Source organism: Clostridioides sp. ZZV14-6387, assembly GCF_020657835.1.
Classification (GTDB): domain Bacteria; phylum Bacillota; class Clostridia; order Peptostreptococcales; family Peptostreptococcaceae; genus Clostridioides; species Clostridioides difficile_A.
The window spans coordinates 1-57,671 of record NZ_JAGWCW010000019.1 but is presented as its reverse complement, the minus strand read 5'-3'; the positions used below and the strand labels follow the sequence as shown (position 1 = coordinate 57,671).

55 protein-coding genes are annotated in these 57,671 nt (G+C 29.3%); 10 read left to right on the top strand and 45 right to left on the bottom strand.

Annotated features, from left to right (window positions below; all coding sequences use genetic code 11):
- Positions 1–123: 123 nt before the first annotated feature.
- Positions 124–477 carry a GIY-YIG nuclease family protein gene (locus KGF38_RS13125; RefSeq protein ID WP_074179215.1) on the top strand — a complete coding sequence of 118 codons (354 nt, stop codon included), beginning with the start codon at positions 124–126 and terminating at the stop codon, positions 475–477.
- 125 nt (positions 478–602) lie between these two features.
- On the opposite strand, the gene KGF38_RS13120 is transcribed toward KGF38_RS13125, so the two are convergent.
- The 13 genes from KGF38_RS13120 to nifV all read right to left on the bottom strand — a co-directional run bounded on the left by KGF38_RS13120 (position 603) and on the right by nifV (position 13,495).
- Positions 603–1,544, bottom strand: coding sequence for a cell wall-binding repeat-containing protein (locus tag KGF38_RS13120; RefSeq protein ID WP_054269464.1), 942 nt, complete (start codon positions 1,542–1,544; stop codon positions 603–605).
- Positions 1,545–1,643: 99 nt separating this feature from the next.
- Positions 1,644–2,900 carry a glycosyltransferase family 4 protein gene (locus tag KGF38_RS13115; protein ID WP_074179214.1) on the bottom strand — a complete coding sequence of 419 codons (1,257 nt, stop codon included), beginning with the start codon at positions 2,898–2,900 and terminating at the stop codon, positions 1,644–1,646.
- A 43-nt stretch (positions 2,901–2,943) separates the two neighbouring features.
- Positions 2,944–3,798: a hypothetical protein gene (locus tag KGF38_RS13110; RefSeq protein ID WP_054269462.1), complete on the bottom strand. Its 855-nt coding sequence runs from the start codon at positions 3,796–3,798 to the stop codon at positions 2,944–2,946.
- 118 nt (positions 3,799–3,916) lie between these two features.
- A complete protein-coding gene (locus KGF38_RS13105; protein WP_054269461.1) occupies positions 3,917–5,092 on the bottom strand; it encodes a phosphoribosylaminoimidazolecarboxamide formyltransferase in 1,176 nt (391 codons plus the stop codon).
- A 98-nt stretch (positions 5,093–5,190) separates the two neighbouring features.
- Positions 5,191–6,075, bottom strand: a complete 885-nt coding sequence (locus KGF38_RS13100; protein ID WP_074179213.1) for a fumarylacetoacetate hydrolase family protein — start codon at positions 6,073–6,075, stop codon at positions 5,191–5,193.
- A 234-nt stretch (positions 6,076–6,309) separates the two neighbouring features.
- The gene (locus KGF38_RS13095) at positions 6,310–7,005 is read right to left on the bottom strand and encodes a CPBP family intramembrane glutamic endopeptidase (protein WP_054269459.1); all 696 of its coding nucleotides are present in this window, start codon (positions 7,003–7,005) and stop codon (positions 6,310–6,312) included.
- 27 nt (positions 7,006–7,032) lie between these two features.
- Entirely contained in the window at positions 7,033–7,344 is a 312-nt protein-coding gene (locus tag KGF38_RS13090) for a helix-turn-helix domain-containing protein (RefSeq protein WP_054269458.1), read from the bottom strand.
- Between the two features lie 188 nt (positions 7,345–7,532).
- A complete protein-coding gene (locus KGF38_RS13085) occupies positions 7,533–8,054 on the bottom strand; it encodes a nitroreductase family protein (RefSeq protein ID WP_054269457.1) in 522 nt (173 codons plus the stop codon).
- A gap of 96 nt (positions 8,055–8,150) precedes the next feature.
- Positions 8,151–8,645: a GNAT family N-acetyltransferase gene (locus tag KGF38_RS13080; protein WP_054269456.1), complete on the bottom strand. Its 495-nt coding sequence runs from the start codon at positions 8,643–8,645 to the stop codon at positions 8,151–8,153.
- A gap of 25 nt (positions 8,646–8,670) precedes the next feature.
- Positions 8,671–9,120 (bottom strand): MarR family winged helix-turn-helix transcriptional regulator, encoded by a 450-nt coding sequence (locus KGF38_RS13075; RefSeq protein ID WP_074179212.1) that lies wholly within the window; start codon positions 9,118–9,120, stop codon positions 8,671–8,673.
- A gap of 214 nt (positions 9,121–9,334) precedes the next feature.
- Positions 9,335–10,330, bottom strand: coding sequence for an isocitrate/isopropylmalate dehydrogenase family protein (locus KGF38_RS13070; protein WP_074179211.1), 996 nt, complete (start codon positions 10,328–10,330; stop codon positions 9,335–9,337).
- Positions 10,331–10,351: 21 nt separating this feature from the next.
- Positions 10,352–12,277 carry an aconitate hydratase gene (locus KGF38_RS13065; RefSeq protein ID WP_074179210.1) on the bottom strand — a complete coding sequence of 642 codons (1,926 nt, stop codon included), beginning with the start codon at positions 12,275–12,277 and terminating at the stop codon, positions 10,352–10,354.
- Positions 12,278–12,301: 24 nt separating this feature from the next.
- Positions 12,302–13,495, bottom strand: a complete 1,194-nt coding sequence (gene nifV, locus KGF38_RS13060) for a homocitrate synthase (RefSeq protein ID WP_054269452.1) — start codon at positions 13,493–13,495, stop codon at positions 12,302–12,304.
- Positions 13,496–13,939: 444 nt separating this feature from the next.
- Between nifV and KGF38_RS13055 the strand changes: the two genes are divergently transcribed.
- Positions 13,940–15,067 carry a DEAD/DEAH box helicase gene (locus KGF38_RS13055; protein WP_227832446.1) on the top strand — a complete coding sequence of 376 codons (1,128 nt, stop codon included), beginning with the start codon at positions 13,940–13,942 and terminating at the stop codon, positions 15,065–15,067.
- Positions 15,068–15,289: 222 nt separating this feature from the next.
- Here the strand turns inward: KGF38_RS13055 and KGF38_RS13050 are convergent, their stop codons facing one another.
- The 10 genes from KGF38_RS13050 to KGF38_RS13005 form a co-directional block, all read right to left on the bottom strand.
- Positions 15,290–15,679 (bottom strand): DUF5071 domain-containing protein, encoded by a 390-nt coding sequence (locus tag KGF38_RS13050; protein WP_074179209.1) that lies wholly within the window; start codon positions 15,677–15,679, stop codon positions 15,290–15,292.
- A 172-nt stretch (positions 15,680–15,851) separates the two neighbouring features.
- Complete coding sequence (locus KGF38_RS13045) at positions 15,852–17,042, bottom strand: hypothetical protein (RefSeq protein ID WP_054269450.1); 1,191 nt, start codon at positions 17,040–17,042, stop codon at positions 15,852–15,854.
- 608 nt (positions 17,043–17,650) lie between these two features.
- Positions 17,651–18,466: an MBL fold metallo-hydrolase gene (locus KGF38_RS13040; RefSeq protein WP_074179208.1), complete on the bottom strand. Its 816-nt coding sequence runs from the start codon at positions 18,464–18,466 to the stop codon at positions 17,651–17,653.
- Between the two features lie 185 nt (positions 18,467–18,651).
- The gene (locus KGF38_RS13035; RefSeq protein ID WP_054269448.1) at positions 18,652–20,094 is read right to left on the bottom strand and encodes a glutamate synthase-related protein; all 1,443 of its coding nucleotides are present in this window, start codon (positions 20,092–20,094) and stop codon (positions 18,652–18,654) included.
- Positions 20,095–20,220: 126 nt separating this feature from the next.
- Positions 20,221–20,607: a desulfoferrodoxin family protein gene (locus tag KGF38_RS13030; RefSeq protein ID WP_054269447.1), complete on the bottom strand. Its 387-nt coding sequence runs from the start codon at positions 20,605–20,607 to the stop codon at positions 20,221–20,223.
- Between the two features lie 37 nt (positions 20,608–20,644).
- Positions 20,645–21,034 (bottom strand): Fur family transcriptional regulator, encoded by a 390-nt coding sequence (locus KGF38_RS13025; protein ID WP_054269446.1) that lies wholly within the window; start codon positions 21,032–21,034, stop codon positions 20,645–20,647.
- A gap of 31 nt (positions 21,035–21,065) precedes the next feature.
- Positions 21,066–21,602 carry a rubrerythrin gene (rbr, locus tag KGF38_RS13020; protein WP_074179207.1) on the bottom strand — a complete coding sequence of 179 codons (537 nt, stop codon included), beginning with the start codon at positions 21,600–21,602 and terminating at the stop codon, positions 21,066–21,068.
- Positions 21,603–21,982: 380 nt separating this feature from the next.
- The gene (locus KGF38_RS13015) at positions 21,983–22,831 is read right to left on the bottom strand and encodes a PRD domain-containing protein (RefSeq protein ID WP_074179206.1); all 849 of its coding nucleotides are present in this window, start codon (positions 22,829–22,831) and stop codon (positions 21,983–21,985) included.
- A 27-nt stretch (positions 22,832–22,858) separates the two neighbouring features.
- Positions 22,859–24,265, bottom strand: coding sequence for a glycoside hydrolase family 1 protein (locus KGF38_RS13010; protein ID WP_054276090.1), 1,407 nt, complete (start codon positions 24,263–24,265; stop codon positions 22,859–22,861).
- 110 nt (positions 24,266–24,375) lie between these two features.
- Complete coding sequence (locus tag KGF38_RS13005; protein WP_074179205.1) at positions 24,376–26,253, bottom strand: beta-glucoside-specific PTS transporter subunit IIABC; 1,878 nt, start codon at positions 26,251–26,253, stop codon at positions 24,376–24,378.
- A 336-nt stretch (positions 26,254–26,589) separates the two neighbouring features.
- Here KGF38_RS13005 and KGF38_RS13000 point away from each other — a divergent pair, with 336 nt between their 5' ends.
- The gene (locus KGF38_RS13000) at positions 26,590–27,777 is read left to right on the top strand and encodes an MFS transporter (RefSeq protein ID WP_074179204.1); all 1,188 of its coding nucleotides are present in this window, start codon (positions 26,590–26,592) and stop codon (positions 27,775–27,777) included.
- A gap of 25 nt (positions 27,778–27,802) precedes the next feature.
- Complete coding sequence (locus tag KGF38_RS12995; protein WP_054269445.1) at positions 27,803–28,495, top strand: FadR/GntR family transcriptional regulator; 693 nt, start codon at positions 27,803–27,805, stop codon at positions 28,493–28,495.
- 114 nt (positions 28,496–28,609) lie between these two features.
- Here the strand turns inward: KGF38_RS12995 and KGF38_RS12990 are convergent, their stop codons facing one another.
- From KGF38_RS12990 to KGF38_RS12970, 5 genes are all read right to left on the bottom strand, one after another.
- Entirely contained in the window at positions 28,610–28,912 is a 303-nt protein-coding gene (locus KGF38_RS12990; protein ID WP_021383628.1) for a PTS Lactose/Cellobiose specific IIB subunit, read from the bottom strand.
- Between the two features lie 21 nt (positions 28,913–28,933).
- A complete protein-coding gene (locus KGF38_RS12985) occupies positions 28,934–29,344 on the bottom strand; it encodes a universal stress protein (RefSeq protein WP_054269444.1) in 411 nt (136 codons plus the stop codon).
- A gap of 198 nt (positions 29,345–29,542) precedes the next feature.
- Positions 29,543–31,471 carry an EAL domain-containing protein gene (locus KGF38_RS12980; protein WP_054269443.1) on the bottom strand — a complete coding sequence of 643 codons (1,929 nt, stop codon included), beginning with the start codon at positions 31,469–31,471 and terminating at the stop codon, positions 29,543–29,545.
- A gap of 175 nt (positions 31,472–31,646) precedes the next feature.
- Positions 31,647–32,135, bottom strand: coding sequence for a flavodoxin family protein (locus KGF38_RS12975; RefSeq protein WP_054276085.1), 489 nt, complete (start codon positions 32,133–32,135; stop codon positions 31,647–31,649).
- A gap of 134 nt (positions 32,136–32,269) precedes the next feature.
- The gene (locus KGF38_RS12970) at positions 32,270–33,280 is read right to left on the bottom strand and encodes a DUF4116 domain-containing protein (RefSeq protein ID WP_054269441.1); all 1,011 of its coding nucleotides are present in this window, start codon (positions 33,278–33,280) and stop codon (positions 32,270–32,272) included.
- Between the two features lie 490 nt (positions 33,281–33,770).
- Between KGF38_RS12970 and KGF38_RS12965 the strand changes: the two genes are divergently transcribed.
- Positions 33,771–34,118, top strand: coding sequence for a hypothetical protein (locus KGF38_RS12965; protein ID WP_223153301.1), 348 nt, complete (start codon positions 33,771–33,773; stop codon positions 34,116–34,118).
- A gap of 160 nt (positions 34,119–34,278) precedes the next feature.
- Here KGF38_RS12965 and KGF38_RS12960 read toward each other — a convergent pair whose 3' ends face one another.
- The 9 genes from KGF38_RS12960 to nadE form a co-directional block, all read right to left on the bottom strand.
- Positions 34,279–35,652 (bottom strand): sigma-54 interaction domain-containing protein, encoded by a 1,374-nt coding sequence (locus KGF38_RS12960; protein WP_074179203.1) that lies wholly within the window; start codon positions 35,650–35,652, stop codon positions 34,279–34,281.
- Between the two features lie 98 nt (positions 35,653–35,750).
- Complete coding sequence (locus tag KGF38_RS12955; RefSeq protein WP_407814548.1) at positions 35,751–36,770, bottom strand: electron transfer flavoprotein subunit alpha/FixB family protein; 1,020 nt, start codon at positions 36,768–36,770, stop codon at positions 35,751–35,753.
- Positions 36,771–36,783: 13 nt separating this feature from the next.
- Positions 36,784–37,578, bottom strand: a complete 795-nt coding sequence (locus KGF38_RS12950; RefSeq protein ID WP_074179202.1) for an electron transfer flavoprotein subunit beta/FixA family protein — start codon at positions 37,576–37,578, stop codon at positions 36,784–36,786.
- Positions 37,579–37,588: 10 nt separating this feature from the next.
- On the bottom strand, positions 37,589–38,731 hold the full coding sequence (gene acrC / locus KGF38_RS12945) for an acryloyl-CoA reductase (RefSeq protein ID WP_054269437.1): 1,143 nt from the start codon (positions 38,729–38,731) through the stop codon (positions 37,589–37,591).
- An 18-nt stretch (positions 38,732–38,749) separates the two neighbouring features.
- On the bottom strand, positions 38,750–39,982 hold the full coding sequence (locus tag KGF38_RS12940; protein WP_054269436.1) for a CaiB/BaiF CoA transferase family protein: 1,233 nt from the start codon (positions 39,980–39,982) through the stop codon (positions 38,750–38,752).
- A 137-nt stretch (positions 39,983–40,119) separates the two neighbouring features.
- A complete protein-coding gene (locus KGF38_RS12935; RefSeq protein ID WP_074179200.1) occupies positions 40,120–41,460 on the bottom strand; it encodes a GntP family permease in 1,341 nt (446 codons plus the stop codon).
- 94 nt (positions 41,461–41,554) lie between these two features.
- A complete protein-coding gene (locus tag KGF38_RS12930; RefSeq protein ID WP_407811898.1) occupies positions 41,555–42,352 on the bottom strand; it encodes an enoyl-CoA hydratase-related protein in 798 nt (265 codons plus the stop codon).
- Positions 42,353–42,804: 452 nt separating this feature from the next.
- Positions 42,805–43,527: a YebC/PmpR family DNA-binding transcriptional regulator gene (locus KGF38_RS12925; RefSeq protein WP_074179199.1), complete on the bottom strand. Its 723-nt coding sequence runs from the start codon at positions 43,525–43,527 to the stop codon at positions 42,805–42,807.
- 82 nt (positions 43,528–43,609) lie between these two features.
- On the bottom strand, positions 43,610–44,365 hold the full coding sequence (gene nadE / locus KGF38_RS12920; RefSeq protein WP_054269432.1) for an NAD(+) synthase: 756 nt from the start codon (positions 44,363–44,365) through the stop codon (positions 43,610–43,612).
- Between the two features lie 170 nt (positions 44,366–44,535).
- Between nadE and KGF38_RS12915 the strand changes: the two genes are divergently transcribed.
- A complete protein-coding gene (locus KGF38_RS12915; RefSeq protein WP_413926756.1) occupies positions 44,536–44,931 on the top strand; it encodes a sulfite exporter TauE/SafE family protein in 396 nt (131 codons plus the stop codon).
- Positions 44,931–45,308: a sulfite exporter TauE/SafE family protein gene (locus KGF38_RS12910; RefSeq protein WP_054269430.1), complete on the top strand. Its 378-nt coding sequence runs from the start codon at positions 44,931–44,933 to the stop codon at positions 45,306–45,308. The genes KGF38_RS12915 and KGF38_RS12910 overlap by 1 nt, the downstream gene beginning before the upstream one ends.
- 110 nt (positions 45,309–45,418) lie before the next feature.
- Here the strand turns inward: KGF38_RS12910 and KGF38_RS12905 are convergent, their stop codons facing one another.
- The 4 genes from KGF38_RS12905 to hflX form a co-directional block, all read right to left on the bottom strand.
- Positions 45,419–46,063 carry a YigZ family protein gene (locus KGF38_RS12905; protein WP_074179197.1) on the bottom strand — a complete coding sequence of 215 codons (645 nt, stop codon included), beginning with the start codon at positions 46,061–46,063 and terminating at the stop codon, positions 45,419–45,421.
- Positions 46,064–46,371: 308 nt separating this feature from the next.
- The gene (locus tag KGF38_RS12900) at positions 46,372–46,815 is read right to left on the bottom strand and encodes an NUDIX domain-containing protein (RefSeq protein ID WP_003437525.1); all 444 of its coding nucleotides are present in this window, start codon (positions 46,813–46,815) and stop codon (positions 46,372–46,374) included.
- 85 nt (positions 46,816–46,900) lie between these two features.
- Entirely contained in the window at positions 46,901–47,578 is a 678-nt protein-coding gene (locus KGF38_RS12895) for a HEAT repeat domain-containing protein (RefSeq protein ID WP_054276079.1), read from the bottom strand.
- Positions 47,579–47,585: 7 nt separating this feature from the next.
- The gene (gene hflX / locus KGF38_RS12890) at positions 47,586–48,869 is read right to left on the bottom strand and encodes a GTPase HflX (protein ID WP_054276078.1); all 1,284 of its coding nucleotides are present in this window, start codon (positions 48,867–48,869) and stop codon (positions 47,586–47,588) included.
- A gap of 207 nt (positions 48,870–49,076) precedes the next feature.
- Here hflX and KGF38_RS12885 point away from each other — a divergent pair, with 207 nt between their 5' ends.
- Positions 49,077–49,337 carry a cysteine-rich small domain-containing protein gene (locus KGF38_RS12885; protein WP_003418451.1) on the top strand — a complete coding sequence of 87 codons (261 nt, stop codon included), beginning with the start codon at positions 49,077–49,079 and terminating at the stop codon, positions 49,335–49,337.
- 91 nt (positions 49,338–49,428) lie between these two features.
- On the opposite strand, the gene KGF38_RS12880 is transcribed toward KGF38_RS12885, so the two are convergent.
- The 3 genes from KGF38_RS12880 to KGF38_RS12870 all read right to left on the bottom strand — a co-directional run bounded on the left by KGF38_RS12880 (position 49,429) and on the right by KGF38_RS12870 (position 52,729).
- On the bottom strand, positions 49,429–50,070 hold the full coding sequence (locus KGF38_RS12880) for a TIGR01906 family membrane protein (protein ID WP_054269426.1): 642 nt from the start codon (positions 50,068–50,070) through the stop codon (positions 49,429–49,431).
- A gap of 28 nt (positions 50,071–50,098) precedes the next feature.
- The gene (locus KGF38_RS12875; RefSeq protein ID WP_054269425.1) at positions 50,099–51,649 is read right to left on the bottom strand and encodes an ABC-F family ATP-binding cassette domain-containing protein; all 1,551 of its coding nucleotides are present in this window, start codon (positions 51,647–51,649) and stop codon (positions 50,099–50,101) included.
- Between the two features lie 201 nt (positions 51,650–51,850).
- Positions 51,851–52,729: an N-acetylmuramoyl-L-alanine amidase gene (locus KGF38_RS12870; RefSeq protein WP_054269424.1), complete on the bottom strand. Its 879-nt coding sequence runs from the start codon at positions 52,727–52,729 to the stop codon at positions 51,851–51,853.
- A 227-nt stretch (positions 52,730–52,956) separates the two neighbouring features.
- Between KGF38_RS12870 and KGF38_RS12865 the strand changes: the two genes are divergently transcribed.
- The gene (locus KGF38_RS12865) at positions 52,957–53,964 is read left to right on the top strand and encodes a SpoIVB peptidase S55 domain-containing protein (RefSeq protein ID WP_054269423.1); all 1,008 of its coding nucleotides are present in this window, start codon (positions 52,957–52,959) and stop codon (positions 53,962–53,964) included.
- Between the two features lie 211 nt (positions 53,965–54,175).
- Here KGF38_RS12865 and yunB read toward each other — a convergent pair whose 3' ends face one another.
- The gene (yunB, locus tag KGF38_RS12860) at positions 54,176–54,874 is read right to left on the bottom strand and encodes a sporulation protein YunB (RefSeq protein WP_054269422.1); all 699 of its coding nucleotides are present in this window, start codon (positions 54,872–54,874) and stop codon (positions 54,176–54,178) included.
- A 215-nt stretch (positions 54,875–55,089) separates the two neighbouring features.
- Between yunB and KGF38_RS12855 the strand changes: the two genes are divergently transcribed.
- Positions 55,090–57,671 (top strand): transglycosylase domain-containing protein (locus KGF38_RS12855; RefSeq protein ID WP_227832444.1); only part of this gene is annotated, 2,582 nt, incomplete at its 3' end.

The window sequence follows — 57,671 nt, the reverse complement described above, 5'->3', positions numbered from 1 at the left end:
ATTAACTCATAATTAAATTTATAAAAACTATTTACATCTGAAATCAATCTCTTTATAATTAATATGTAATATATTTTTATATTTACATATTACAAACAAATTATGAAAAGAGGAATCTAAAATATGGATAGAAAACGTGAATTAAAACAACTATATAAAGAAATGAAATTTGACACTGGAGTATTTATAATAAAAAGCAATATTACCAAGAAGATTTACCTAGGAAAGAGCAATGACATAAAAAGCAAATTTAACTCCCTCAAATTTCAGCTTAGTGCTGGGTCCTGTATGATAAAAGATTTAAATAACGATTGGAAAAAACATGGAGAAAAAGCTTTTACATTCGAAATCTTAGAACTTATAAAACATGATGATAATAAAACTGAAAAAGACTACTTAGAAGAACTAGATATTTTAGAGATGGTTTGGTTGGAAAAGTTAAAAGAAGATAATTCTTATGAAATTTATTCTATATAAAAACTATGTGATATAAGTAAAGAAACGCATTTCTTTTAAACAAAATGCGTTTCTTAAATAACCTATACCACTATAAATAATATACTAATTTTGTAATATATATTCACTTTACTGATAACATTATATTACTTTTTTACAGCATTCAGACACTGCTCTATAATATTCTTATCGCTTATACCTATTGCTGTTACTTTATTAGCTCCCTTTAATACACTCTTATCACTTTTATTTGAAACCAATACAACAGGAACATTTTTTGCAAGTGGTGATGCAACTAGTGTATAAACCAAATCATCTCCACTTGTTACATAAAATTCTTTTGCTCCATTATAGAACTTTTCAATTACATTTTTATTAGTTTGATATCTATCAACACCACCAATTCTAGTTGCTCTATATCTATTCACTATGTAATCGCTTAATGTAGACTCTCCTCCAATAGCATACACTGGAACAGGAGAAACACCAAATAATGGGTCTAAATCTGTATCTTCTTCTGCTGAAGCTATATCTTTTGTCAATATTATAGGAGAACCATCTCTATACGCAACAGATGCAACATTCACTGCATCAGCTTCATCTTTAAATCCATTTACTAAAAACATCTTATCACTACTCTTGATTTTTTCTATTTCACCTGCAATTTTATAACTTGTATCTACTCTATCTACTCCATCAATTCTTATAACTTGCATTCTTCTCATAAGTAACATTTTTTCTACATCTTTACTTATAGTATTCTCTCCACCTATTACATATATCTTAGTAACTCTATTTAATCTTTGCAATGTTGCCTCTGGTATATCATTCTTGTTAGTTAATAAAATGGCTGCATTGTTTACTCCTGCAAGACCGCTAGCAGCGATACCATCTACCATCGTAGAATCAGAGTTAATTAAAACTGCTGTTGTAAAATCTTGCTTATCTGAAATAAGCCCAGCTGTCTCATATTTATCTACCCCTTGAATATTTTCAATCTTATCTAGCGCATTTATTGATACTGGAAAACTAGCACTTAACAATAATGCTGAAATACCTAACGCTAATATCTTTTTACTAAACCTCATAAATTACCTCCCTAAAACAAATATAGTTAGTACTAGTATAATATAAAATCACCTAAAAATAGTGTAAAAATAGTTACATTTTTTATAAATTAAATAATATTAAATCAAACAGATTTCATCCATTAAAATAACTTCATTCATCCTATATACTAAACCATCCCAAGTTTTTTTCGACATATCTATAGATGTCCTCTCATTTGAGTCATTTAACAAAGATTGTATTTTAGTATCTATAGAATTATACAGATTATTCTCAAATATATACAACTCTTCCTCTTTTGGTATACCTTCATTCTGCATAAAAGGTAGAGGAACATACTCTATCTTTCCAGAGTTATTAATCTCGCTTCCAATCCATTCTTTAACACCAAGAATATCAGTAGTAATCACATCTGTACCACAAGATAAAGCTTCTAAAACAACAACTGGTAATCCTTCATAAAACGATGGCAACACAAATATCTGTGACCTATTAAATAGTTCAGCTAAGTCTCTCTGCTCCAATTTTCCTAGAAAATTCATCTTAAATGGAGACTTGCTTGCAAGTTTAACTATCTCATTATATGATTCGATATCACTTCCAGTACCTGCAAAATCAACTTCTATTAAATCTTCATGATATTTTAATTTAGATATCGCTTTTATAAATGGAATTAGTCCCTTTGATTTGCATATCTTACCTGCAAATACTATTTTTATTTTATCATCTTTTCTTTTTATTTTATCATCTTTTCTTTTATAGTGTTTGTTATAAAATATATCATCATTATAACCACTACCAATTACAACTACTTTACTTTCACTTATGCCAAAAGTCCTTATAATATCATATTTTTGATTTTCATGAAGAGCAAATATTAAGTCCAGTTTCCTTATATTTGATATTATATATTCTTTTTCTAAATCAATAGTATTTAGTTGTCGTAAACAGGTTCCATGACAGATAGACATTACTTTTATATCTTTTACAATCTCTCTAACAAATGCAGTTAAGAGATATAAATGGTGGCATATTATAATATCTGGCTTAAAATCATTCATAACCCTATCTATATTCACTTTAAATTGATGTTTTAATCTGTTTATCATGTCTATATTTAAATCTCTATATCTTGTACTTTCATATGGCATGGAGTCACTCATGCCTACAACAGGAAAATTTAATTCTCCGCAATTATACTTTACTGGATAAAAGCTTACATCATCTGGAAAACAATTTACATCATCATTCACATCTACCCCTGCAATTACAGCTTGCCTGTAACCTACCTTTTCAAAACCTTTTATCATGCCAGATAAGTATATACCACTACCTGTGCTATTTGGTTTTTGTGTTATTATATGAAGAATTTTCATTTTTTATCTACCTCCCTTCTAAAATTAAATAGTTTCATAAAGTTTAATCATTATATATATCTAAATATAAGCAAGACGAATCATCTTTTACTTTAAATCGTGGAACTTTAACTGCTTTATAATCGTTATCCTCAAAATCTCTTACCTTATTGTGTATATATCCTATACCAAATTTTTCTGCTATACGTATTAATTCTTCTTCTTTTATGAGATTATATCTATCACATGCACTTGTAAAACCATCACTTGTCAACATCAATTGAAAATCTTTTTTTATTTCAAGGTATCCATATATAGAATTTTTTACAGCTTCCTCATCAAAATCCAATATCCAATATCCATCTTTTGTATTTTTCTTCAATCGATTGCTTACTATTGTATCCATAACACTAGCTTTAATCTCATCAAATGTCATTTCTTCCAAGTTAGGAAGTTTACTCATCTCATCAAATACGATATTATCAAACTTACAAATACTTCTATCCTTTATAACTTTTGAATCACCATTTTTAATGAACAATGCACAATCTCCTAATAAAAAATACTCTACCTTATTTTCATGGAATTTTACGATAGCTATAGAACTCGATGGCAAATCTAATTTTTCTACCTTTATCCCATTTAATCTTAGCTCATACTCTTTTTTTACCTCTATTATTCCACTATTAACAATACTCTTTAATGATTCTTCTCTGCTTATGTTTTTATATAGGTACCTATTCCACCACTGAACATACCATCTCGCATCACTTTCATTCGATATTAAGTTTTTTCCATTAAGTCCTGTAGCACCATCTAAAACCCATGCGCCAAATGGATTTATGCCAACCACATCTTCATTAAATTTAGCTGTTCCTTGACTACATAATAGGCTATAGTCTCTTATATTTAAAGCCATATCAACCTCCAAATTGAATATCTAAAAATAAAGTTCTATTTAAAATTATACAGTAAATAAAAAAATCTACAACAAAACTTGTTGTAGATTTTAATTTAATCTATATTTGCTTTATATTTTAATGATGGAATAATCTATTTTTAGTAAAAGCCATAACTATATTATATTTATTACAAGTTAATATAACATTGTCATCACGAATAGAACCACCAGGCTGTGCTATAAAGCTTACTCCACTTCTTTTTGCTCTTTCTATATTATCTCCAAATGGGAAAAATGCATCTGAACCAAGTGCTACTCCTGTTAAAGTTTTAAGCCATGCTCTTTTTCCTTCTCCAGTTAAAGGCTCTGGTTTTTCTTCAAATAAAGTTTGCCATATCCCATCAGCAAGCACATCCATATAATCATCAGAAAGATATACATCAATAGTATTGTCTCTATCTGGACGACCTATGTCCTTTTTAAATTTTAAATTTAATACTTTAGGATGTTGACGAAGATACCAAATATCAGCTTTATTACCCGCAAGTCTAGTACAATGAATACGTGATTGTTGACCTGCACCTACTCCTATTACTTGTCCATCTTTAGCATAACAAACAGAATTTGATTGTGTATATTTAAGTGTTATTAAAGCTATAATTAAATCACGTTTTGCACTATCTGTAAAAATTTTGTTATCAGTTGGAATGTCTTTTAATAGGTCTTCATTTATTAATATTTCGTTTCTACCTTGTTCAAAAGTAATTCCATAAACATCCTTTGTCTCAATAGGCTCAGGAGTATAATTTTCATCTATTTTTACAATATTATAGTTTCCTTTACGTTTTCCTTTTAATATCTCAAGAGCTTCGTCTGTATACCCTGGAGCTATAACACCATCAGAAACTTCTCTTGCTATAATAGTTGCAGTTTCTTTATCACATATATCTGAAAGTGCTATAAAATCACCATAAGAAGACATTCTATCTGCTCCTCTTGCCATTGCATAAGCACAAGCTAATGGAGAAAGCTCTAAATCATCAACAAAATATATTTGCTTTAAAGTATCTGATAAAGGTACTCCTACTGCTGCACCTGCTGGACTAACATGTTTAAATGAAGTTGCTGCTGGAAGACCTGTAGCTTCTTTTAATTCCTTTACAAGTTGCCAACTATTAAATGCATCTAAAAAGTTTATGTATCCAGGCTTCCCATTTAACACTTCTATAGGAAGTTCTCCATTTTTCATATAAATCTTTGATGGTTTTTGATTTGGATTACAGCCATACTTTAGTTCTAGTTCTCTTGCCATATACTCATCCCTCTCTATAATAAATTAATCATAAATTTGATTAATTACATATTAATTAAATTATTCGTACTAATAAAATTATATGGCATATTTATCCATTAATCAACTATATTTTTTAAAACACCTATCCCTTCGACTTTACATTTAACTACATCACCATGTTTTAGATATACTTGAGGATTCATTCCCATAGCTACACCAGCTGGAGTCCCAGTTGAAATTATATCTCCTGGTTTTAAAGTCATACCTCTTGATAAGTCACTTATTACAGTAGGTATATCAAATATAAAGTATTCTGTATTAGAATTTTGTCTTACTTCTCCATTTACTACACTGCTTATATCCAATTTTAAAGGATGTTCAAATTCTTCTTTATGTACTATGCAAGGTCCCATAGATGTATGTGTATCTAAACTTTTACCTCTAAACCATTGAACATGTTTATCTTGAAGTGCTCTTTCACTTATATCATTCACTATTGTATATCCAAATATATATTCATAGGCATCTTCTTTTGATATGTTTATACCCTCTTTGCCTATAATTACTGCAAGTTCTGATTCATAATCCAACTTTTCAACCAAATCTCCATGTAAGCTTATCTTATCATCCACTCCAATTATTTTATCTGCTCTCTTAGAAAAATAAATTGGATAATCTGGCATAACTACATTTTTTATAACTCCATCTGGGATTTCATTGACATGGTCTCTATAGTTAAGACCTAAACATATTATATCTTTTTTAGGGCTTACAATTGGAGAACATAATTTCACTTCTTCTAATTTATAACACTTAACATTTTCAAATGAATTCTTCTTTATTGTTTCTAACTCTTCTGTAGATACATTTTCAATAAAATCATTCATATCCATATAGATTCTACTTAACCCTAAACTATTTATTTCATATATACTATTTGTTTCTGAATTAAATACACCTATTTTTTCTTCATTACTACTACAAAAAGTCACAAATTTCATTTTTATTCCTCCATTCAATAAGTTGATTAATATTATTTAATTTTTATCAGTTTATATAAATTGTAATAGATAATATTTATATGTCAATATATATTTATGTATTTTAAAAATATTCAAATAATTTCATGAGATTTATTAAATATTTTTACACAATTTCTCTATAAAAGATAAATAAAATAAGGTTGATTTAAAATTAATTTTAAATCAACCTTATAAAACATCCACTCTATTTAATTAAATTATCTGTCTAATAAATATAGCAAATAGACTTCTCAATAGTACACAAAGACCTACATCTTTGAATCTTGATTTAACAATCCCAAGTATAATACCAAAAACGGTACCTATCATAATTTTTGAGATAATTACTTCAAATGTATAACTAGAATTATTATACAAAATTATATAATTTCTTATAACATCCATATATCCTATATTATAAATCCCTGACAATATAGATGTTATACATATAATTTTACTCTTTGACTTTATAAAATTACTTAGATAATTCCACAGATACTCTCTAAAAAACAACTCTTCAAATACAGGAACTATCAATACAGACAAAATCATCATAGTTATGTTAAAGAATAAATAGCCTTCTCTACAATAGGTTGATACTATTGCCAAAGACAAAACTACTATAAAAAATATTAGCTTAAATTTTTTAATAAGTAGATTATTTTTATTTTCTTTAAAAGCTTCTGTGATTTTTCTATTTCTTATTTTGTTATACAAAGAATTATCATTTAAAAATAGAATTAATGATAAACCAACTAATGTAAAAGAAATTAAGTTTATAATATTAAAATTTTCAAGGGTAAATTCAAATTGACTTAGAAGTACATAATTCAAAATCATCCTCAATATTTGAACTATAAACATCAATAAAATAGAATCTATTATACATTTTTTATAACTATACTTCATCCCAATTTAAATCACCCCATGTATATGCTAATCGTAAAGTCCATTTAATACTCTACTTACAGTTGCTTTACTCCAACTTGTTTCATTTGAAATTTCTTTATAACTTAAGCCATCTCTTCTTAAATTCTTTATATTGTTTATATCATCATCAGTAATTTGCTTTTCTTTTGGCTTAAGACTATTTTTGTAACTTCTTAGTCTATCCAATTCGGATTTTAAACTTTCTACCTCAAACTGTTTTTTTTGAAGTTTACTCTCATAAGAATCTCTCATTTCATTAAATTCTTTAATGTAGTTTACTTTCCAGTCCTCATCAATTTTTGTTTTAAATATACCCATATTTTAACCTCCTTAGATTTTGTTACTCAAGTTATGTATCGATTATAAACATTAATTTCTATATTTATCTCTAAAATCCTTGTACATAACCACTAGATAAGTTAGTAAAATTCAGATATATTTTTACAATTTTAAGTATATATTAACAATATCAAAAAATATAATGTCTTAATACAACACATTATACACTAAAACTTATTAAAATGAACCTTTTCATACTCCAAATCAGAGTCACTATATGCTTTCTTTTCTTCATCAGGGTATCCTATAGAAATTATACATTCTACACTGTACTTATCAGGTACTTTAAGTTCTTCTCTAATATACTTATCAGCTTCTATATCATCATCATGCATCCTGTTTCTAACTTGTACCCAACAAGAACCTAATCCTAATTCATGAGCTTGAAGTTGTATATATGATGCAGCAATGCTTGCATCCTCTATCCAAACATCATTTTTTTCTTTATCTCCAATAATTGCAATAGCTAGAGGTGCATTTTTTAAGAAAAATCCACCACCTTTAGTTCTGCATTGAGATAAGTTAATTAACTTCTCTTTATCATTTACCACTATAAATTCCCACGTTCTAAGACCTTTTGATGATGGCGATAAAAGAGCAGCTTTTAATATTTTATCTAGTTTTTCTTTTTCTACTTCAATATTTTTATACTTTCTGATACTTCTTCTTCTCTTTAGAAGTTCTATCATCTAAACCATCCCTTTCATAATATCATACACTAAATCTATCTAACATGCCCATTAGCATTGAAAATATATCATCTATTCCTTATATGATAAATACTTTTATAATATTTTATCATAACAATAGAAAGATTTCTCCTTTCCTAAGAAACTCATTTCCCCAATTTTAATAAAGCCACACTTTGTAAGAAATGCATTCATTTTTGAATTTATTGAATATGTATCGCTTTTTAAATATGATACACTATTTTCCTCAGCTAATTTTTCTGCAAAGTCAACTAATTTAGATGCTATTCCTTTCTTTCTAAAACTTGGATTTACGGCCATTCTATGTATTACCATAGCTTTTTTATTAGAAGACCAATTTAAATCTACATATTCCTCTGGCTCCTCATAGTTAAGACATATAAATCCAGCTACATCTCCATCTATTTCATCTACATATAAATCTTGTTTCTTAATATCTGAAACAAAGTCTTTATCTGATGGATAATTTTCATCCCATTGTGTATTATTATAATCTTTCATTTCTTCTACTGTTGCTTTTATAATTTTCATAATTTTTTCTAAATCATTCATATTAGCTTTTCTAATCATAAAAATATCTCCTTATATTAATTTGCTATCTCTTTACTTTAAACCATTCTTTTTCCACATTCTTGCTCATTTTTTCTAATACTTTAGTTGCCATTTGTTTTTCTTCTTCTGTAAAATTTTCAAAACACATCTCTATACTTCTATTTTCTTCTTCAATTATCAGCTCATAAACTTCTAAAGATTTATCAGTAGGAGTTAAATTATACCCTCTTTTGTCAAACTCATCCTGCTTTTTATCTACATATCCTGCTTTTATTAGTTTTTGTATTGCTTTGGTTGTTGTAGCCTTATCTACCTTCAACATATTCGATAATTCAACAAGGTTCATACCAGGATTTTCACAGATTCGTGTCAAAAATGTAAATTGTCCTTTTTGCAACTTTAATTCCTTGTACTTTATATCATTTATAGAATTTACAGCTCTAGATAAAGCCCCTACTTCTCTTAATATATTACTTTCTAAATGTTTAATCAAACACACCTCCAATAAATGTATTTATTTTTAGTTGAAAGTTCAACTTTATTTAAATATTACCATATATTGGTTGAAAGTTCAATTAAAAAAATAGATTTTTTAATATTATTATTTCTATTTATTAAATAATGACAAACTTAAAAGCTGTTAATCGTCTCTAAAACAATTAACAGCTCTCTTTTAATATACATTATATTTTTATTATAAACATCATCTATCCAATGTATTTACACACTTCATCTGCAAACTCTGTAGTTGAGGCTGAACCACCTAAATCCACAGTTAATTTACTTCCATCAAGAAATACCTTTTCTAAAGCTGTTTCTATCTTTTGTGCAATTTCATACTCACCTAAGTATCTAAGCATCATTACTGATGATTGAATAAGCGCTGTTGGGTTAGCTTTATTTTGACCAGCTATTTGTGGAGCACTTCCATGAACAGCTTCAAATATAGCACAATCTTTACCAATATTTGCACTTGGAATTATACCTAGACCTCCAACAAGCCCAGCACCTAAATCAGATAGTATATCTCCATAAAGATTCGGCATTACCATTACATCATAATTTTCTGGATTCAAAACTAAGTTCATAGCTGCTGCATCTACAATCAAATCATCATACTCTACATCATGTTTTGATGCTACTTCTCTAAATACATCTAAGAACAATCCATCAGACATTTTCATTATATTTGCCTTATGTATAGCTGTAACTTTTTTTCTTTTATTATCTTTAACATAGTTACATGCGAAATCAACTATTCTTTCACTTGCACCTCTTGTTATTATCTTTATACTTTCAGCTGCGTAATCACCTATTTTATGCTCTATTCCAGCATACAAGTCTTCTGTATTTTCTCTTACAACTACTAAATCAACATCTTCATATCTTGATTTGATGCCTTTAAAACTTTTAATTGGTCTTAAATTAACATATAAATCTAATGCCTGTCTTAGAGTCACATTTACACTTCTAAATCCTTTCCCTACAGGAGTAGTGATTGGACCCTTTATAGCTATTTTGTTCTTTTTTATACTATCTATAATATATTCAGGAAGTGGAGTACCATATTCTTCAATAACTGCCTCTCCTGCATTAACTTCTTCCCATTCTATTTCTACCCCAGTAGCTTCTACTACCTTTTTCATAGCTTTCGCAACTTCTGGTCCTATTCCATCTCCTGGTATAAGTGTCACTTTATACATTAAATATTCCCTCTTTTCATACTAATTAGATTGATTTTTAGTGTAATTTAATTTTCCACCAGCTTTTAATACATCAACTTCTTTTGCTGATAATTCTGCCTTAACTTTAAAAGAAGTTCCTTTAGTTGTGTTTTTAACTTCCAAAATTCCACTATCTAAATTATCCAAAATATTTGGTATTTCAAGATTATCTAAAAGAGATAAGTTTTCATAATCTTTCTCATCACAGAACTCCATTGGAATTATACCACTATTTATTAAATTAGCTTTATGGATTCTTGCAAAGCTCTTTACTATTACCCCTTTTACACCCAAATATAATGGTGCTAAAGCTGCATGCTCTCTACTTGAACCTTGCCCATAATTATCTCCACCAACTATAAATCCACCATTATTATCTTTTGCTCTTTGAGGAAATTCTGTATCTACAGTATTAAAACAATAGTTTGCAAGATATGGTATATTACTTCTGAAAGGAAGTAATTTAGCATTTGATGGCATTATATGGTCAGTAGTTATATTATCTTCTGTCTTTAGTATAATTTTTCCATCTATAGACTGACTTAACTCTGTATTAAGAGGGAAAGGTTTTATATTAGGACCTCTAACTACTTCTACATCGCTTCCTACATCAGCAGGTTTTATTATCATGCTATCATCTATTAAAAACTCATTTACATCTAAGTCTGTAAATTTAATATCAAATTCTCTTGGGTCTGTAAGTTCTCCTTTTATTGCACTTACTGCTGCCACTTCTGGGCTCACTAAGTATACTTGTGCTGATAAAGTTCCACTTCTTCCATAGAAGTTTCTATTGAAAGTTCTTAAAGACACAGAATCAGTACCTGGAGATTGCCCCATTCCTATACATGGACCACAAGAATTTTCTAATATTCTAGCTCCGGAACTTATTATATCTGCCAAAGCTCCATTTCTAGCAATCATCTCCATAACTTGTCTTGAACCTGGTGCTATTACCAAACTCACATTCTTATGTACCTTATTTCCTTTTAAGATTTGAGCTACTTTCATTAAGTCTTCATAAGAAGAATTTGTACAACTTCCTATTGCAACTTGGTCTATTTTAATTTTTCCTATGTTTTCAACTTCATCTACATTATCTGGGCTATGAGGTTTTGCAGCTAATGGTTTTAATTCATCCAAGTTTATAGTAATCTCTTCATCATAAACTGCATCTGCATCTGGTTTTAGCTCTATCCATGCATCTCCTCTTCCTTGACTTTTGAAGAATTCTAGCGTTTTTTCATCGCTTGGGAAGATTGAAGTAGTTGCTCCAAGTTCAGCTCCCATATTTGTTATTGTAGCTCTTTGTGGAACAGATAAACTTTTTACACCTTCTCCACCATACTCATAAACTTTACCTACTCCACCTTTTACAGTTTGTTTTCTCAATACCTCTAATATTATATCTTTTGAAGATACCATATTGTTTAATTTTCCAACTAGATTCACTTTACAGACTTTTGGTGCCTTTATATAGTATGCTCCTCCTGCCATGGCAAGAGCAACATCTAACCCACCAGCTCCAATTGACATCATGCCCACACCTCCAGCAGTAGGTGTGTGGCTATCAGAACCTAAAAGTGTATCTCCTGGTGTTGAAAATCTTTCTAAAAATACTTGATGGCAAATACCATTTCCTGGTTTAGAGAAATAAACTCCATATCTATCTGCCACTGTTTGTATATATTTATGGTCATCTGCATTTTCAAATCCTTGTTGTAACATATTATGGTCTACAAATGCTACACTTCTTTTAGTTTTTACTTTATCTATCCCCATAGCTTCTAATTGAAGATATGTCATTGTTCCAGTAGAATCTTGTGTCAAAGTTTGGTCTATCTTTATACCAATTGAGTTACCAGCAACAGCTTCTCCATCTACTATATGTTTTTTAATTATTTTATAAACTATATTATCTCCCATATTTTCCTCCTAAACAATTATATCTTAAATGTATGAACCTCTAACTGCTTCTTCTTCTGTTGTTTCCTTCTCATGTGCTAGTATATCACAATATAATTGAAGAATTTCTTTGTCCATTAAACTTCTTTTTAATCTTATTGATGTAGCTCTTATAGCATTTAATAGTTTGGTAGCGTTTTCTGGAGAAATATACATTTCGTATTCACTCAACTTATTTACAACTGCAGCTCTTCCTGAATGTTTACCTATTACTATTTTTCTTTCAAGATTTACTTCACTTGGGTCAAATGGCTCATAGTTATGTGGGTCTTTTAATGCTCCATCTGCATGTATACCAGATTCATGTATAAACATGTTATCTCCAACTACTGGTTTCCATGTAGGAAGAATTCTTCCTGATGCCTGTGACACATACTCACATATTCCTCTAAATTTTCTAGTATCTATGTTATTTAAATCACATTTATAAATACACTTAAGTGCCATTAAAACTTCTTCTAATGCTGCATTTCCTGCTCTTTCACCTAAGCCATTTACTGTAACTCCAACATAATTTGCTCCTGCTGCTATTCCTGCAAGTGCATTTGCAGTTGCCATTCCAAAGTCATTATGTGTATGCATTTCTATGTCAAAATTAGTTCTTTCATAAAGAGTTTCTATTGTATTCTTTATAGAAAAAGGATTCATAACTCCTACTGTATCACAGTATCTAAATCTATCTGCTCCTGCTTGTTTTCCAACTTTTATAAATTCAGTTAAGAAGTCTATATCTGCTCTTGAAGCATCTTCTCCATTTACTGAAACATATAATCCATTTTGCTTTGCAAATTCAACTGTTTTAGCCATATTTTCTAAAACCCAACCTCTAGAAGTTCTCAATTTATTTTCTATATGAATGTCAGATACTGATATTGATATAGCTACTGCATCAACGCCACAAGAAATAGATTCTTCAACATCTTTTATTACTGCTCTATTCCAAGCCATTATATCTGATTTTAAGTTTCTACTACATATGTGCTTTATTACATTTTTTTCATCTCCACCCATAGTAGGTATACCAACTTCGATTTGGTCAACACCTAGGTCACTTAACATTTCAGCAATCATTATTTTTTCTCTATTTGCAAAAACAACCCCAGCTGTTTGCTCTCCGTCTCTTAAAGTAGTATCTACTATTTTTATTTCCTTTGCTCTATCTTTTGATATAATGCACATATTAATGCCCCCCTTAGTATACTTTTAATTTTAAAAACATTCACTTTTATTTTTCATTGATACCTCTAACTTATGATTATTTTTTTATTTTTTATTCATTTTAATTTCATTTGCAATTTATTTTTTTGCCTTTTCATATCTTGTAATCTATTATATTACTTTATATCATTTATTGCACTATATTTTTTCTTTTTTGTGAAAACTTCTTAAAAATGAAAGTTATTATGTTTTTCTTGCATTTTAATTTAATTTTTAAATAGGTTTATTTTCAAAAAACCTTTAAAAATAAACCTATAAAATTCCTACTAAAATTTAATTTAAGATACATTCCATTTTAAAGTATCTTCATGTATTTCTAAACTATATAAATAATAATCAAAAAAATTACTAAAAATACTTACAAATATGATATTATTAATTGATTAATAAAAAAGAAAATTTTTCATGAAAGGTAAGATAATAATGGATTTCAAAAGCTTAGGGATTAGTGAAAATACAATAAATATTCTAGGAAAATCAGGAATAACAGCACCTACACCTATACAAAAAGAAAGTATTCAATTGATAAAAGAAGGAAAAGATGTTATAGCAGAGGCTCAAACTGGTACAGGAAAAACACTTGCTTTTTTGCTTCCAATATTTGAAAATATATCATTAGATATAGATGATATACAAGTACTTATACTCTCTCCAACAAGAGAACTAGCTATTCAAATAACAGAAGAAGCTATAAAACTTAAAGAATCTAAAGACGTAAATATTCTAGCAGCTTACGGAGGAAAGGATATTGGTTCTCAAATAAAGAAACTAAAAGGAAATATCCATATGATTATAGCTACACCAGGTAGACTTTTAGACCATCTAAATAGAAAAACGATTGACCTTAGTAAGTTAAAAACTTTTGTTTTAGATGAAGCAGACCAAATGTTGCTTATGGGATTTAAAAATGAAGTTGAAGCTATTTTAAAAGAAACTTCAAACAAAAAGCAAACATTATGCTTTTCTGCAACTATGAATTCTCAAGTAAAAAAATTAGCTTATAGATATACGAAAAACCCAGTTATAGTTTCTATTCAAAAAGAAGAAATTACTCTTAATAATATAAAACAAGAAGTAGTAGAAACTACAGATAGAAAAAAACTGGATGCTTTATGTAAAGTTTTAGATGAAGATAATCCTTTTATGGCAATAATATTTTGTAGAACTAAAAGAAGAGTTGACAATCTTGAAGAAGCACTTGCTATAAGAGGATACAATTGTCAAAAACTGCACAGTGATATTGCTCAATCAAAACGTGAAAGAATAATGAAATCATTTAGAAATTTAGATATACAATACTTAATAGCTACAGATGTTGCCTCTCGTGGTCTTGATATATCTGGAGTTAGTCATATATATAATTACGATTTGCCAGAAACATCAGAGGACTATATCCATCGTATTGGTAGAACTGGTAGAGCTGGCGAAGAAGGCTATACATGTGCTTTTATTGACCCTAAAAATGAACGAATGCTAAGTGAAATAGAAACAGCTATAGAATCTAAAATTAGTAGAAGAATTATAGAATTGTAATATATAGACTACTTAAAATGCCAATAGTATATAAACACTATAATATACAGAAAGTAGGTATCAACTTTTTCTTTATTATAATACTATTTTATATTGTATAAAAAAGCTGTAACCTTTATGATTACAGCTTTTTCTATCTATTATTAATTTTATATTACCTGTTTCCAAGTTGTTTAATATTAAATTTTACAAATAATCTCAATAAATATACTCAACTATTATTTATAATATTCTTTTTAAGAATACTTTTGATATTTCATCTACCTCTGCTTCACATTCCCATTTAGTTGGATTTTCAGCGATTCTCTTAACAAGTGGAATTATAGGTTCAAGATTTTTATCTACAAACAGTGGCAAAAGACATGAAATTATCCAATATTTCCAGTCATCATCGTCTTCTGAAAGAACATCCATTATTAATGGAGTAATTAACTCTTGATGTAGAGCCAAAACAGGTAAAATTTCTTTTGCAACAGGCCAGTTATAATCTTGCATCCATTCCAATAATCTATAACAAATCGGCCTTATGTCTTCATCAGATAATAATTTTAATTTTTCGATATTACTATTATCAGATTTATCTTTAGGGAGCAATTCTTCAATATTTTCCATAACTTAATTCTCCTAATAAATATATTATGTTCTTATATTTTCCAAATTTTAATTTATCAATTTATTTTTCAACCCTATTTTATCATATTTAAATAGTAATATACTCTATTTTTTTGACTATATTTTCGACTTATTAATTAAACTATCTCTTTTATTTAAAGTACTACTCACCTTATAAATTTTCAATATTTTCGTTTAATTCGGCTGGCCATTTAGCTTCTGGATGTTCCTTTGCAAATTTCTTATTCTTATAATGACCTAATGTAAGGAAAGGAATTACTATAGTGAATAGACCCAAATAACCACAATATCCATATCCGTACTTAACTATATTACTTAATCCTGTAAGAGATATAAGCATTGACACTATCATTATTGCACAGGCTGTAAATACCCTTCTTTTCATTTTTGAAGAAAGGAAAGAAAGTGCTTTATGGTCTTCAAATCTATTTACAAGACCAAATATGGTAGTTACTCCTGTAGACATTAAGCAAAGGAATAATGCAACATTATAAATTATATATATAGTATTATTTCCAGATTGACTTGCAACATAAAGAGTAGGAAGTGTTGTTTGACCAGCAGCAGTAAATTCTTTATACCATCCCATTAACATAGTTACAGCAAGCCCTAACGCAACTGCATTCATAATAAATGAAACTACCATTGCTTTAGTCGCTTCTTTTGAGTTTTTAAGAAGTGGTCTTGAACATCCTGCAAGTGTAGGTATAACAACTGACTGAAAACCTGCATAAATAAAGGTATTGAGTATTGGCTTGATATATCCTGGTGTGAAACTAGTTCTATTTGATAATATTCCTGTTATTTCTGGTACCTTAGCTTTTATTCCTACAATAAAAATAGTAAGTGTACATATTAGTATAGCTATTGTCATTGCTGTAGCTGCTTTAGATACAAGCATAGCTCCAAATATAGTAAAGGCAAGAAGTACGATTCCTATAATAAATACAGATACAAAATAATTCATACCTATACTTTGGAATACTGCTGCTGCACCTGCTATTACAGCACTTACGGCTATTAAAACCATTAGATAGTAATATATTTCCCATATTATTTCAAGTTTTGGATATGGACTCCAAAGTTCACAAAATAAATCCTTATAATTCCTACAATTATTATTATTATACATTATAATAACTTCTCTCATAGTAGCAGTAAGTATAATCATTGCTAAAACTGCCATGAGTGGTGCTGTCCATCCATACTGCACATAATACTGAGTTTCTTGATTCCCTGTAGCAAATCCTCCTCCAGCATGAGAGCTAAAAAGAACACTTGCAACTCCAAAAATAGCTAAAATAGAGCCTGTTGCTTTTGCTTTTTTTACATTTTTTTGCATGAAACCATCCTCCCCTAAAAATTATAACGAAAGTTTATTTTTTAACACTTTCTTGATAAAACAATAACATTTTTGTTTCTTAAATTCAACCTGATTTTTCCAATAAATTAGCATTTATAGTTTATCTTTCACCTTATATTAAATATTTTTGATATATTTATTTTGTTTTTTAACTTATATTTAAATCTTTTTGTTTTTTATTCTTATGAAATGTCTTTTTTGATGTTAAATTTTATACAAATCATTTTTTATTATTACATAATTATTATTTAATAATAATATAATAATTATTATATTATATTAAGTTTGATATAGTATCATCTTTATTGAAACTATTGGATTCAATAAGAATAATCAATATAATTTCTAAAATAATTCATAGATGTAAATAAATTCACTTTATTTACTACTTATTTTCTCATTATTAATACATGATAAAATTGTTTATTAATGAAAATATAATCTCATTAAAAATAATTTTTTTACAATATTTCATATAATACTATATTAATTTTTTTAAAAATAAATATAATAAAAGGAGCTATCTTAAAAATGATTTTTTCTAATCAAATTTTAAGTTCAACTCCTTTTAAATAGCAACTTAAATTTTATATGTTTAAAGTCAACCCTACTCCCACTTCATTCACACTTAAAGTTTCATTCATCTTAGCTTTTACTTTAAAAGAAACACAATGACAAGGGTACAACATTTTTATTCCTTCTTTCTCTAAATATTGAATTGTACTATCTAACCTATCATCCAATTCAAAAAGATGAAAACCTCCTAATATACCAATGATTCTGTCATCTCTGCATACCTTTTTAGCATACTCTACTATATTACAAATTCCACTATGAGAACATCCTGTAATAATAAAAAGACCTTTATCAGTTTTACAGACTATAGCAGAATCATCTAAAACACAATCATCTTCCCACAAATCTCCTACTTTATATTTGCCCATTTTAGCTCTTTTTTCAAAATTATGTACAGTAGGTATTTCACCTAAAAATATGCAATCCTCACTTATATTAAAAGGTTTTTCTTGAGGATTATATATAAAAATTTGTTTAATTTCATCAACAGAAAATGGAGCACCTATATTCTCATTGCCTTCTTTTTTAGGTATAAAACAATTGGGATGTGCGACAAGCTCAACTTTAGATAAGTCATACTTATCTTTCAGAAACTTAATGCCTCTTGTATGGTCATTATGCCCATGAGAAAAAACAACATGAGTTAAGTCGCCTAAATCTATATCTAGCTTTTCAGCATTTGATATAAATACATCTGAATATCCTGAATCAAATAAAACTTTATTACCATCAATTTCAATATAATAGCTTACTGCTGGTTCTCCAACAAAATATCTATCAATGTATGTATTATTATCAACAAGAACTTGTATCTTTAACCTTTCCATGATAATCACTCCTTAAAATATTATTTAGTTTAATAGTACGATATCACAGAATATTTTACAATTTAATATTTTTAATTTTCACAATAATAAAGAGAACTTTACAAAGTAAAATTCTCCTTACATAAACTATATTCACTCTTATTTTTATAAATATATATATCTATTAATAGTTCTAAACTTAAAACCTATACATGTTGTATATTTGTATAATTTGATATTTCAGAGTTAACTGTATACAAATCATCAACACTTAAATCATGTATATCCTTATGCCCAGAAACCCTAGCAAAAGTCTTAAGTTCTTCTAAACTTACATTTAAGAAGTTTGCCACTCTATTAGCACTATTTTCTATATGTAATCTTTTTCTTAATTCTTCATCTTGAGTAGCTACTCCTACAGGACACTTACCAGAACCACATATACGATACTGTTGACATGCAGCTGCCATAAGAGCAGAACTTGCAATAGCAATTGCATCAGCACCCATAGCTAATGCCTTAACAAAATCAGTAGATACACGAAGTCCACCTGTTATAACTAAATCTATATCTAATTCATGTGTATCTATATATTTTCTAGCACGATGAAGAGCAAATATTGTTGGAATTGAAGTTGCATCTTTAAGCAATTTTGGACTTGCGCCAGTAGCTCCACCACGACCATCAATAGTTACAAAGTCAGGTTTCGCATAAGCTATAAATTCCATGTCCTTTTCAATATGTCCTGCTGAAATTTTAACACCAATTGGACGCCCTTCTGAAACTTCTCTAAGCTCATCTACAAGTTTCTTTAAGTCTTCTTTAGACTGTATTTCCTCAAAACAAGATGGACTTATTACATCTTGACCTACAGGCTTATTTCTCACCTTTGCTATTTCTTCAGTAACCTTTTCGCCAGGAAGATGACCTCCCATACCAGGTTTTGTTCCTTGACCAATTTTTATCTCTATAGCATCAGAATTTTTAAGATTTTCTTCAGTGACACTGTACTTATTTGGTACATATTCAAAGATATACTTGTATGAAGCTTCTTTTTCTTCTGGCAATATACCACCTTCTCCACTACACATAGCTGTCTTACTTTTAGCTGCTCCCTTTGCTAAAGCTATTTTTAGTTCTTTAGACAAAGCTCCAAATGACATATGGGAAATATAAACTGGATTTTCTATAATCATAGGTTTTTTTGCTTTTTTTCCTATTATTGTTGTTGTATTTACTTCATCATGCTCATTTAAAGGTAATGGATTTAATTGAGCACCCATAATTAAAATATCATCCCAAGAAATTACTGGTAGTTTAGTTCTCATAGGTTCTATTATAGACTTCCCTGTAACAGCCATTTCATGGATTATGTCCATATGTTTCTCAACTTCATCATCTCTTCTTAAATATGTATTTATGTAGTTTAAATCACCTGTTTTTTCACTAGTTACCTCAGTCTCATTTTCAGCAATATCTTCTGCTCCCTTTTCATCTTCTTCATAGTAAACAGTACTTATCTTACCAAAATAACTACGACCTTTTGTACATACAGGGCATTCCCAGTCTTCACTCAATTCATCCCAAGTTTTATCATTCTTAGATTCATCATAAATATATCCACAAACACTACATTTATAAATTGACATATTATTTTCTCCTTATGTTATATTGACATTAAATAAAACTAAAAATTGAATTTATATAAATTTATAGGAGGCCATTTGTATAAAATACAGTTATAGCCTCCCCTTTAAATTCAATTTATTTAAATATTACAGTTCAGCCTTCCATAATCCATGTAAATTACAGTAAGCATATGCAGAAATCACTTTATCATCATCATTCAAAGCAAATTTAACTATAGGTTCTCCATCTACTGTTAGACATTTACGTTGACCACCTTGCTCAGTCATAAGATATACCCATGCTATATGATGTTCTTTAGTCATTGGATGAGCAACACTACTTATTTTTACAGTAACATTATTTCCTTCTACTTCAATCACAGGTACATGTTTTTCAACTGCTGCATCTGTTGTATTAGGAACAAGCTCTTTCATAGGCTTTCCACAACAGAAAACAGGTACGCCACTATTTTGTATCATTCCTACAATATTTCCACAAGTCTCACATATAAAAAATTTTTGTTCACTACACATAAACTCACCTCATTAATTATTTTTTAGAATTTGAAAGTTAACCTACTTGGCTACACTTTTCACAATTATTACAAATCCCTTTAAAACTTATGTTATAAGATGTTATTTTTATGTCTGTTTCCTCTGCTATTGATTCTTTTAAATTATTAAGAACATCAGATTCTAAATCGTACACCTCTCCACATACTTCACATATGATATGATAGTGATTATCTATTCTACCATCAAATCTATCTGGATTTCCTGGAATACTAACCTTTCTTATAAAGCCATGTTCTGTCAGCTGGGCTAAATTTCTATACACAGTTCCTAAGCTTAAATTTGGATTATCTTTTTTTAAATTTTCATATAGGTAATCCGCAGTAGGGTGAACCGGATTATTTAATATTTCATTTAAAATCAGTTCTCTTTGTTTAGAAAATTTCATAGTTAACATTCCTTTTTAATTATAATAATTTTTAATAGTTTTCAGCTTTTATATTGAAGTAAGCCTTTGGATGGTCACATACTGGGCATTTTTCTGGTGCTTCAGTACCTACATAAACATGACCACAGTTTTGACATTGCCAAACAACCTCTTCATCTCTTTTAAATATTTTTCCTTCATTTAAGTTTTCTAAAAGCTTTAAGTATCTTTCTTCATGCTCTTTCTCTATTTTTCCAACAGCCTCAAATAAATAAGCTATTTTGTCAAATCCTTCTTCTTTAGCTTCTTTAGCAAATTTTGCATACATATCAGTCCACTCATAGTTTTCACCTGCTGCTGCATCTTTTAAATTTTCTTCTGTTGAAGGCATGCCATCATGTAAAAGCTTAAACCATAACTTAGCATGTTCTTTTTCATTGTTAGCAGTTTCTTCAAATATAGCAGCTATTTGATTATAGCCTTCTTTTTTAGCTTTTGAAGCATAGTATGTATATTTGTTTCTTGCTTCTGATTCTCCTGCAAATCCTGCCATTAAATTTTTTTCTGTTTTAGTTCCTTTTAAATTCATAATTAATTCCTCCCTTTTCAATAATAGTAATGATTACTATTTCTATATTTATATAATATATTAATTTCCACATTTTGTCAACTATATATAATATTCTTTTTTTTATTTAAATATTCTCATTTTCTAACATATTATTAAAAAAATATATTTTAGATTTATTCTCAGTCCATGAAATATTTTTTAACTACAATTTTTATTTCTTTTCTGATGTAAATACTTTTGAAAATTATGTTATATATATTTGACGAACTACTCACCTTGCCTACTTTTATATAAAAACAAAGAGATAGTGAATATTCACTATCTCTTTAAGTAATTTCCTTATTAAAATTTAATTAATTCTTGTTTTTGTTATCAGATTACTAATATACTAAGATATTCTAACAATTTTCATCTAATTCTCCTAAAATCTTATGAATATGAATCATTAAATATAATTCCTCTTGTTTAGGCAATTTTCTAGAATACTCCTTGTATATATAAGCTCCTATCTTTTTTACACATTCATACTCTTCCTTACAATTTTTTTGAACTTGCTCATAAATAAAATCTATCTTTTCTTTTGATGGTTCATTGGCTAGAAATCTTTGTGAAAATGCCTTTAGATGCATTACAAATCTCCTATAATAAAATGACTCTTTATTATATACAATAGAAAAGTGATAATGAACTATCTGCAAAATAGCATTTACAATCTTAGCACTTCTCTTATTTCTATCACTATAGGGATTATCCTGTTGTGCATTTATAAAATGACCTGCTATATTACCAATTTCCTCTTCTGGTAACTCTAAGCCAAGAACCTCTTTAAAAGCAGTAATTGCATATCTTCCTATATCATATTCTTTTGGGTTAAACTCTTTTATTTCAAACAAATAGTGATTCTCAATCATTATACCTTCTTTAAAGCGTCTCACTGCAAAGGCGATGTGGTCAGTTAAAGCCAAATATATATGGTTCATAAGTTTTAAGTTATATTTTTCTATTCCATATGCGATTATCATTTGAGCTATACCAAAGTATTCTGCATCTATTTCTGATGCAAGTTGTATAATACTCTTTTTTGTATTTTCATCATGAAGAACAAAGGTCTTTTCTATATCTTCTTTATTCAACTCAGACCCAACCTTATAATTGTGACCAATACCTTTCCCCATCAATATTATTTCTTCGCCATTATCATCCTTTGCAAGTAGCAATGAATTGTTTAATACCTTTGTAATATACATACTAAAACCCTCAATATATATTTATGTTTATTTTGTTATTCCATTGTTCTCTATAACTTCTTTATACCAGTAAAAACTATCTTTCTTTATTCTTTGTAAGTCTAAAACTTCATGGTCTGTTCTATTTATATAAACAAGTCCATAACGCTTATTAAAACCTTGTGAAGAACTTAAAAGGTCTGTAAATGACCATGGACAATATCCAATCATCTCTACACCATCTTCAATAGCTAATTTACATGCATTTATGTGACTTCTTAAATAATCTATACGATAGTCATCGTGAATTTTTCCTTTTTCTAATACATCTTTAGCTCCAAGTCCATTTTCAGTTATTATAACAGGTAAGTGGTATCTTTGCCAATATTCATTTAAAGCTACCCTAAGACCTGATGGGTCTATTGATGCTCCATATTCTGAAGCTTTCAGATTAGGATTCATCGACATTTTAAATAATCCATACATACTAAAATCAACAGTTCCTTCTCTTAAGCCAAATGGATGTTGCGAATCCTCAGGTAAGGCTTCTGCACAATTTGTTCTATAGTAATTTACAGCTATAAAATCCATTTTAGATTTTCTAAGTATTTCTTTGTCCCCTTCTTCCATATGAGGAATTATATTTCTTTTTTCAAGGTAATTCATATAATATCCTGGATATTCTCCATAATGATGCATATCAAGCATATAGTACACTTTAAAGTTATCATTCATTCTAGCAGCATACACATCTTCTGGCTTGGATGTAAGAGGATATGTTACAGATGATGATACAGCTGCTCCAATTTTACTTCCTTCTATCATTTCATGGCATGCATTAACTGCTAATGCATGTGCTAGACAAAGGTTGTAATCCATCTGAGCACGCATCTTATCTATCTTCCATGGGTCTGTTTCATCATATATATTAATTCGCTCCTCTACTCTAACAATTAGATTCTGTTCATTATGAGGTTGCCAATACTTTACTCTATCTCCAAAATACTTAAAACATATTTTAGCAAACTTTTCAAAAGCATAAACAGTTTTTCTACTTTCCCATCCATTGTATTTCTCTACTAGTGCAAATGGAAGGTCAAAATGGTATAAAGTTACAAATGGTTCAATATCACACTCTATTAGTTTATCTATTATCTTGTTATAAAAATCTATACCCTTTTGATTTATCTCTCCTTCACCATCTGGAATTATTCTAGCCCATGAAATTGAAAAACGATAGGTCTTCATCCCTAAATCTTTCATTAATTCAATATCTTCTTCATAGTTATGATAAAAATCTGATGCTATCTTAGTATCTGCTTGTAAATGAGATTTTTTAAAAGAATTGTAGTCAGCTACGGTTTTGCCTTTATTATCTTCATCCCAAGCTCCTTCTACTTGAAATGCAGAAGATGATGCTCCCCATAAAAAATTTTTTGGAAATCCTGTACTCATAAATATTTCTCCTTTTACATTAATTATTTTCTTTATTAATTCATTGCAGTAAGCTCACTTTTTTAATATACTTGATTATTCATTTTTTACTTATTTCTAGTTAAATTAACTTAGTTATTAGCTAATACTAATGAAATAATATTATCATTAGTAGATACATAACTAGGCTTACAAGAAACTACTTGTCCAAAATCAAATGTATTATTTACTATAACTGGTGTAGTTACATCATAACCAGCCTTTTTTATTTTATCTATATCAAAGGATATAAGTTTATCGCCTCTCTTCACTAAATCTCCTTGATTGACATGTTTTGTAAAGTATTTACCATTTAACTCTACTGTATTAATTCCAACATGTATTAACATTTCTGCTCCATTATCTAGCTTTAATCCTATTGCATGTAATGTTGGAAATAAGGAAGCTACTTCACAGTCAGTAGGTGCTGTTATTACTCCTTTTGTAGGTAATACAGCTATACCTTCTCCCATAGCTTTTGATGCAAATACATCATCCTTTACTTCTGATAACTCTATACATTCGCCCTCAACAGGAGAAGTTATATCAATAACACCATCTTGTGTTTCTATTTTTATAACTGAACTCTCTTCTTTTGAAACTTCTTCTAAATATTCAAATCCAATTATATAAGTTGAAATAGCTGACCCAAAAAATGCTATAGCACAACCTCCTAAATAACTTAAAAATCCTAATGTACCTGCTTCAGCATATACAGGTATAGTTAAAACACCTTGGTTTGCAAATGCGTTACCATAAGCTCCACCCATTCCCATTATGGCACCTCCAATTGCACCACATATTACAGCACATACCATAGGTTTTTTCAGCCTAAGATTAGCACCGTATATTGCAGGTTCAGTTATACCAAATAGAGCTGTTATAGTTGCAGACATAGAAATTGTTTTTAGACCTTGATTTTTGGTTTTGAAGAATACCCCTAGAGCAGCTCCTGCTTGTGAAAAGTTAGCAGCTCCTGCAAATGCCAATAAATTTTGTCTTCCTGTCTGAGCAACATCACTTATACCTATTGGTAACAATGCTCTATGTGCACCAAATATAACCAACACACACCATAAACCACCTACAAAAGCTCCACACAATGCAGGGCTTAGTTCATAAATATACTTATAAGAAAAGTTTATTACATTTCCTATATATATCCCAATTGGTCCAAATAGAAATAATGTTGCAGGTAGCATTATAACTAATGATAGTGTGGGAACCATTATTATTTTGATTACTTCAGGGATATACCTTTCTAATACTTTTTCAACATATGAAAGAGCCCATATAGCAATAATTATTGGAATAACAGATGATGTATATGTAGCTTTAGTTACTACCAGCCCTAAAAATCTAACTGTCTCTTCACCTGCCATCAAAGTTGTAAAAGCAGGATAACAAAGTGTAGCCCCTAGTACCATTGATATTATTTTATTTGCATTAAATACCTTAGCCGCAGTATATCCTAGTATAATTGGCATAAAGTAAAATATGGAATCAGCCATGGCATTTAAAATGATATAACTTTGAGTTTCTTTTATATCCACTCCATTTTTATTCATATAATACATTGCAAGGACTGATAAAATACCTTTAATCATACCAACTCCTGCTATAGCAGGTATTGTTGGTGTGAATATACCAGCTACTGCAGATAATATCGAATTCATTATACCTTGTTTTTCCTGATTTTCATTTCTTTTACTTACTTCATTTGTTTGAGGCACCATTTTTATGACCTCGTCGTATACTTTTTTTACTTTATTACCAATTACAACTTGTATTTGACCCATACTCTCAACAACAGTTATTACTCCTTCTGTCTTGGATAACTTTTCTTTATCCACTTTAGAAGAATTCCTAACCTTAAATCGAAGCCTTGTCATACAGTGAGTCACTTCATTTATATTCTCTTTTCCTCCTACGTTTAGTAGAATTTCTTGAGCTATATTTTTATAATCCATAAAAAATCCTCCATTTTAAATTATAGGCTTTTTGTTTTATGGCCATTTAAACAAAAAAATCGAACCAAATAAATAGATTATACCCATAGTACCCTATAGATAATCTATAAAAATTGATTCGATCTTGCCTGCATTACCAGTAACACGTCTACTGTTATAATATTCAAATTTGTTAACTTAATATTAACACAAGCGTTTTCTTAATTCAACTATAAAATATAATTTTTTAGTAAATAATAATTATATATTTAATTTATTTTTTAATCATAAAATACTTGATTAAAAATTCTAAATGGTATATTATTTGCATTATAAAAATACCATTTGGAGGATAATATGAAAAAAATATCTAATCAAAAACTACTTTTACTTATTATTGTTGCATTTTTCTGGTTTTCGCAATATGTATACATACCATTTCAAAATCCATATTTGAATGCCTGTAATGTGTCTACAAACATGATAGGTATAATAATAGGTGCCTATGGAATCTCACAATGTTTACTAAGACTTCCTGTTGGAGTCTTTGCTGACTCAATAAATAAACATAAAATATTTATACTGTCAGGAATTTTCTTTGCTGGTTTAGCCTCTCTTATAAGAATCTTTTCTCCTGGAGGTAGTGGTTTTCTTATAGCTAATATTCTATCTGGAATATCATCATCAACTTGGATTTCTTACATGGTCCACTACACCAACTTTTTTTCTGTAAAACATCAACAAAAATCTACAAGCATAATAATATTAGTAAACAATCTAGGGATGTTAATTGGATTTGTTATGAGTACTTTATTTTATGAAAAATTTGGAATGACAACTCTATGTATTATGAGTGTATCATCTTCAGCTATTGGAACAATCCTAGCTTTAAATATAAAAGAACACAACTCAAATAATATACTAAAAAAAATATCTATTAAAGACTCTCTATATATATGTATGGATAAAAGACTTATATTTTTTTCTTTTATGGCATTGATTCAACAAGGTATTCAAATGTCTACAACGATGTCATTTACTACTCAAATTCTTAAAGACTTAGGTTCTAGCTCTACCCTTATAGGTCTATCCTCTATATTTTATATGTTGTGTGCTGTTGCCTTTTCTGGATTTGCATCTACTAAATTTTGTACCAAGTATGGGCCTAAGTTTTGGATTCCTCTAGTATTTCTTTTTATTTCAGTTTATTGTTTTCTAGTTCCAACAGTAAAAAATATTACTATAATTTTTATATTACAATTACTCCCAGGTATGTCTACAGGTATACTCCTTTCTTACCTTACTAGTGAATCTATGAAAAATGTACCAAAACATCAGAAATCTACTGCAATGGGATTCTTTCAAGCAATTTATGCTATAGGAATGTCTATATTTCCAATGTTAGTTGGTAAAATATCAGATTATATTTCAATGCAATATGGTTATTTTACCTTAGCTATTATAGCTATAATGGCTTCTATCTTATCTTATACATATTATAAAAAACTAGATTTAACTCTTAACTATGATATAATACAATCATAAAAAAATTATATGTTTAGGAGTTCTTATGAAAAACTTAAATGCCACTGAAAAAATTATTGATTATATTAAATTAAATATTTTAAATGGAACTTTTAAAATTAATAGTAAATTACCAAGTGAGAGAAAGATTGCTGACTTGTTTAATATAAGTAGAATCCCTGTAAGAAACGCCATAGACATACTCTGTAAAGAAGGAATACTTAGGGCTATACCTTACTCAAGCCCTATAGTTGAAGGATTCAAAAAAATTGACCTGTTTGATGATAATGAAGTATATAAAAATCACAACATACAAGAATTTTATGTTGAATCTTTAAGGTCAAGACAACTTATAGAAAGTGAAGCTACAAGATTGGCAATTTTAAATGCTACTACTAAAGAACTTCAAAAAATAAGACATGCCTATTTGAAGTCAGTAGAAGAACTAGATAAGGTTTCTCAAGGTTTTATAGAAGAATGTTATGATGCTGACTTACAATTTCATAAGGAAATAATATTGGCCTCTCATAATCCAATTTTTATAAAATATTATGAGTTAATACCTAAAACAGTGTCTTCTAACCAATACTTTGGGTTTAAATATAGAAACTCTTTACAGGATATGATTAGCCATCATAATAATATAATAATAGCCTTCGACAATAAAGATTCTGACTTAGGTTACACATCAATGTACAATCATTTGGAAGATGTTATTCAGTTATTTCAACATGATTAAGCTTATACTTTATTTTAAATCTATTTTATAGAAAATCTCAATTTTAAGTAAATTGGGATTTTCTTATAAAATACATAAAAAGGCGTCGCCCTATTTTTAGTGCGACACCCACGATTAATTTAAGTCTATTAAAATTTCACTTACTATAGATTTTGCATCTTCTATTATATATTTTGGATCAACTTCATAAAATTCTCTATCTATGAATCTGTCAATCTTATCTATACTTTCTATAGAATCGCTTGTAACAAATAATACAATAGATGCATCTTCTATATCATAAATTGAAAGTTCATTTTTTATATTATCATTCTCTTGAATTTCATAAACTAAATCAAATCCTAAATCATTTGCAGCTTCCTTAAGAGAATTTAAACTTCTTTCACTTTCACAAACTGCTACTATCTTTTTATTCATATTTCAAATACCTCACTAATTCTACTCCGGTACAATCATTACTATGCACTTTGCTTGTTTAACTACACTCGCTGTTACTGAACCTATAATTCTTGTAAGACCTTTTTTAGTAGATTTTGTCATAACTATAAAATCTACATTATCTTCTTTTGCTTTTCTAATTATTTCATCTCCTGGATATCCAAAAGTAAAGTGTACTTTAACATCATACTCACCCATTATCTCTGCTGCTTTATCCAGGATTCTTCTTCCTAAGTTCTCAGAATTCTTTATTTCTTCAGCCAGGGATATGCCATCAATAAATACTAGTTCTTTTACATTCATTATTTCTACTTCGACTTCATCTTTTTTGAATATTCCTTGTATAAATTCCAAAGAATGCATACTTCTCTCTGTCCCATCAATTGGTACTAATATTTTCTTTTTATTCATGTCACATCTTCCTTTCTTACTTTAGAATAATTAAGTAAAATATATATTCTAAGTTATAAAAATATATAATAAATCTTTACTTTAGGAATTAATATTAATAATATGTATAATAATTTTAATATTTGTTATTGTGTTAATTTTATAATATATAACTGACAGTGTCAATGAACAAAATTGTAATTAAAAAAATAAAGGATATTAGTCTACAAGTGCGTTTCCTCTCAATAGATTTTTCAAAATATCTTCTGGAACTGGCTTAGAAAAATAATAACCTTGTAAATATTCACACTCCATAGTTGCCAAGTCTTCAGCACATTCAGCAGTCTCAACACCCTCTGCTACAGCTTTCATGTTCAATTTATTTATAAGAGCTATAATAGTTTCAACTGTAAGTTTGTGCCTGTCATCTTCATTCATAGACCAAATCAAACTCTTATCTAACTTAATTATTGAGAATGGCAAAGAAAGCATATTAGTAACTCCAGAATAAGCAATTCCAAAGTCATCAAGTGAAAACTTAGCTCCTAAATCAATCAATCTTTCCATCGTTTCTTTAATTATATTAAAAGAACCTAATGCCACAGTTTCTGTAATTTCAAGTTTAAACTTAGTTGGTGATACATTGTATTTATCCATAAGATAAAGTAAATCATCAGCCAAGTTTTTTTGCATACACTGCACTACAGAAAGATTAACAGCTATATTATCTAATTTCAAATCTTTAAAATCATCACTAGCTACAAATTTACATACTTTCTCAAAAACTACTAACCCAATTGAGTTAATCAACCCTGTTTGTTCTGCAATTGTTATAAATTCATCAGGAGGTATAAATCCTAAGTCTTTATGCTCCATCCTAAGTAATGCTTCAGCTGAAGTAAATCTACCTTTACTATTAGAGAATATTGGTTGATAGTACACTTCAAATCCATCATTTTTTAATGCCTCTTTTAAACAATTTTTAATCACATGTTTCCTCTTTATTTTCTCACTTATAGCTGCATCTGCATAAATAACATGCTTTGACTCAGAACGCTTTGCCTCATGTATAGAGAAATCTATAGCAACTATTACATCTTCTGTTGTCTCAGCATTTTCGGGATAATAAACAACAGCAATACTAGTTGCCAAATTAAAATTTATCTCTTCTACTAACCAAGGCCTTTTGAATCTTTCTTCTATTTTTTTAATAATCTCCTCTGGCTGTATACCTAGTTGACTATTTACAACAATAGAAAATATATCTCCACCTATTCGGTATACATGGTTTACATCATGTATGTGAATCAAATATTTTCCAACTTCTTTTAATGCAATATCTCCATTTTTAGTCCCAAAAGTTTCATTCATAAATTTAAAGTCATCAAGTGCAATTGTAATAATAAATCCTGATTGTTCAGTATTGATATTTAAATCTAACTCTTGAATAAAAGATTGTCTATTGAGTACACCAGTAAGGTCATCAATAATAAGACCTCGATTCTGCATAGAAAGATATGTCAAAAGTAAACTGCATGCACATGCAGCTCCTGTAAGAAGATACTGTAAAAATATTGCCTGTAATATAATTGCTACAACTGAAACTATAAGAAAACCTCTAATAGCCCATATTTTTGATTCATGCATCGCTTTTCTATATTTAAAAGACAAAAATGCTGAATATATTGCATAAAAGAAAAACGATGCAAAAGTTGCAACATATCCATAACCTCGTATATAACCTGTTTCTTTTGACAATCCAAATAGAATATGTGTAAAAGGATTTGTGATAGATAAGATTATACAAATTATGAGTGGTATAGATAAAAATAATAATCTTTTTTTCATATACCTTATATCTTGATAAATAATAGCCATAACATAAAACGATACAAGTGCTGCTGGTATTGGCAATAATAATAAATATACTTGATTCAATAAAACAGTAATAAAAATTGGAATTTCATCTACATTATTTAGGCAAAATGAGCCTAAAATATTTGAAATTATAAATAAAAATGAGAATATTAAAAGTGCACAATATATTTTGTTTTGTAACGTAGGTATAAATTTACTTCTAAAAAAATATACCATTAAAAAAATAACTATAATTGCAGAAAAAATTTCATATTCTATATGCCATACCATAAACTTCCCTCACTATTAATGTTTAATTTTAATTATTTTAATAATATAATTGATTTATAATTATATCATAATCTATCTTGAGTAATTTTATGGAAAAATTTTTATTTTATAACTTTTACACCAAATCCCCACTAAAAATTTAAATTTATTATAATTCTTATCATGCATATAGAAATTAAGCAAATAGTTCTTTTGCTTTAGTAGCAATTCTTTCGCCAAATATTATAGCCTTCTCATTTTGTACTTCTGGTCCTTCAACTGAATGTACATGTCCCAAATGTATAAATGGTTTCCCTAAAGAGCCTCCTCCAGAGTACACAAGCATACCTTTTACCATCAAGTGACCTACTATAGTAAGTATCGCAACATCTGGACCTCCACATACATAGTCACATGTAGCAAAAACTGCCCCCAATTTTCCAGCTAAGTTGACTTTTCTTGAGTCTTCATCAAACCATTTTTTTACTTCCCAAGTTGTATTTGCTAAATAAGTTGGTGTTCCAAATATCACTGCCTTACTTTCACTTAAATAATCTGAGTCAATATTGTCAAATCTCATGAGTTTAACTTCTACACCATCTACTTTTTTAGCTCCATCTTCTATCATCTTAGCTACCTTTTCTGTGTTTCCACTTCTTGTTTGATATAATATGGTAATCTTCAACTTTAATTCCCCCTTATTCAATAAAAATAATTTATTATAGTCAAATTATAGCACTAATTTTGCTATACTACAAAGAACTAGTCGATTATTTTTTTGTTAATTATTCAATTAAAAAAGTACCTAAATTTATTTCTTTAAAAGATACCTAAACTCACTTTTAACTTGCTTATTTCAATTTCTACTATGTCTGATATATCTTGAAATGACATTCCTCTATCGTAAAGTTTTCCTGCAATTTTGATTTTTGCATTTTCTTCTCCCTTTTTAATCAATGCTCTGTTTTCTTTTTCTATTACATTTCTAACATAGCGTTTTGCAAATGGCTCATTATTATCACATAAAACTTTATATTTTTCTTTATTTTCTTTTACAAAACTAAGTGCTCTTTTATCTTGTTTTATAGCTTCTGTACAAATTTCTTCTGTTTGCTCTTTTACAAATTTTAATGCCATTCCGTATTGTCTCACTGCCTTTAAACATATACCAATAGTTTGTTCCTTTACAAATTCTAGCGCCATTCCATTTTGTCTTACTGCTCTTAAACAGATTGTTTCTGTTTGCTCTTTTACAAATTTCAAATCAAGCCCATTCTGTCTCACTGCTTCCATACATATTTCTTCTGTTTGATTTTCTACCCATTTTAGATTGTAACTGCAATGCTTAACTGCTTCCATACATATTTTTTCTGTTTGTTTTTTTACCCTAGCTAACCCAAATTCACTATTTCTTACTGCTTCTATACATATTTCTTCTGTTTGTTCTTTTACATATTCCAATGCAGCACCATTTTTTTCAACAGCCCTTAAGCACAATTCCTCTGTTTGGTTTTCTATGTATTTTAATGCTGTTCCATCTTGATTAATGGCTAACATACAAATTTCTTCTGTTGGTTCTTCCACAAATTCTAACATTCTCCAATCTTGTTTAACTGCTTCTAAACATATTTTTTCTGTTTGATTCTGAACACATTTTATTGCATTACAATTTTGTCTAACAGCCTCTAAACATATCTCTTCTGTTTGATTTTTTATGTATATTAAATTCAATCCATTTTTTCTTACTATTTCTAAATATTCATCTTCTGTCTTATTATCAAAATCATCATTATCTATTGATTCAAATATATCATTTTTATTTTCTTGCATATCCCAAACTCACCCCTTATAAATTTTATAAAATTCAATAAATTTACTCTTATTTTTATTCTATCAAAGAATATAAAAATTTTTGAGTCTTGTTTTTTTTTACACAATCATTTGTATGTTAAAAAATAAATTAATTACCTTAATTCCAGTATACAATACCCAAAATATGTGGTATATTTTAACTATAATATATTTTTATATATTATTGTCAGAATATTTAAAGTTAAATTTATATAGAATATTTTTATTTATATATCACTTATGTTTGGATATATTTTTCTTTTTTCTTTTTTAGTTTTCGGGTTAGTAAGGGGTTAGTAATTTAGGTTTTCATAGGATATTATTTTTACAATTAGTTTTATTTTATCTAATTTATATATCTTATCATTAATAAAACTAAATATGATTTAAATAATTCCTTGAGATAAATTTAATAAAACTTAGAATCCTTGTCTAAGCTTAAAACACTAAAATTATTGGGAGGATATAAATGATGGACCAAATTAAACGCTTACAGGAATTGCAACAAAAATCATACTTGACTAAAGAAGAATTTGAGGAATTAAAAAACAGCACATATATTGAAAAATTTGAATTAAGAGATGAATGTGATAACTCTTACATTTATACATTTTATACTAATGACAAATGTAATGATATAAAATTTATAAAGTCACAATTTATTGTTACACTTATAAAAATCGGTTTCTTATGTGAGTGTGGCGGTGTATTTAGACAAAAGAAAATAGTTGATGAATATGATTACGGATATAATGCTATATATAAATGTGATTCTTGTGGAAAAGAACTTGATAAAGAAGTAGAAAATTATGATTAAATAACAACCTATTCAAAACAGCTTTTGTAAAGACTAGATAAAATTCACTTTGAATTTGGACTATAACCCTCTTAGAAGACAGTTAAAATACGTAAATCTGTCTAAAACTAGGAGGGTTTTGTTATGCCCAAAACAATTAAATCATATTTAAATGCTGAAATTACTTTAATTCAATTTCGTACTTTTTTATTTTCTTATATAAAAGACTTTTATGTATTCCCATAACTTCTGCTGCCTTGGAACATTTCCAATTATACTTCGTTAACACATCAATAATTAAACTCTTCTCATAATTTTCCACCATTTCATGAATTGAGCAATTACTGTCCACATTACATTGAGCCACTCTACTGATATTATCCATTTTAGATGGAAGGTCACACATCATAATGACCATATCATCACTTACAGCATAAGCACTTTTTATTACATTCTGTAGTTCTCTTATATTTCCTGGCCAAATATAGTTAATAAAACAATTTTTAACCTTATCACTTAAAACCTTCAATTCCTTATATTCAGCATTTAATTTGTTTAATATATAATTTGCTAACAACAAAATATCATCTTGTCTGTCCTTTAATTCCAGCATATGAATATTTATTACATTTAACCTATAGTATAAATCTTCTCTAAATAATCCCTCTTCAACCATCTTACTTAAATTCTTTCTTGTAGCAGAGATTACTCTTACATCTATCTTTATCGTTTTAAGACCTCCAACTGGCTCTATCTCATTTTCCTGAAGAACTCTTAAAAGTTTTGCTTGCATGGTCAAAGGCATATCACCTATTTCATCTAAGAAGATAGTACCATTATTTGCAACCAAAAACTTACCTTTTTTGCCTCCCTTTTTTGCTCCTGTAAAAGCTCCTTCGTCATATCCAAATAGCTCTGATTCTAATAGTTCTTCTGGTATTGCAGCACAGTTTATACTAACCATAGGCTTGTCTGCTCTACTGCTATTATTATGAATTGCTCTAGCAAATACTTCTTTACCTGTACCTGTTTCCCCTGTCAAAAGTACTGAGAAGTTCGTTTTAGAAGCTTTCATACCTGTTTTCTTAAGTTCTATGAAATCTTTATTTTCACCTATAAGCTTATCAAAGCTACATTTATCCTTAAATTGTTCTTTATAATATTGGAGTTCCATATATTCTGACATTAATTTTTTAGCTACATCAAATGATTGTAATCTAAATTTAACTTGAGCTACACCTGCAACCACTTCTCCACTGTCATTTTCCACATAAGATCTACTTACTATTACACTTTTTTCTTTTGTTTCTCCACCTGAGTAATGGTGTATAGCTCCTTCTTCACAATATTTATCTCTCATAACATCTAACATTTTTGTATTTGGTATAATAATTTGTATATTATGTCCTATTATATCTTCTTTTGCTTTCCCTAAGAAATCACAATATTTATCATTAATATCTATGATTACTCCATCTTTATCTACAACAATAAAACCATCATCAGTCATGGATAATACTCTTGCAAATATATCCTTATACCAGTGCTCTTTCATTGTTTCATCCCTCCACTATAACCTTCAGCAAAAATAATAAGTCTTACAATACAATATTATAAGACTTACCATTCTATATATTCAATGTTTTCTAAAAGTTACCTATTTAATGACTCTATCATTTCAGGTAGGATTTCATATAAATCCCCTACAATTCCATAGTCACATATATTGAAAATAGGTGCTTTTGAATCTTTATTTATAGCAACTATATACTTAGAATCACTCATACCTGCTAAATGCTGTATTGCTCCAGATATACCACATGCAATATATAACTCTGGTCTAACAGTAGTTCCTGTTTGTCCAACTTGATGGGAATGCTCTATCCACCCTGAATCTACTGCGGCTCTTGAAGCACCAATCTCTGCCCCTAATTTATCAGCCAATTCCTTTATTAATTCAAATCCTTCTGCCCTCTTTAATCCTCTTCCTGCAGAAACTATTATTCTAGCATCAGTTAGATTTATAGATTTCTTTTCTTGTGGAAGCATTTCTACTAATCTAGTTCTAATCATTTTTTCAGTAAGTCCTGGATTAACAACCTCTAAAACTCCATTCTCTGATTCAGTTCTTATAGCTTTTGCCATAACTCCTGGACGAACAGTTGACATCTGTGGTCTATTTTTAGGACAAACGATAGTAGCCATTAAATTTCCACCAAAGGCTGGTCTCGTTTGTAATAATTTATTGTCTGTTAAATCTATTTCAAGTTTTGTACAGTCAGCAGTTAGACCTGTTCCAATTTTACCTGCAATTCTAGGTGCAATATCTCTTCCTATAGAAGTAGCTCCAACTAGTACCACCTCTGGCTTTTTCACTTCAATTAAATCTGCAATTGAAATTGCATATCCATCAGTTGTGAAATCTTTAAGAAGAGGGTCATTGATATAATATGCTTTATCGACACTATAGTGAAGTAATTCCTTCACTTCTTTATCTACTTCATATCCAGCTATTACAACTGAAAGCTCTTTTCCTAATTGGTCAGCAAGCTTTCTTCCCTCACCAATAAGTTCTATAGTAACTGGATTAATTTTTCCTTCCCTTTGCTCTCCTATTACCCAAACTCCATTATAGTCATTTAAATTTATACTTTGATTAACTTTTGCTCTCATCATCTTAACACTCCTATACTAGTTTCAAATCGAATAGTATTTCTATTAACTTTTCAGCTTTTTCTTTCTTATTTATACCTTCGATTATTTCATTATGTTTGTCTTTAACTGGTACAAACGACTTGTAAACATTTGTAGGTGAACCCTTTAATCCAATTTGAGTTGTATCAACATCTAAGTCTGAAAGTGTTAACACAGTAATTTTTGCATCTCCATTATTGTAAGCTTCTAAGATTCCTTTAACACTTGGATATCTTGGATTATTTAACTCTTTTATAGCAGTTAATAAAACTGGCATCTTTGCTTCTATTAAGTAATCTCCAGTTTCTGTATAACGAGTTACTAGTAGTTTATCACCTTGAACCTTTACTTCTTTTGCATAGGTAACCTGTGGAACTCCCAAAAATTCTGCAACCTCTGGTCCAACCTGAGCTGTATCTCCATCTATAGCTTGTCTTCCACAGAATATTACATCATACCTTCCGACCTTCTCTATAGCAGCAGCGATAATTGTAGATGTAGCCCAAGTATCTGAGCCACCAAAAGCTCTATCTGAAATTAAATATGCCTCATCAGCACCCATCGCCAAAGCTTCTTTTAAAGCGTTTTTAGCTTGAGGAGGTCCCATGCTTATAACCTTAATCACTGCTCCCAGTTCATCTTTTATTTTTAAAGCTTCTTCTAAAGCATTTCTATCATCTGGATTGATTATACTTGGTACACCATCTCTTATTAGGGTACCTGTCTCTTTATTTATTTTAACTTCATTAGTGTCTGGAACTTGCTTTAAGCAAACAACTATATTCATAATCTTCCTCCTATCCTAGTACTGCTCTTGAAATAACAACCTTGTGTATTTCTGAAGTACCTTCATAAATTTCTGTTATCTTAGCATCTCTGTACATTCTCTCTAATGGATAATCTTTCATATATCCATATCCTCCATGGATTTGGAGAGCTAGATTTGTAACTTCTCTTGCAGTACGTGATGCATTGTATTTTGCCATGGCAGCTTCTTTAGTGTGTTTTTCGCCTCTAGCTTTCAAATCCGCAGCATAATATACTAACAATTTTGCTGATTCCACCATAGTAGCCATATCTGCAATATACCATTGAATACCTTGCAAAGCTGAAATTGGCTTGCCAAATTGAACTCTTTCTTTAGAATATTTGATACTTTCTTCTAAAGCCCCTTCAGCAATTCCTACAGCTTGAGCTCCAACTCCAATTCTTGCACCATCTAGACAAGTCATAGCTATGTTGAAGCCTTTTCCTTCTTTTCCTAATAGGTTACACTTTGGAACTCTACAGTTATCAAATATTAATTCTGCAGTTTCTGAACCATGTATACCCATTTTTTCTTCAATTTTTCCTATTGAGAAACCTGGAGTACCTTTGTCAACTATAATAGCAGACATCCCCTTTATTCCCTTTGATGGTTCTGTCAATGCAAATATTATTAATGATTCTGCTTGACCTCCACCAGAAATAAAACACTTAGTTCCATTTAAAACATATTCATCAGTTGTTTCATCAATAATTGCAGTTGTTGCAGCTCTTGCAGCATCTGAACCAGCATTAGGTTCAGTTAAAGCAAAAGCTCCTACACACCCACCTTCAGCCATCATTGGAAGGTATTTCTTCTTTTGTTCCTCAGTACCAAATTTCAAAATAGCTTGAGCATATATTGTGTGTATTGATAGTATTGCTGCAGATGCTGCACATTTTTTGGCAACCTCATTAACAACAATTACCTTTTCTATATCTGCTCCACCAGAACCTCCATATTCGACAGGTGTCCCAATACCATTAAATCCTATTTTAGCCATTTTGCTAAAAAGTTCTCTTGGGAAAATACCAGTTTTATCTGTTTCTGCAGCTATTGGTGCTATTTCATTCTCTGCAAATTCTCTTGCTACTCTTTGAAGCATTACTTGGGCTTCTGTTAATCTAAAATCCATAAAATTTCCTCCTATTTATTAACATAGTTCACATGTTTCTTTATTCATTGCTACAATTCCAGATTCAATTAGAGCTTCTATATCAGAATCACTGTATCCAAGTTCTCTCAATATCTCATCTGAATGTTCTCCTATAAGTGGAGCATCACAAGTCATATTAACTTCAATATTTCCAAACTTAACTGGAGTGGATGCAAGCATTGTCTTATTTCCATTTTTACTTGTATGTTCATATATATAGTTATTAGCAATAGCCTGTTCATCAGTTACTACATCATTAACATGCTGAATTCTTTCATGGGCTATATCCGCAGTAGTAAGCTTTTCAACCATCTCATTTTGAGTAAATTTTGCAAACTCACCATCTAAAATATTAATAAGCTCTGTAGCATTTTTCTTACTTTCTACTGAAGATGCAAATCTCTCTTCTTTTATCAAATCTTCTCTTCCAAATAATCTGCAAAGTGCCTCAAAATATCTTTCATGTTCTAGGATACTTAAGAATATCCACTTTCCATCCTTACAACGATAAGAATTTATTACTGGAGAAATGGCATTCTTTCTAGTTTTTGGATACTCATCACTAAACTGTGTAGATGCCAATAAAGATGATGCATTCCATATTGCTTGTCCAAACAAAGATGCCATTACCTTTTGACCTTTTCCAGTCTTAGCTTGTTGGTATAAAGCTGCACATATACCTCCAGATAAGCTACAAGAAGTTGTTGCATCTCCAAAGGCTATAGGTGGGTTTATTGGACTTGTATCCTTCTCTGCTATATCAAGCATAGCTCCACTTCTTGCCCAAAAGGCAACTGTATCAAATCCTGCATTGTCCTTAGCAGGTCCAAAATCACCAAAACCATTTATTTGTCCCCAAATAAGATGTGGGTGTTTTTTACTTAATGATTCATAGTCAAGACCTAGCCTTTTTAATGCTCCTGTTCTATAGCTTGAAACAAACACGTTTGCTTCACTTAAAAGCTTATCCATAATTTCAATTCCAGCTTCACTCTTAAGATTTATAGACAAGCCTCTTTTATTTGAATTATATGTACTGTAAAAAGGATTATTATAATCATCTATTGGCATTGTCATTGTTGCCCCTGTCTTTCTTCCTGGGTCTCCAAAGCTTGGCTCTACTTTAATTACATCCGCACCCCAGTCAGCTAATATTTTAGAAGTTCCTGGACCTGCTACAAAATATGTTAAGTCAATTACCTTAACACCTTCTAATGGTTTATTTAACACTTTTAATTCCTCCTTATACTGTCGATTTGGTATTTTAAATATTTTATTTATAGTATTAAATCATAAAATTTACTGTACATATTTTGAAAATTAGTTTTACAATATCAAAATATAATGTATATTTTTCATCTTTTCTTTTATGGTAATCCTGGGAACATCGTAAACATAAGAACTGCTACTACGGTTCCAATAATTGGGGTCAAAACAGTCACCCAAAATATTGGCATATAAGCATCTTTATGTGATTCTTTACATAGACCATTTGTTACAGTAACGATATATCCGTTATGAGGAAGTGAATCTAATGCTGCTGATGAAATTGCCATAGTTCTAGTTAATGCCGCTGCAGAGACACCCTTAGCTAAAAATACTGGTCCAAGAAGTGGAGCTGCGATTCCAAGTCCACCTGAAGCTGACCCACATATACCTGCAATAACTGTAGTTCCAACGGCAGCTCCTGCAATAGGAGGTCCAGGAATATTAGTCATAGCATTAACTATAAAGTCAAAACCAACTGCTGATTTTACAACTGAGCCAAATGCAACTACAGCACAAGTATTGCATATTGCTACTACTGTAGTTTTACATGCATCACCAACATGTCCAACTATTTTGGAATTATCTTGATATTTATTTAACAATAAATACACTAATAACGCTCCAATAAACACTCCTACCTCAATTGGTACTATTGCTTGTCCATTAATTTTTACATTAATTATTAATATTGATACTATTAATGGAATTAGCGCAATTAGACCATTAGGACCATTTCCTCTCTTAGAATTAGTTGCTGCTACTTCATCAAATATATCTGATTCATGTGCTATAAAATGCCCACCATTGGCTTTTTCTTTTGAAACCATTCTATATAAAATGATGCTTCCAACAACAAACATTACTGCACATGATATAAATCCATTTACTGCACCAGCCATAATGTCTGTCCCTAATGTTGAAGCTGGAACAATATTATGAATCTGTGGTGCTCCTGGTGCAACCATTGCAAAAGTCGAACATCCAAAAGTCAAGGCTGCTGGTATAAATCGACGTGGTAAATCAGCTTCTTTAAATATTTCCAAAGCTATCGGAAACACTGCAAAACTTACAACGAAAACACTTACTCCTCCATAGGCTAATATTCCACAAGCTATTGGAATAGAGAGTAATGCTTTATCCTTACCAATCCATCTTACAATCATCTTAGCAATAGATTTCGCTCCACCAGTAATCTCCATTATTTTTCCCATTAAAGTACCTGTTAGGAAAATAAAGAAATTCGCCTGGAGAAATCCAACAAAACCTGCCATATAATCCACCTTGAGTGCATTATATACATTTAGATTTCCTGTTATAGCAACTAGTAGTGAACATACAATTGCTATTATAAAAATATTTACTCCCCTCATAACCATTACAACTAGAAGGGATAGGGCTATAATAATCCCTACTAAACTTATAATTACTCCCGCATTCATAAATTAACTCCTTTTAAAATTAAACTCTGTGTGTTTCTTCACGAAATTTAGATTTTGAATATTTTCTACATTTATTCCAATTTGGTTATAATAGCTACTTATTCTCAAAAACTGGCTTTCTCTTCTCTATAAATGCATCCATACCCTCTTGTTTATCTCTTGTAGCAAAAGTTAAACCTGCAATATCTTTCTCTAGTTCAAGAGCATTTTTTAAATCCATATCTATTCCTTTATTAATAACTACTTTTGCATATCTTATTGCTATTGGTGCTTTTTCAACTATTTGATTCATCATCTTCATTGCCTCTTCTAAAAGCACATCACTTGGAACTACTTTATTAATAAGACCAATAGATTTAGCTTCTTCTGCATTTACTTGCCTTCCTGTAAAAATTAATTCTTTGGCTATCCCAGTTCCAACAAGTCTTGATAATCTTTGAGTTCCACCAAAACACGGAATTACTCCTAAATTAACTTCAGGCTGTCCAAATATAGCCTTTTCTGATGCAATTCTAATGTCACAACTCATAGCAAGTTCACATCCACCACCTAGTGCATATCCATTAACTGCTGCTATTACTGTTTTCTCAAGAGCTTCAATTTTGTCAAAAATCCCTTGTGCATAACCTGCATATCTTCTGCCTTCTTCACTTTTATAGTTTTGCATCTGACGTATGTCAGCTCCAGCTACAAAAACTTTACCTTCTCCAGTAATAATAACTCCTAATATTTCCTCGTTTTCTGATATTACATCAATAACTTGAGATAACTCTCTAAGAGTGTCATTATTAAGAGCATTTAAAGCCTTAGGTCTATTTATAGTAATAACACAGACTTTATCCTTAAGTTCTACCTTAAGATTTTTCAAATTTTCCATTTCAAATCCCATCATATTCCCCCCATTATACATTGTTATTTTTTCTACATTTCTTGTTGATATATATTAGCAAGTTCTACGCCAACTTCTATTAAATTCCATTATTTTTGTTAAAAAATTGTTTTTTTTAATGAAATAAACAAAATATACATAAATTTCACTAAATTTTTAATAGGTTTTGGCTTTAAAACTGATTAAATCATAATTTATTAAAGAATTTTTCTGCAATAAAATCCATAAAATCATATTTTTGTCTCATTTTTGAGAATATAGTCTCATTTTTGATACTTTACTACGTATTTGTCTCAATAGTATAGATTTCTTAACGCTGTCATAATATTATTGTTTTATAAAATATATTTTTATAGAACAATTTTTATAAATATAAAAACACCTCTGAACCATATTTACATATTATTATGCAAACATGGTTTAGAGGTGTATACATTTCTAAGATATTAGAACATTTATTCTTCTATTTCCCAGTTATGATATATATCTTGAACATCATCATCTTCTTCAAGCATATCAACTAATTTATTCATCATTTTTAAATGAGCTTCTTCAGTTAATACAGTTGTAGTTTGAGGTATCATCTTTACATCAGCAGATATAAACTCATACCCTTTAGCTTTTAACTCATCGCGTACAGCAGAAAAATCTTCTGGTGTAGTTATTATTTCATAACCGTCTTCTTCTGTTATAAAATCCTCAGCTCCTGCTTCTAATGCAATATCCATCAATTCTTCTTCTGAAATTCCATCTCCTGAACCAACTAATATCTGTCCTTTTTTATCAAACATAAAAGACACACATCCACTAGTTCCTAAGTTTCCTCCATTTTTATCGAAGTAATATCTAACATTACCAGCAGTTCTGTTTTTGTTGTCAGTTAAAGTTTCTACTATAACTGCAACTCCACCAGGACCATAACCTTCATAAACTATAGTTTCATAGTCATCACCAGCACCTGCTCCGGCACCTTTAGCGATAGCTCTATCTATATTATCATTTGGCATATTATCTGCCTTAGCTTTTTCTATAGCTGTCTTTAAAGCTGCATTATACTCTGGGTCTGCTCCACCTTCTTTAGCAGCAACTGCTATTGCTCTAGCATGTTTAGTAAATATTTTTGCTCTTTGAGCATCTTGTTTACCTTTTCTATTAATTATATTACCTATACGTCCCATATTTCCACTCCTTAATACGTACAATTAGTTATTCTAATTTTTATCACCTGTAAATTTTATCACAAATCTTTAAAATAGTAAATTAGAACTTAGGAGGTTGTGCAGGCGTTTTTCTCTTATGTTCACTTATTCTATGAAGTCTTTCAATTATCTCTTGGTCTCTTTGAGGAACTTCATCTAATCTACCTTGCAACACAGCATCTATCATATTGTAAGTAGTTCCCATTTCATTTTCATCTGTTTGACCTTCCCAAAGACCTGCAGAAGGAGCTTTATTTATTAAATCTTCATGAACACCAAGTTCTTTTGCCCATTCATACACTTCGCCTTTAGTTAAATTTGCAATTGGTAAAATATCAACTCCACCATCACCAAATTTAGTAAAATATCCTGTGTGTATTTCTGCAGCATTATCTGTACCAACAACTAGATATCCTAGATTGTTAGCAATTGTATAAATAGTACTCATTCTTACTCTTGCTCTTAGATTTGCATCTGTCATTTTTAAATATTCTTCTCTATATAAATGTTTCTCTTTTAAATTTCCTACTACCATGTCTAATATAGCACTTTGTGGTTCTATAAGGTCTAAATCAAGGTATTCTATATCACAACCTTCTATAACCTTAAGTGCATCTTCTCTATCTTGAGGATTACTTTTTATGCTCATTATAACTCCCATAGAGTTTTCTGGAAATGCCTTTTTAATTAAATTAGCAACTACTGCTGAATCAATTCCCCCAGATACACCGACAATTAATCCTTTTGCATTTGCCTCATTAACCTTATTTATAAGCCATTCTACAGTTTTGTCTATTTGTATTTTTATATTTGACATTGTTATCTCCTCTCAAATTTGCTACTTTGTTTTAATATATTATACCATATATTAATATGTTGTTTTAATATGTTTTTTTTTATGCAAAATTACGTAAATATGAAATATTATATTTAATCTTACTTTTATATAAATATAATTTGCCTATTTTGGTAAAACTATTTCAGAAGGTGATTTTTATGAAAAAAACTGATGATTTAAAGAAAAAATATCTTGATTTTAGTTTGAAAAATACGATAATTGGAGTTTTTACAGGGTTTATAAATGGAGTTTTTGGGTCTGGAGGAGGTACTCTTTTAGTTCCAATATTAAATGACATCGTTAAGGTAGAAGAACATAAATCTCATGCAACTGCTCTTTCTATAATAATTTTCTTAACGACAGCAAGTTCTGTTTTATATGTATCTAAGGGTACTTACGACGTTAATTTGACAATAAAGGTTGCTGTTGGAAGTATTCTTGGTGGTATCATAGGAGCAAAACTACTAAATAAAGTTACTGGAAAGTTTCTTAGGATTTCTTTTGGAATAATCATGATAATTGCAGCATTAAGGATGGTGTTCTAATGTTATTTGCTTTAATTGGATTTTTTGCAGGGATTATCGGAGGAATGGGAATGGGTGGAGGAACCATACTTATACCTGCACTAGTTTTACTTGCTGGTATAGATACTAAAATAGCTCAAAGTGTAAATTTACTTTCATCTATCCCTATGACACTTATAGCATTGGCTATACATATAAAAAATAAAAATGTAGTTTTTAAATTGGTTATACCCATAGCTGTATTTGGGGTCTTAGGTGCTATATTTGGTTCACTATTAGCTAATTATCTATCTTCAGATATACTAAAGAGAATATTTGGTATATTTCTGCTTCTAGTTGGCTTATTTGAAGTAAAAAAAGGATTCTGTGCAAAATCTAATAAAAAGCCATTAAATTGATTTAGATTAAAACAATTTAATGGCTTTTCATTTTAAGATTTCATTTTAAGATTTCATTTTAAGATAAAAATTGAATGTTTAATATAACTATTTTTTTTAATCTTTTTAGATTACAATAATATTTCTCCATTTTGTTCAGATAAATAAAATTCTTCTCCTAAAACTATTTTTCCTGTTCCATTTGTTATATCAACCATTTTTTCTGATAAATTTTCCACATCTTCTAATTTCGAATATACTATTATCTCAACATTATCTTCATATATTGTATCTTTTATAAAATACCCCAAATTCATTAATTCATTTTGTACTTTTCCAAGTTGAGTATAATCTATTTTAATCTTAACTTCTTGATACATTACCTTATAAATTATCTTTCCTGCTTCTAACCCCAACTTAGCACCTTTTGTATAAGCTCTAACTAGACCACCTGCACCTAATTTTGTTCCTCCAAAATACCTAGTAACAACAACTGCTACATCTCTTAAATCTTCTTTTTTTATAACTTCTAATGTAGGTATACCTGCGGTTCCTTGTGGCTCTCCATCATCACTGTATCTTTGTATATTCATATTTTGCCCAACTGTATAAGCCCATACATTATGAGTTGCATCTTTATGCTTTTTCTTTATTTCATTTATAAATTCTAGTGCTTCATCTTCACTCTTTATAGGCTTAGCATATCCAATAAAAACAGACTTTTCAATTGTTATTTCATCAGTTCCAAATTCATGTAATGTCCTGTAATTGCTCATTATAATTCCTCCTATTTTAATCATTTTCTAAGATATACATCAAATATGTATTTATATATAAAATTATTCTACTAAAAAATAGATAGATTTTTATCACTTCTTTAATCAATGTTATAAAACAATTATATAATAAAATTGTATACTTTTTAATTTTTATTTCAAATATAGGTCACTAATTTTAGATATAAATTACTAAAAATTTAGATTTCTAAATTATAATCTAAGCAAACTATCTAATTTATGTTTAAAATATTTTCAATTAAAAAAGGAAGGGGCTAACCCTTCCTCAGAATTCTCTAAATTCACTATTAATTTGCTGGAACATCATCGCCCTCTGAAACTAATTTTTTTAATTCTTTAAACTTTTTATAAGATACTTCTACTAAAGCTTGCTCTTTGTGATGTGACAACATTTCTAAAGCATCTTTTACTTTATAAAATCCACCTTCTTGGAATTCAGGAGCAAGTACACAATCAGTGTTACAAGCTTCCATAACATACCACATTATTGCATTACAAACTTCTTGTTGTCTACTTCTTGAGAAAAATTCATACATAGTATCGCCAGCTACATCTATCATTTTAGCATCTATGCCAGTTTCTACTTTAACTCTTTGAACAGCACTCTCATATGGAAGTCCTCCTCCAAGTATTTTTCCTTTTGGAAGTGTCCATTCACCTCTATCATTTTTTACAATAAGTACTTTATTAGCATAAAAAACTACTCCACCTGCACAACGTCTTACTATCATTTGAAACCCCTCCCATTAATTTATTTATTACCTTGTTAAACTCTAGAAATACATCGTTAAGTAAACAAATTGCTTTAATAAAAAATTACTTTTTCAAATTTTTCGCATCTTCCAATGCTTTAATGGCTTCGTCATAAGCTCTAAGCACATACTCTTTTTCAAAATTCTTATTCTTGTCTTTCAACTGCTGTAAAATCTTTAGACTGTTTTCATCTCCTAATTTTGAAAGAGCTTTTGCACAATACTGCCTAGTTTGTGCATTTTTATCATAGAGACCTTTTTGTAATACTTCTCTACTAATTGGTGATTCAATCTTTCTGATGGCTGAATAAGTTATCCTTCTAATATCTGAGTGTCTGTGGTTTGTGAGCTGATGAAGTAATTTTAAGAATCTATCATCTTTTAGCTCACCTGTCGCCCAGATTAAAACAATTAAATCTTCAGCATTTTTTTCCACAAGGATTCTTTTGAAAACCTTTCTCTTAAAGTATACCATTTTTTCGTCATCTAAGCTATCCATAAAATCAAGTCTCTTGATTTTATCTAATTCTAAAAATTTATCCAAAATATCTTTAGATGCCTCAAAATCCTCTTTTTGCAATTCTTTTATTTTCAATTTTGCTTGTATAAGTTGCTCGCTTGCTTCAGTATTTGAAATATTTCTAATCTTACTAATTTGAGATACTGTTTTAGATTCTTTATAAAGAAGATAGGTTATAAAATAATCTTCGAGATTATCTATGTTTTCCCAATTAATATCCATATTCAACCTATTTTTCTAATATGTACTCTCTATAGATATTAAAATCTTCTTCATCCAAGTTTACATCTAATGCTATACCATTTTCCCCATACTCAAAATTCTCCACATTATATTTATCTTTTATTCTACTAAATATATCACCTCTCTCATAAGGTAACATTAAGCTTACTGAATAAGTATTTTCCATTAAAGCACTTTCTATCAGATTTAATAGCTTATCCATATTTATGCCTTGTTTAGCAGAAATATACACAATATCTTCTTGACTTTTAGGATATATATCCAATTCTAGCTTATCGACCTTATTATATACAAGTATATGTTTTTTATCATTTACACCAAGTTCTTTTAATACACCTTCAGTTGTACTTTTTTGCAATTCATAACTAGTATTTGTTGCATCAATTACATGCAGAATTAAATCTGCATACTGTACTTCTTCCAGTGTTGCTTTAAATGCCTCTACTAAATCATGGGGAAGCTTACTCACAAATCCAACAGTATCTACTACTAAAAATTCTTTCTTATTTGGTAAAAGTGCCTTTCTTAAAGTTACATCTAGAGTTGCAAAAAGCATATCTTTTACAAAAACTTCTTTTTCTTGTTCATAATCCTTGTGTGTCTTTATTAATTCGTTTAATAGGGTAGATTTTCCTGCATTTGTATACCCAACAAGTGCTACAATTGGTATATTTGATTTTAAACGTTTAACTCTCTGTGTCTCTCTATTCTTCTTTACTTCTCTAAGTTCACGTCTTATATCTGCTGCTTTATTAAGTATATGTCTTTTATCTATTTCTAGTTTTTGTTCTCCAGGACCTCTAGTTCCAATCCCTGCACCTGTCCTACTCATCTCACCACCCATTCCATAAAGTCGTGGTAATCTGTATTTTAGTTGAGCTAATTCAACCTGCAATTTACCCTCTTTACTAAGCGCCCTTTGAGCAAATATATCCAGAATCAAGGTAGTTCTATCTATTACTTTTCTTCCAACAACATTCTCTATATTTCTGATTTGAGCACCAGATAATTCATCATTGAAAATTACTAAAGTAGCATCTAGTGAATCACTATATGCTCTTATTTCTTCTACCTTACCTTTTCCTATATAATAAGCTGCATCTATGGAGTGCTTGTTTTGAATTAAGCTACCTACAACTTCTGCACCAGCAGCTTTTGTTAATTCCTTTAATTCTTCCATGGATTCACTAGTGTCTATATCATCACTTTTTTTCACTATTGTCGTCAAATTAAGACCTACAAGAAGTGCTCTCTCTTGAATTTCTTTCACTTAATCACCTCATTTTTTGTTATAAAACATATTATAATTGCAAAATATATTTACATTATTTTTCTGTTGACTAATTATACCATTAATACTATGATTAATAGTACTATATTATCAACTATTAATAAAAATATTTAGTATAATTATATTATCACCAAAATCTTATATAGTTATAAAAGATTTAAATTTTATTTAATTTAGGAGGAAAATATGGGCGAAAATTATAAGTTTTTTAATCACAAAGATTGTGAATTTTTCCCTTGTCATAAAACTAATAAACCAGAAGAATTTAATTGTTTATTTTGCTATTGTCCTTTGTATGCTTTAGGAGAAAATTGTGGTGGAAACTTCAAGTATACAGATAAAGGTATCAAAGATTGCAGTAGTTGCATGCTCCCTCATAAAAAAGATAATTATAATTATATTATGGGGAAATTTCAAGATTTAGTTAAAATTACTAGTAAAAAATAATTTCTCATTAGAAATAGCTATGCACAAATATTTATTAACTACTCTTAGTCTAAATATTATTACATAGCTATTTTTATTGTATAACTTTAGTCTATCTCATTTTTAATTTAGTTGATTTGCATAACTTATATATTACAAAAAGTAATATACTTACTAATAAAATCAACATTAAAATCATCACACCAGCATGAAAAAAGAATTCTTCTGGCAATATATTTATAACTGGGTCTAAATCTGGACTAAATATCCAGTAATCATTTCTAAATAATAATTTATGAAAAATAATAAATGATTTTTCAAAATTCAATAAAACTGGAACTGCCAATAATAATGGCATAATTATAAGCGTTATTGATGTAGTTTTTAAAATTTTTATATTTTTATTTTTTGCATTAAATATAATTCCTATTAAAGATACTATCATTAGTACTTTAGCTAGTTTATTGATGTTTTGAAATATATTTCTCACTTCTTCAAAATGTATCTTTCCCTGTGGAGAAGATTTTAATGTGGGTAACTTAAACTCAGACACATTCTTATTTAGATTATAATCAATCAGATAATCGTAGTTTAATTTTATATCATCCTTAGATAGACCAGATAACTCTGATATATTTAGATAATCAACATCAAAATAATATAGTTGTTTAAACCCAACAGTAAAATTAATAACTCCTACTATTATAACTATACTTATACATATTGAAAAAAGTATATTTAGAAATTTTTTCATGAAATCCCCCCAGTAATAAATTAAAGCACTACACTATTTTAGTTGTAAAATCTTCTATATTCCATACATCATCAACAATGTCTGAATAAAATTCTGGTTCATGACATACCAAAAGAACTGTTCCCTTAAATTCTTTTATGGCTTTCTTCAATTCATCTTTCGCTTCAACATCTAAGTGATTTGTAGGCTCATCTAGTACTAAGAAATTTATATTTTTTAGCATTACTTTACAAAGTCTAACCTTTGCAGCTTCTCCTCCACTTAGTACTCTCATTTGACTAGTTATATGCTCATTTGTAAGTCCACATTTTGCAAGAGCTTGTCTAACTTCAAAGTTTGTAAGTCCTGGGAATTCACTCCAAATTTCATCCATAGGTGTATTACTATTTTCTTTTGAACTCTCTTGTTCAAAATATCCAACTTCTAGATAATCACCTAACTTAACACTTCCTTCAAATGGTTTTATTATTCCAAGTAAAGTCTTTAATAAAGTAGATTTTCCAATACCATTCATTCCTTTTAAAGCTATCTTCTTTCCTCTTTCTAAATGGAAATTAAGTGGCTTTGTCAATGCTTCATCATATCCTAAAATTAAACTTTCTGTTTCAAAAATTATCTTACTTGCTGCTCTAGCATCTTTGAAAGAAAAAGTAGGCTTTATCTTTTCTTTTGGTCTTTCCAATATTTCCATCTTATCAAGTTGCTTTTGTCTACTGTTAGCCATTCCTCTAGTTGCTACTCTAGCCTTATTTCTAGCTACAAAGTCCTCTAATCTTTTTCTTTCTTCAACTTGTTTATCGTAAGCTTGTTCTTCTTGACGTTTCTTTATGTCATTAAGTCTTACAAATTCATCATAGTTTCCTTTATATCTATTTAGTTCTCCATTTTCCATATGGTATATTACGTTACAAGTATTATTTATAAATTCAATATCATGAGAAACTAGGACAAAACTATTTTCATACTCTTGAAGATATCTAGTAAGCCATGTTATATGTTCTTCATCTAAATAGTTTGTAGGCTCATCTAATATAAGAATAGTAGGATTTTCAAGTAGAAGTTTAGTAAGAAGTACTTTCGTTCTCTGTCCTCCACTTAGGTCAGTTACATCTTTGTCAAGACCAATCTCTCCAAGACCAAGACCATTTGCAACCTCTTGTATCTTAGCATCTATCATATAAAAACCACTATTTTCAAGTATAGTTTGTATTTCTGCCGTTTCTTCAAGAAGCTTACTCATCTCATCATCATTAGCTTCTCCCATTTTGTCATACATAGCAATCATTTCTTGCTCTAAATCAAACATATGCTTAAAAGCTTCTCTAAGCACTTCTCTTATTGTTTTACCTTTACTTAGAACTGTATGTTGGTCTAAGTAACCTACTGTGGCTCTTGAAGACCATTTTATATTTCCAGCATCTGGCATAAGCTTTTTTGTTATTATATTTAAAAAACTTGATTTTCCTTCTCCATTAGCGCCAACTAGTGCAATATGTTCACCTTTTCTAAGTCTAAAAGATACATTTTCTAATATTGTTCTAGCACCAAATCCATGACTCACGTTTTCTACTACTAGCATTCTAACACCTCTCAAAAAAATTTTACACATTCTATACTATAATATATTCTTTTTAAACTTAAATCAAGTATTACCAATATTTTTAGTTATATTTACAACAATTTAACCTAGAATAATCTTTATCTTTATATTATGTACAATAAAAAATAGAGATAAAAATTAGGAAAATAATACCAACCTAACTTTTTCTCTATTTATACTCTATTTAAAATACTCATCTAATCCATCTGCAACACATTGCATCATTTTTCTTTGATATTCTGGATTTGACATCATTTGGTCTTCATTGTAGTTACTCATAAATCCCATTTCTACTAATACAGCTGGAACTTTTGACCAGTTGAATCCAGTCAAATCTCCTCTTTGAACGATTCCATTAATTTGTATTCCAGCTTGTTCCATATTTTGTTTAATAAATTCAGCACATTTATTACTATCTTCATATATAGGTGCTGTATATTTTCCATCCTTTTCAGGAATTAATATGGATGCACCAGTTTTTGAAGAATTATTTAAACTATCTGCATGTATTCTTACAACCATATCTGCTTTTTTATCATTAGCAAGTATCGCTCTTTCTGAATTACTTATATTTATATCATGAGTCTCTCTAGTCATTATTACATTATAACCTTTAGATTCTAATATATTTTTTAAAACAAGAGATGCTTCTAAGTTTAAAACATATTCTGGTTTTTTTGTAGCAATACCCTCTGTTCCTGAAGATACTCTCGCTTTTTGAGAGGAAGAACCTGGAGCTACTGGTTCTAAATTGCCATCGCCTTTTCCCTGATGTCCTGGGTCTATACAAATTAAAAACTTTTTATTTTTTTGAGTTTCATTTTTATTATCTGATGATTTATTTTCTGATGACTTTTCCTTATTGCTTTTTGAATTTGATTTGTCTTTATCTTTTGTATTTTCATTTGAGTTTTTATCTTTATCTGCTTTTTCATTTGTAGTAGTTCCTGAACTAATTAAATTTGTAGTCTTGTAAAAATTACTAACAGGATTTGATGTTCCTATAATTATAATTCCCATGGCAATTATACAAGTAACTAACAATCTATATTTTTTCATGTTTTGCTCCTTTCTAATGATAGACAGTTATTATTTATTTTAATTTATATGAATATGTATCTATTTTATCATATACACTCTTTATTTTATTTATTTTTATGAAAACTAAGGTGTTATTGAGTCAGTTTTCCAAGCATTAAAAACTAATTCTTGCACAACATAATACAGAAGCAGCAAGAAAACTTCAATTCTATTATTAAAATAATTTAATAAGAAAGAGGTGTTTTATGCAACTTAAAAATTTTTATTTTAAAGATAAAGCTTTAAATAAAAGAACTAACTTAGCTAAGTCTAAATTTACAATTGTTTTAACTTTTTTATTTTTATTATATTTTTTCTCAAATAATTTAATTTATGCACAAAATTTACAAAAAAGTGAACCTGAATATTTAATACCAATTGGAAATGTACTTCAAATCGATGCAGAACTAAAAAATATTATTGTTAGAAATCCTGGTGAAGCATCTCCACTTAGATTAGGTGATGCAATAGTAAAAGTAAATAATGCTGAGATTGATGGATATAGTGACTTTGTAAATACCCTAAATGCTTTACCAGAAGAAAAACCAGTATCTATTTTATTAAATAGAGGTGGTCAACTTATAACAATGAAAACGACTAAGCACATATTAGAAAAAATTAGTTTTAATAATTTACTTTCTGGGTTTGCTACTTTAACATATATTAATCCAGAAACATCAGAATTTGGTGCTGTAGGTCATCCAATAAGTGTTGGTAATGCAAGAAAGATACCTATTAAATCTGGTTCAATTTCTACAACAAAACATCTTAATATAGAAAAATCTTATAAAGGTAGTGTTGGATGTATAAATGCAAAAAGAGAAAATATTATTGGTAGTTTTACAGAAAATACTGATTTTGGAATAAGAGGTCAAATTAACAACTTTGATATTGCTAATTTAACAAAATATAAAGTAGCTTCTTTAGATGAAGTTAAAACAGGAAAAGCTCAAATAATTTTACAAGATAATTTTAATGAATGTAAAAAATATAATATTGAAATTATAGATATAGAAAACCAAAAACATCCAGAAAGTAAAAGTTTTAAAATTAAAATCACAGATAAAAAACTTTTATCTCAGACTGGTGGTATTGTACAAGGGATGAGTGGTACTCCAATAATTCAGGGTGATAAAATAATCGGAGCAGTCTCTCATGCAATTGAAAATGACCCAGCTGTAGGTTACGGTGTATTTATTAAGTGGATGTTGTAAATAATATAGATAAATAGTAATTTAAATATTAAATATATGATTAATAATATATTTGGTCTAAATGTAATCTATTTACACCATAGACCAAATATATTAAATATTTTACATAGTATAAAATATAATTTTTTATTGAAATTATATTAATATTATTTACAAAATTTTTATTTATAAACTACTTTTTCAAATTTATTTAAAAATATAGAAATTTATATTACTTATTAGCATTCTTTCCAGTGTTAGGTAAAACATTGCCTAGATTTTTTTCTGGTATATTTACATAACTTTCTGGAACATCACCTACTATTATAGTTTCACAAATAGGTATTTGTGCTTTGATTTGTTTTGTTGAAGTTATAAGTGGTATTACTACTTTAACTTGTGTCTGAGCTTCTAAATATATTCTATGTCTTGTTTGATTGATACCTGACGATTCAAATTCCGTTTTAAAGTTTACTGATACCGTTCCTATAGGTTCAATAGAAACTTCAAGCCTAGGACCGTATTTGGCTAATATAGGACTTCCTAATGCTGTTCCTATAGGTATGTAAGAACTTGCTGTCTTAGCTTTTTTTAATTCATCCTGTATTTCTAAAGCTATTGCAGAGGCAATCTCATTCATCATTATAGTATTTGCTTGTATCATAGTTATTTTGCCATTGTTATCAAGCTGTATATCCATTAAATCTTCATAGTTTATTTTTCCTTCTACCATTTCAGCAACAGCTTTATTTATGGACCTATTTGCTAATTCAAGAGCTTTAGTTTCCGCCAACACTGTTATTGTTGGTCTTAAAGTTTTATCTATATATATAAAACTGCCTATAAATACAGACAAGAAAAGAATTAACAAAAAAATAGCTACAATTTTTCTAAATTCATTTTTCTTTTTTCTATCTACTATTCTATTCAAAATTATCCCCTCCTATTTATTTATATGTAGCTTTAGCATAATTTTTATAATATTTGTCAAAAATAAATAAAATAAAAATATAGACTTTTTAATACATTATGTTTATACATATTTACAATGTACAGAATATTATAGCAAATTCATTTTTTCTATTAATTACAAAACTACTCCTATTTGTGTTATAATATTGCATTAAGTAAGGAGGTTAAAATCTTATGAATAACGATAATGATAAAAATGGAAATAAAATTAGAAGAAAAAAAGTTAGCTCCTCTAGTAATACAAACAAACCAATTAATAGAAGTTCAGCTAACAAAACTCGTTCAACAAAAAACAAGAAAAAATCTAAAAAAAGCGATAAATTTAGAAAACTGAGAGTATTTGGTATAGTATTTTTAGTTTTACTAGTTGTTGGTACTGCTGGTACTGCTGGTTTAGTATTTGCATCACTGAGAGATGTCTCTCCAGTTACAGAGGCTGTCTTGGATAAACAGACAAACCAAACAACTACAATTAAATACGCTAATGGAAAAACATTATCTACAGCTCCAAGTGTAAATAAAAAGACACCTGTTCCATTAGATAAGATTTCAAAGCATCTTCAACATGCTGTAATTGCAATAGAAGATGAACGTTTTTATGAACATAAAGGTGTCGACATTAAAGGTTTATTTAGGTCAGTATTAAAGACTCTTACAGGTACTAAACAAGGTGGTAGTACTATTCCTATGCAGGTATCCAAAATGTTGTTAACAACTGAACAACAAACTCTACCTCGTAAAATAAAGGATATCTACTATGCATATGAGATGAGTAAAACAGTAAGTAAAGATAAAATACTAGAAACTTATTTAAATAACTTTTTCGTTGGTAGAGGTCTAGCAGGTGCTGAGGCTGGTGCACGTGGTTATTTTGATAAGTCTGCATCTGACCTTACTATAGCTGAGTCAGCACTTCTTGCTGGTTCAACTAAAAATCCATCAAAATTTTCAGCTTATAAAACTTCTAAATTAGATGGAAGTGAAACTAAGGGTGATTTAGAAAATAAATTATTATTTTTTGTTAACACAACTGATGATGATTTAGATGACCCTACAAAAGTAGACTTTGATATGATTGAGAAAATAAATTCTTGGGAACTTATATCTAATGATACTTATAGACAATTAAAAGCAGGTACATTAGTTGTAAGAAAAGCTGTAAGTAATCCAGAAGCTAAGAAAAGACAAGAAGTTGTTCTAAAGAAAATGTTAGAATTAGGATATATAAAGCAAAGCGAATATGATGAAGCAATCAAAGCTAAAATAGAAATAAAATTACCTAAATCATCTGACAAAGTTTCTTCATCTGTAGAAGACCTTATTGAAAGTGAAGTTATAAATGCTCTAATGGAACAAGGACATACAAATGATGAAGCTCAAAACCTATTCTACAATGGAGGTCTAATTGTAAATACAACTATAGACCCTAAAATGCAAGATGCTTTAGAAGAAGAATATGATAAAAATAGCAATTTCCCAGGACATATGGTCGGTCCTGATGGAGTTAGTCAACCGCAATCTGCAATGGTAATCTTAGATTATAAAAATGGTGAAATAAGAGCACTAGCTGGAGGAAGAAATATAAGTGGTAGAAAAACTTTAAACCGTGCTACTAACCCTCATCAACCAGGTTCTGCTATAAAACCTCTGGCAATTTATACACCAGCTATTGATACTTTAAAAATTACACAAGCAACCTCTCTAAGTGATGCTAGAGGAGGATATAAGTTTGAAGAGAATACTAAATGGAACCCAAGAACTACTACTGCTGGTCATGGTTCTATGAGTTTACGTAGAGCTCTTGCTAAATCTTCAAATACAATAGCTGTAAAAACTGCTGAGATGCTTGGAGATTCTTATGATGAATGTATAGATATAATGATGGACTACTTAAAGAACTTTGGTATAACAACTGTGAAGAATAGTCAGTCAGGAGCAACTGATAGGCAATTCCCATCATTAACACTAGGTGGTATGGCAAATGGTATTACTCCACTTCAGATGGCTGCTGCTTATGGTACATTAGCAAATCAAGGAGTTTATGTAGAACCATCAATTTTCACTACTATAACTACTTTTGATGGTCAATTATTAGTTAAAAATGCTCCTGAAGAACATAAAGTTGTAGAACCCGAAGTAGCTTATGTTGTTACAGATATGTTAGAAAGCGTAATTACTGAAGGTACTGGTGGTATAGCAGCACTTCCAAATGGAATGCCTGTAGCAGGTAAAACAGGTACTACAAATAGTGCATATGATGCTTGGTTTGTTGGTTATACACCTTATTATGTTGGAGCAACTTATATCGGAGATGATGCTGGAAGAAAAGATGATTCTGGTAACACCATAAAACGTAGAGAAGTTCCTCGTGGAAGTACTAGTACTGCGAAATTATGGGAAAAAATTATGTCAAAGATACATGCTAACTTAACAGTAACTGAATTTGAAGTTCCTAAAAATGTATATTTTACAAAAATTAATTTAGATGATGGAGGAAAGCAGTCTTCTGGCTCTAAAGCAGCATTTATTGAAGGTACTGCTCCTACTAGAGTAAGTTCTCAACCATCATCTGAAGATACAAAGAAACCAGATAACAATCAACAAGAAGAAGATAATAACAACAACAATAATTCAGGTAATAATGGTGGTGGCTCTACTCCTCCTGATAATGGCGGAAACAATAATGGTGGTGGCTCTACTACTCCTGATAATGGTGGAAATAATAATGGTGGTGGCTCTACTACTCCTGATAATGG

Coding starts and splice junctions, on each gene's coding strand:
- KGF38_RS13110 (WP_054269462.1), bottom strand. CDS start 3,798: ATGGCTTTAAATATAAGAGACTATAGCCTATTATGTAGTCAAGGAACA.
- KGF38_RS12960 (WP_074179203.1), bottom strand. CDS start 35,652: ATGAAAGAGCACTGGTATAAGGATATATTTGCAAGAGTATTATCCATG.
- nifV (WP_054269452.1), bottom strand. CDS start 13,495: ATGTGCATTATATCAAAAGATAGAGCAAAGGAAATAAAAATAGTAGAT.
- rbr (WP_074179207.1), bottom strand. CDS start 21,602: ATGAATTTAAAAGGAACTAAAACAGAAAAAAATTTAATGGCAGGATTT.
- KGF38_RS13010 (WP_054276090.1), bottom strand. CDS start 24,265: ATGAGTACAGGATTTCCAAAAAATTTTTTATGGGGAGCATCATCTTCT.
- KGF38_RS13000 (WP_074179204.1), top strand. CDS start 26,590: ATGAAAAAAATATCTAATCAAAAACTACTTTTACTTATTATTGTTGCA.
- KGF38_RS12925 (WP_074179199.1), bottom strand. CDS start 43,527: ATGGGACGTATAGGTAATATAATTAATAGAAAAGGTAAACAAGATGCT.
- KGF38_RS13100 (WP_074179213.1), bottom strand. CDS start 6,075: ATGAAATTTGTGACTTTTTGTAGTAGTAATGAAGAAAAAATAGGTGTA.
- KGF38_RS13005 (WP_074179205.1), bottom strand. CDS start 26,253: ATGGATTATAAAAATATAGCTCAAGAAATTCTACTAAACGTAGGAGGA.
- KGF38_RS12990 (WP_021383628.1), bottom strand. CDS start 28,912: ATGAATAAAAAGATAGTAGCAGTTTGTGAAAGTGAAAGAAGTTTAAAT.
- KGF38_RS13055 (WP_227832446.1), top strand. CDS start 13,940: ATGAAAGGTAAGATAATAATGGATTTCAAAAGCTTAGGGATTAGTGAA.
- KGF38_RS13045 (WP_054269450.1), bottom strand. CDS start 17,042: ATGCAAAAAAATGTAAAAAAAGCAAAAGCAACAGGCTCTATTTTAGCT.
- KGF38_RS13040 (WP_074179208.1), bottom strand. CDS start 18,466: ATGGAAAGGTTAAAGATACAAGTTCTTGTTGATAATAATACATACATT.
- KGF38_RS12965 (WP_223153301.1), top strand. CDS start 33,771: ATGATGGACCAAATTAAACGCTTACAGGAATTGCAACAAAAATCATAC.
- nadE (WP_054269432.1), bottom strand. CDS start 44,365: ATGTCAAATATAAAAATACAAATAGACAAAACTGTAGAATGGCTTATA.
- KGF38_RS13125 (WP_074179215.1), top strand. CDS start 124: ATGGATAGAAAACGTGAATTAAAACAACTATATAAAGAAATGAAATTT.
- acrC (WP_054269437.1), bottom strand. CDS start 38,731: ATGGATTTTAGATTAACAGAAGCCCAAGTAATGCTTCAAAGAGTAGCA.
- KGF38_RS12895 (WP_054276079.1), bottom strand. CDS start 47,578: ATGGATATTAATTGGGAAAACATAGATAATCTCGAAGATTATTTTATA.
- KGF38_RS13085 (WP_054269457.1), bottom strand. CDS start 8,054: ATGATAGAACTTCTAAAGAGAAGAAGAAGTATCAGAAAGTATAAAAAT.
- KGF38_RS13090 (WP_054269458.1), bottom strand. CDS start 7,344: ATGGGTATATTTAAAACAAAAATTGATGAGGACTGGAAAGTAAACTAC.
- KGF38_RS12950 (WP_074179202.1), bottom strand. CDS start 37,578: ATGAATATAGTTGTTTGCTTAAAGCAAGTTCCAGACACTAATGAAGTT.
- KGF38_RS13105 (WP_054269461.1), bottom strand. CDS start 5,092: ATGGCAAGAGAACTAGAACTAAAGTATGGCTGTAATCCAAATCAAAAA.
- KGF38_RS12910 (WP_054269430.1), top strand. CDS start 44,931: ATGTTATTTGCTTTAATTGGATTTTTTGCAGGGATTATCGGAGGAATG.
- KGF38_RS13035 (WP_054269448.1), bottom strand. CDS start 20,094: ATGTCAATTTATAAATGTAGTGTTTGTGGATATATTTATGATGAATCT.
- KGF38_RS12870 (WP_054269424.1), bottom strand. CDS start 52,729: ATGAAAAAATATAGATTGTTAGTTACTTGTATAATTGCCATGGGAATT.
- KGF38_RS12970 (WP_054269441.1), bottom strand. CDS start 33,280: ATGCAAGAAAATAAAAATGATATATTTGAATCAATAGATAATGATGAT.
- KGF38_RS13070 (WP_074179211.1), bottom strand. CDS start 10,330: ATGTATAAAGTGACACTTATACCAGGAGATGGAATAGGACCAGAAGTT.
- KGF38_RS12880 (WP_054269426.1), bottom strand. CDS start 50,070: ATGAAAAAATTTCTAAATATACTTTTTTCAATATGTATAAGTATAGTT.
- KGF38_RS12905 (WP_074179197.1), bottom strand. CDS start 46,063: ATGAGCAATTACAGGACATTACATGAATTTGGAACTGATGAAATAACA.
- KGF38_RS12955 (WP_407814548.1), bottom strand. CDS start 36,770: ATGAGAGCAAAAGTTAATCAAAGTATAAATTTAAATGACTATAATGGA.
- KGF38_RS12980 (WP_054269443.1), bottom strand. CDS start 31,471: ATGGTATGGCATATAGAATATGAAATTTTTTCTGCAATTATAGTTATT.
- KGF38_RS12875 (WP_054269425.1), bottom strand. CDS start 51,649: ATGCTAGTAGTAGAAAACGTGAGTCATGGATTTGGTGCTAGAACAATA.
- KGF38_RS13050 (WP_074179209.1), bottom strand. CDS start 15,679: ATGGAAAATATTGAAGAATTGCTCCCTAAAGATAAATCTGATAATAGT.
- KGF38_RS12930 (WP_407811898.1), bottom strand. CDS start 42,352: ATGATGGGATTTGAAATGGAAAATTTGAAAAATCTTAAGGTAGAACTT.
- KGF38_RS13120 (WP_054269464.1), bottom strand. CDS start 1,544: ATGAGGTTTAGTAAAAAGATATTAGCGTTAGGTATTTCAGCATTATTG.
- KGF38_RS12900 (WP_003437525.1), bottom strand. CDS start 46,815: ATGATAGTAAGACGTTGTGCAGGTGGAGTAGTTTTTTATGCTAATAAA.
- KGF38_RS12935 (WP_074179200.1), bottom strand. CDS start 41,460: ATGAATGCGGGAGTAATTATAAGTTTAGTAGGGATTATTATAGCCCTA.
- KGF38_RS13025 (WP_054269446.1), bottom strand. CDS start 21,034: ATGAAATTTTCTAAACAAAGAGAACTGATTTTAAATGAAATATTAAAT.
- KGF38_RS13095 (WP_054269459.1), bottom strand. CDS start 7,005: ATGAAGTATAGTTATAAAAAATGTATAATAGATTCTATTTTATTGATG.
- KGF38_RS12885 (WP_003418451.1), top strand. CDS start 49,077: ATGGGCGAAAATTATAAGTTTTTTAATCACAAAGATTGTGAATTTTTC.
- KGF38_RS13080 (WP_054269456.1), bottom strand. CDS start 8,645: ATGATTAGAAAAGCTAATATGAATGATTTAGAAAAAATTATGAAAATT.
- KGF38_RS12995 (WP_054269445.1), top strand. CDS start 27,803: ATGAAAAACTTAAATGCCACTGAAAAAATTATTGATTATATTAAATTA.
- KGF38_RS13015 (WP_074179206.1), bottom strand. CDS start 22,831: ATGTATATTACAAAGGTATTAAACAATTCATTGCTACTTGCAAAGGAT.
- KGF38_RS13030 (WP_054269447.1), bottom strand. CDS start 20,607: ATGTGTAGTGAACAAAAATTTTTTATATGTGAGACTTGTGGAAATATT.
- KGF38_RS12985 (WP_054269444.1), bottom strand. CDS start 29,344: ATGAATAAAAAGAAAATATTAGTACCAATTGATGGGACAGAGAGAAGT.
- KGF38_RS12865 (WP_054269423.1), top strand. CDS start 52,957: ATGCAACTTAAAAATTTTTATTTTAAAGATAAAGCTTTAAATAAAAGA.
- KGF38_RS13065 (WP_074179210.1), bottom strand. CDS start 12,277: ATGGGAGATAATATAGTTTATAAAATAATTAAAAAACATATAGTAGAT.
- KGF38_RS13115 (WP_074179214.1), bottom strand. CDS start 2,900: ATGAAAATTCTTCATATAATAACACAAAAACCAAATAGCACAGGTAGT.